The sequence below is a fragment of the Verrucomicrobiia bacterium genome, from assembly GCA_019634625.1.
In the GTDB taxonomy this organism is placed as follows: Bacteria; Verrucomicrobiota; Verrucomicrobiia; order Limisphaerales; family CAIMTB01; genus CAIMTB01.
This window is the reverse complement of record JAHCBA010000005.1, coordinates 1-57,671: the sequence shown is the minus strand read 5'-3', so window position 1 is coordinate 57,671 and position 57,671 is coordinate 1. Positions and strand designations below refer to the sequence as shown.

Annotated in this window: 44 protein-coding genes and 2 pseudogenes (1 of these 46 running past the window's edge); 8 read left to right on the top strand and 38 right to left on the bottom strand. The window is 67.9% G+C overall.

What is annotated here, in order from left to right:
* On the top strand, window positions 1-16 hold the final stretch of the coding sequence (locus tag KF833_04445; protein ID MBX3744536.1) for a histidine phosphatase family protein. The gene continues 617 nt to the left of window position 1, outside the view; the window shows 16 of its 633 coding nt (coding positions 618-633); its start codon lies beyond the left edge, outside the window; its stop codon occupies window positions 14-16.
* A gap of 293 nt (window positions 17-309) precedes the next feature.
* On the opposite strand, the gene KF833_04440 is transcribed toward KF833_04445, so the two are convergent.
* Window positions 310-1,638, bottom strand: a complete 1,329-nt coding sequence (locus tag KF833_04440) for an MFS transporter (protein ID MBX3744535.1) — start codon at window positions 1,636-1,638, stop codon at window positions 310-312.
* Between the two features lie 337 nt (window positions 1,639-1,975).
* Here KF833_04440 and KF833_04435 point away from each other — a divergent pair, with 337 nt between their 5' ends.
* Window positions 1,976-2,512 (top strand): DUF5069 domain-containing protein, encoded by a 537-nt coding sequence (locus KF833_04435; GenBank protein ID MBX3744534.1) that lies wholly within the window; start codon window positions 1,976-1,978, stop codon window positions 2,510-2,512.
* Window positions 2,513-2,565: 53 nt separating this feature from the next.
* Window positions 2,566-5,577 carry a c-type cytochrome gene (locus KF833_04430; GenBank protein ID MBX3744533.1) on the top strand — a complete coding sequence of 1,004 codons (3,012 nt, stop codon included), beginning with the start codon at window positions 2,566-2,568 and terminating at the stop codon, window positions 5,575-5,577.
* A 170-nt stretch (window positions 5,578-5,747) separates the two neighbouring features.
* Here the strand turns inward: KF833_04430 and glgB are convergent, their stop codons facing one another.
* The 3 genes from glgB to KF833_04415 all read right to left on the bottom strand — a co-directional run bounded on the left by glgB (window position 5,748) and on the right by KF833_04415 (window position 11,304).
* Window positions 5,748-7,961 (bottom strand): 1,4-alpha-glucan branching protein GlgB, encoded by a 2,214-nt coding sequence (gene glgB, locus KF833_04425; protein ID MBX3744532.1) that lies wholly within the window; start codon window positions 7,959-7,961, stop codon window positions 5,748-5,750.
* A gap of 53 nt (window positions 7,962-8,014) precedes the next feature.
* Window positions 8,015-10,087: a S9 family peptidase gene (locus tag KF833_04420; protein ID MBX3744531.1), complete on the bottom strand. Its 2,073-nt coding sequence runs from the start codon at window positions 10,085-10,087 to the stop codon at window positions 8,015-8,017.
* A gap of 236 nt (window positions 10,088-10,323) precedes the next feature.
* Window positions 10,324-11,304: a transposase gene (locus KF833_04415; protein ID MBX3744530.1), complete on the bottom strand. Its 981-nt coding sequence runs from the start codon at window positions 11,302-11,304 to the stop codon at window positions 10,324-10,326.
* A gap of 447 nt (window positions 11,305-11,751) precedes the next feature.
* On the opposite strand from KF833_04415, the gene KF833_04410 reads away from it, so the two are divergent.
* Window positions 11,752-11,997, top strand: coding sequence for a zinc ribbon domain-containing protein (locus KF833_04410; GenBank protein MBX3744529.1), 246 nt, complete (start codon window positions 11,752-11,754; stop codon window positions 11,995-11,997).
* A 98-nt stretch (window positions 11,998-12,095) separates the two neighbouring features.
* Here KF833_04410 and KF833_04405 read toward each other — a convergent pair whose 3' ends face one another.
* The 3 genes from KF833_04405 to KF833_04395 all read right to left on the bottom strand — a co-directional run bounded on the left by KF833_04405 (window position 12,096) and on the right by KF833_04395 (window position 15,068).
* Window positions 12,096-12,680, bottom strand: coding sequence for a CDP-alcohol phosphatidyltransferase family protein (locus tag KF833_04405; protein MBX3744528.1), 585 nt, complete (start codon window positions 12,678-12,680; stop codon window positions 12,096-12,098).
* Complete coding sequence (locus KF833_04400; protein ID MBX3744527.1) at window positions 12,677-14,512, bottom strand: sulfatase-like hydrolase/transferase; 1,836 nt, start codon at window positions 14,510-14,512, stop codon at window positions 12,677-12,679. Before KF833_04400 ends, KF833_04405 begins: the two co-directional genes overlap by 4 nt.
* Before the next feature lie 133 nt (window positions 14,513-14,645).
* Window positions 14,646-15,068, bottom strand: coding sequence for an ankyrin repeat domain-containing protein (locus KF833_04395; GenBank protein ID MBX3744526.1), 423 nt, complete (start codon window positions 15,066-15,068; stop codon window positions 14,646-14,648).
* 209 nt (window positions 15,069-15,277) lie between these two features.
* On the opposite strand from KF833_04395, the gene KF833_04390 reads away from it, so the two are divergent.
* A complete protein-coding gene (locus tag KF833_04390) occupies window positions 15,278-15,610 on the top strand; it encodes a PilZ domain-containing protein (protein ID MBX3744525.1) in 333 nt (110 codons plus the stop codon).
* Window positions 15,611-15,684: 74 nt separating this feature from the next.
* Complete coding sequence (locus KF833_04385) at window positions 15,685-16,773, top strand: PilT/PilU family type 4a pilus ATPase (protein ID MBX3744524.1); 1,089 nt, start codon at window positions 15,685-15,687, stop codon at window positions 16,771-16,773.
* 98 nt (window positions 16,774-16,871) lie between these two features.
* Here the strand turns inward: KF833_04385 and KF833_04380 are convergent, their stop codons facing one another.
* From KF833_04380 to KF833_04275, 22 genes and pseudogenes are all read right to left on the bottom strand, one after another.
* Window positions 16,872-17,375 (bottom strand): hypothetical protein, encoded by a 504-nt coding sequence (locus KF833_04380; protein ID MBX3744523.1) that lies wholly within the window; start codon window positions 17,373-17,375, stop codon window positions 16,872-16,874.
* Window positions 17,375-17,764, bottom strand: a complete 390-nt coding sequence (locus KF833_04375) for a hypothetical protein (GenBank protein MBX3744522.1) — start codon at window positions 17,762-17,764, stop codon at window positions 17,375-17,377. Before KF833_04375 ends, KF833_04380 begins: the two co-directional genes overlap by 1 nt.
* Before the next feature lie 3,572 nt (window positions 17,765-21,336).
* Window positions 21,337-22,248 (bottom strand): annotated as a pseudogene (locus tag KF833_04370) (DUF4157 domain-containing protein).
* A 45-nt stretch (window positions 22,249-22,293) separates the two neighbouring features.
* Complete coding sequence (locus KF833_04365; GenBank protein ID MBX3744521.1) at window positions 22,294-23,703, bottom strand: prolipoprotein diacylglyceryl transferase; 1,410 nt, start codon at window positions 23,701-23,703, stop codon at window positions 22,294-22,296.
* 168 nt (window positions 23,704-23,871) lie between these two features.
* Window positions 23,872-27,423: a hypothetical protein gene (locus tag KF833_04360; protein ID MBX3744520.1), complete on the bottom strand. Its 3,552-nt coding sequence runs from the start codon at window positions 27,421-27,423 to the stop codon at window positions 23,872-23,874.
* 2 nt (window positions 27,424-27,425) lie between these two features.
* Entirely contained in the window at window positions 27,426-28,679 is a 1,254-nt protein-coding gene (locus tag KF833_04355) for a hypothetical protein (protein MBX3744519.1), read from the bottom strand.
* A complete protein-coding gene (locus KF833_04350; protein ID MBX3744518.1) occupies window positions 28,663-30,651 on the bottom strand; it encodes an ATP-binding protein in 1,989 nt (662 codons plus the stop codon). Before KF833_04350 ends, KF833_04355 begins: the two co-directional genes overlap by 17 nt.
* Window positions 30,644-32,257, bottom strand: a complete 1,614-nt coding sequence (locus tag KF833_04345; GenBank protein ID MBX3744517.1) for a hypothetical protein — start codon at window positions 32,255-32,257, stop codon at window positions 30,644-30,646. Before KF833_04345 ends, KF833_04350 begins: the two co-directional genes overlap by 8 nt.
* Window positions 32,258-32,263: 6 nt before the next feature.
* On the bottom strand, window positions 32,264-34,432 hold the full coding sequence (locus tag KF833_04340; GenBank protein MBX3744516.1) for a hypothetical protein: 2,169 nt from the start codon (window positions 34,430-34,432) through the stop codon (window positions 32,264-32,266).
* A complete protein-coding gene (locus tag KF833_04335) occupies window positions 34,426-36,600 on the bottom strand; it encodes a putative baseplate assembly protein (protein ID MBX3744515.1) in 2,175 nt (724 codons plus the stop codon). Before KF833_04335 ends, KF833_04340 begins: the two co-directional genes overlap by 7 nt.
* Before the next feature lie 6 nt (window positions 36,601-36,606).
* Window positions 36,607-36,996, bottom strand: a complete 390-nt coding sequence (locus KF833_04330) for a GPW/gp25 family protein (GenBank protein ID MBX3744514.1) — start codon at window positions 36,994-36,996, stop codon at window positions 36,607-36,609.
* Window positions 36,993-38,594, bottom strand: a complete 1,602-nt coding sequence (locus KF833_04325; GenBank protein MBX3744513.1) for a hypothetical protein — start codon at window positions 38,592-38,594, stop codon at window positions 36,993-36,995. The genes KF833_04330 and KF833_04325 overlap by 4 nt, the downstream gene beginning before the upstream one ends.
* On the bottom strand, window positions 38,591-39,256 hold the full coding sequence (locus KF833_04320) for a hypothetical protein (protein ID MBX3744512.1): 666 nt from the start codon (window positions 39,254-39,256) through the stop codon (window positions 38,591-38,593). The genes KF833_04325 and KF833_04320 overlap by 4 nt, the downstream gene beginning before the upstream one ends.
* Window positions 39,253-40,338, bottom strand: a complete 1,086-nt coding sequence (locus tag KF833_04315; protein MBX3744511.1) for a phage late control D family protein — start codon at window positions 40,336-40,338, stop codon at window positions 39,253-39,255. Before KF833_04315 ends, KF833_04320 begins: the two co-directional genes overlap by 4 nt.
* Complete coding sequence (locus KF833_04310) at window positions 40,331-40,501, bottom strand: hypothetical protein (protein ID MBX3744510.1); 171 nt, start codon at window positions 40,499-40,501, stop codon at window positions 40,331-40,333. The genes KF833_04315 and KF833_04310 overlap by 8 nt, the downstream gene beginning before the upstream one ends.
* 48 nt (window positions 40,502-40,549) lie before the next feature.
* Window positions 40,550-42,004, bottom strand: coding sequence for a hypothetical protein (locus KF833_04305; protein MBX3744509.1), 1,455 nt, complete (start codon window positions 42,002-42,004; stop codon window positions 40,550-40,552).
* Window positions 42,005-42,007: 3 nt separating this feature from the next.
* Entirely contained in the window at window positions 42,008-42,484 is a 477-nt protein-coding gene (locus KF833_04300; GenBank protein MBX3744508.1) for a phage tail protein, read from the bottom strand.
* Between the two features lie 3 nt (window positions 42,485-42,487).
* The gene (locus tag KF833_04295; GenBank protein ID MBX3744507.1) at window positions 42,488-44,473 is read right to left on the bottom strand and encodes a phage tail sheath family protein; all 1,986 of its coding nucleotides are present in this window, start codon (window positions 44,471-44,473) and stop codon (window positions 42,488-42,490) included.
* 3 nt (window positions 44,474-44,476) lie between these two features.
* The gene (locus KF833_04290; GenBank protein MBX3744506.1) at window positions 44,477-44,938 is read right to left on the bottom strand and encodes a phage tail protein; all 462 of its coding nucleotides are present in this window, start codon (window positions 44,936-44,938) and stop codon (window positions 44,477-44,479) included.
* Window positions 44,939-44,979: 41 nt separating this feature from the next.
* The gene (locus KF833_04285; GenBank protein MBX3744505.1) at window positions 44,980-46,749 is read right to left on the bottom strand and encodes a phage tail sheath subtilisin-like domain-containing protein; all 1,770 of its coding nucleotides are present in this window, start codon (window positions 46,747-46,749) and stop codon (window positions 44,980-44,982) included.
* Between the two features lie 1,359 nt (window positions 46,750-48,108).
* A complete protein-coding gene (locus KF833_04280; protein ID MBX3744504.1) occupies window positions 48,109-48,987 on the bottom strand; it encodes a hypothetical protein in 879 nt (292 codons plus the stop codon).
* Window position 48,988: 1 nt separating this feature from the next.
* Window positions 48,989-49,585 (bottom strand): DUF4255 domain-containing protein, encoded by a 597-nt coding sequence (locus KF833_04275; protein ID MBX3744503.1) that lies wholly within the window; start codon window positions 49,583-49,585, stop codon window positions 48,989-48,991.
* Window positions 49,586-49,959: 374 nt separating this feature from the next.
* On the opposite strand from KF833_04275, the gene KF833_04270 reads away from it, so the two are divergent.
* Entirely contained in the window at window positions 49,960-51,159 is a 1,200-nt protein-coding gene (locus tag KF833_04270; protein ID MBX3744502.1) for a metallophosphoesterase, read from the top strand.
* A 168-nt stretch (window positions 51,160-51,327) separates the two neighbouring features.
* Here the strand turns inward: KF833_04270 and KF833_04265 are convergent, their stop codons facing one another.
* From KF833_04265 to KF833_04230, 8 genes and pseudogenes are all read right to left on the bottom strand, one after another.
* Window positions 51,328-51,759 (bottom strand): hypothetical protein, encoded by a 432-nt coding sequence (locus tag KF833_04265; protein MBX3744501.1) that lies wholly within the window; start codon window positions 51,757-51,759, stop codon window positions 51,328-51,330.
* A gap of 188 nt (window positions 51,760-51,947) precedes the next feature.
* Window positions 51,948-52,205, bottom strand: a pseudogene (locus KF833_04260) (type II toxin-antitoxin system prevent-host-death family antitoxin).
* Between the two features lie 132 nt (window positions 52,206-52,337).
* Window positions 52,338-52,583 (bottom strand): DUF2283 domain-containing protein, encoded by a 246-nt coding sequence (locus KF833_04255; GenBank protein MBX3744500.1) that lies wholly within the window; start codon window positions 52,581-52,583, stop codon window positions 52,338-52,340.
* A 622-nt stretch (window positions 52,584-53,205) separates the two neighbouring features.
* Window positions 53,206-53,685 (bottom strand): hypothetical protein, encoded by a 480-nt coding sequence (locus tag KF833_04250; GenBank protein MBX3744499.1) that lies wholly within the window; start codon window positions 53,683-53,685, stop codon window positions 53,206-53,208.
* 325 nt (window positions 53,686-54,010) lie between these two features.
* Window positions 54,011-54,235 (bottom strand): DUF433 domain-containing protein, encoded by a 225-nt coding sequence (locus KF833_04245; protein ID MBX3744498.1) that lies wholly within the window; start codon window positions 54,233-54,235, stop codon window positions 54,011-54,013.
* Window positions 54,236-54,379: 144 nt separating this feature from the next.
* A complete protein-coding gene (locus KF833_04240) occupies window positions 54,380-54,700 on the bottom strand; it encodes a type II toxin-antitoxin system PemK/MazF family toxin (protein ID MBX3744497.1) in 321 nt (106 codons plus the stop codon).
* The gene (locus KF833_04235) at window positions 54,687-54,872 is read right to left on the bottom strand and encodes a hypothetical protein (GenBank protein ID MBX3744496.1); all 186 of its coding nucleotides are present in this window, start codon (window positions 54,870-54,872) and stop codon (window positions 54,687-54,689) included. The genes KF833_04240 and KF833_04235 overlap by 14 nt, the downstream gene beginning before the upstream one ends.
* Window positions 54,873-55,158: 286 nt before the next feature.
* On the bottom strand, window positions 55,159-55,575 hold the full coding sequence (locus tag KF833_04230) for a type II toxin-antitoxin system VapC family toxin (GenBank protein MBX3744495.1): 417 nt from the start codon (window positions 55,573-55,575) through the stop codon (window positions 55,159-55,161).
* Window positions 55,576-56,613: 1,038 nt separating this feature from the next.
* Between KF833_04230 and KF833_04225 the strand changes: the two genes are divergently transcribed.
* Window positions 56,614-56,895 carry a hypothetical protein gene (locus KF833_04225; GenBank protein MBX3744494.1) on the top strand — a complete coding sequence of 94 codons (282 nt, stop codon included), beginning with the start codon at window positions 56,614-56,616 and terminating at the stop codon, window positions 56,893-56,895.
* 392 nt (window positions 56,896-57,287) lie between these two features.
* Here KF833_04225 and KF833_04220 read toward each other — a convergent pair.
* Window positions 57,288-57,671, bottom strand: a 384-nt coding sequence (locus KF833_04220; protein ID MBX3744493.1) for a tagatose-bisphosphate aldolase, incomplete at its 5' end; no start/stop codon positions are given.

The following is a 57,671-nucleotide window of genomic DNA, read 5'->3' as shown; positions in this document are numbered from 1 at the left end:
CTGGCGGGACGCCTGAGTCTCCGGTTGATGTCCCGGCTGCGGCTAGGCCAATATAGTGGGACTGACATTGTATTGTTGACGTTATTGTTGACCCCTGGTGCGACGCTTGAGTCTCCGGTTGGTGTCCCGGCGGCGGCTAGGCTGAAAATAATAGGACTGACATTGTATTGTTGACGACCCGCGACGTCACCCACAGCGGCCGGATGAGATTTCTTTGGGCTATTGGGGCAGCGGGCCGGATCGCGGCGTCAGCAATTAGGTGCCTGACGTTGTATCATTCCGTCTTCCGTTCGCGGATATGACCGCGCTTCATGGAGCCTCCGCCGGCGTTCGGGCCGCCAGCTTCCCGCGCTCTTCGTTGACGAAGAGCAGCACGATCGCTCCCACCACGAAGAAGCCGCCCACGGCGAGGATGGCGGGGCGCTGGCTTCCGGTGGCCTGCGACAGGTATCCGAAGGTCAGCGGTCCCACGAATGCCATGGCCCGCCCGGCGATGCCGAGGAACCCGAAGAACTCGGCGGCCTTCTCCTTCGGCGTGAACAGCGCAACCAGGCTCCGGGTGACCGACTGGCAGGATCCCATCCCGATCCCGGCCAGGGTGGCGACCACAAAGAACGTCGCCTTGGAGTGGGAGAAGTACGCCAGCGTGGTGGAGGCAATCCAGATTCCCAGGGACAGCAGGATGGCCCGCTTCTGCCCGATGCGGTCGGCCAGCCAGCCGAAGGCCAGCGCCCCGCCCAGCGCGATCACGTTCATCACGATGAACAGCTTCACGATGTCCGCCGTTTCGAACCCGATGGTTTCCTTGGCGTAGCGCGCCGCAAAGGCGATGACGGTCACGATGCCGTCGTTGTAAATCAGGTAGGCCACCAGCAGCTTGACCAGTTCCCGGTAGCGTCGGAGGTGACGGAAGGTTTCCTTCAGTTGTCCGAACCCCGCCGACAGGTAGTTCCTTCCTGGCGGCAGTGGCCGCGGCGTGCTCCGTTCCCGGACGAACAGGAACGTCGGGATCACCGCCAGCGCATACCAGACCGCGATGATCAACGGGATCAGGCGGGCCTGGTTCACCTCCTCGGGCGTGGCATCGCTCTTGATGTTCCCGGCCAGCGGCAGGCAGAGCGCCAAGGCCATCAGGCCGCCCCCATACCCCATGGCCCACTTCAGACCCGAGATCCGTCCCGCGTTCTTCTCGGTCGAAATTCCCGGCAGAAAGCTGTCGATGAAAACCCCGCCCCCCGCGAAGCCGATATTGGCCACGATGTAGAGGACCAGTGCCAGCGTGGTCATCCCGGGCCCGACGAACCACAGCGACGCCGTGAACAGGGCCACCAGCGTCGCACATGCCCCGAGAAACCGCTTCCGGCTCCCCGAAAAATCCGCCACCGCCCCCAGGATCGGCGCCAGCAACGCCACGGCAATCTCCGACACCGAGGCCGCCACGCCCCACAGGAAATCGGCCCTCCCGGCATCCCCCACCACGACCGTCCCGAAATACAGCGAGAACAGGACCGTCACGATCACCGTGGTGAACGCCGAGTCCGCGACATCGTAGAAGCACCATCCGAGGATCTCCCGCCGCGTCACCGGCGGCGGATTCGGAGACGACGCGGATCCCTGCGCTGCCGGAATGGAATTCATGGGAGACGGGGCCGTGACGAACCGGTGCAGCACACCCGAATGCCCCCCTGCCCGCAAGTCCGTATCGAATGCCCTCTCCGCGCCTCCGCGTCTCCGCGTGAGCTTCCATTGCATCGTTACGACTCAGGCAACGATCGAGAAAGTGTGCCTCTTGTTTCGAGGACGAGTACCGCCCTTCGGGCTGAGTACGAGTACGGACGATGGATGCCTTGGGCGAGTGGCACGACCTCGCGGAGCCCGTCCCTCCGATTCGCTGCCTCCTCACCCACAACGCCGGGACGCTCCGCGTGGGCGGGCGGATTGGACTCGGGACCTGGAAGGCTGCTAGGGTCCGGTCATGTCGGAACGAGATTGGGAACAACGTTTTCGCGAGGTGTACGACCGGGCCGTGCAGATCTTCGATGCGGACGGCGGGCGGACGCCTGAGGAGTGTTTCGGGGCGGAGGAGCAGGCGTTCCTGGCGACCCTCGGGTGCACGCCGCAGGAGCTGTACGATTTCGTCGAGGACTGGTGCTGGTCGAAGGAACCGTCGTTCGAGGAGGTCCTGGAGGTGACGTCGATCCGGCGCGAGTACTTCCTCGAACGGCAGGCGGGACGAAAGCCGGGCCGGGTGAAGTCGCCCTCGGAGTTTCCTTCCGGCAACGAAGAACTGGCAGGGATCCGCTGGCTGCCGCGGATCCTGGCCAAGGCCCGGGCCAAGCTGCGGGGCGAACTGCCGCCGCAACTGATGTATGGCTGTGGGGGTGACCGGCCTTTCCTGGCGTCGGTGGGCGTCGGATTGGCGGAGTTTCTGCGGGCCGTGCGGGATGCTGGGGATGACGATGGGGCCGTGGTCGCCCTGCTCAAGCGGCGCATGAACGAGGAACCGGGCTGAACGCGGGAGCGGCTTGCCAAAGGGGGGCGGGGCGGGTTCAGCTTTCGTGATTCATGCAATTCCCCTCACATCGATTTCGGCGGTGGTCGGCCTGGATGCTCGCCCTGTTCCTCGGGGGTGCGGCCCAGGCGCAGTGGTCGTGGATCTGGGCGCCGCATGAGGGTTCCGAGGATGCGGCGGTGTTGCGGCGATCCTTCGAGGTGCCGCAAGGCGCACGCGACGCCCTGCTGGTGGTGACCTGCGACAATGCAGCGGTGGTGTCGCTCAACGGTGAAGTGGTGGTCCGGAACAGCGACTGGAACACGCCCTCCCAGGCGAATGTCACCCGCCGCCTCCGCCCCGGTCGGAATGAACTGCTGGCCGAGGCGCGCAACGAAGGCGGTCCGGCCGGCTTTCTCGCGCGGTTGCGGTACCGGACGGCGGACGGGGAGCAGGTAACGATCGAAAGCGACGCGAGCTGGGAGGCGACCCTGCCCGGCCGGGACGACTGGCGTCCGGCGCGTGTCCTGGCGCGGTACGGCGAAGCGCCGTGGGGCGATCCGGTCGGATTGACCCCGAGCCGGTCGCTGGTGGCGCAGCCGGAGGACATCCAGACGCTCCCCGGATTCCGCGTGGAACTGCTGCATGTGGTGTCGCGGTTGGAGGAGGGTTCGTGGGTGAGCCTCACGGTCGATCCGCGGGGGCGCCTCATCGCCTGCGACCAGTACGGCGGGCTCTTTCGCATCACCGTGCCGCCCATCGGGTCGGGCCGCGAAGCGCAGGTCGAGCGGCTGGGCAACCGGGTCGGCGGGGCGCACGGACTGCTCTACGCCTTCGACAGTCTGTATGTGATGGTGAACGAGCAGGGGGGACGCCAGGGGCTGTGGCGGTTGCGGGACACCGACGGCGACGACCAGTTCGACGAAGAGACCCTGCTGCGGCGGATCGAGGGCGGGGGCGAGCACGGGACCCACGCCATTGTGCTGTCCCCGGACCGGCAGTCGCTGTACGTGGTCAATGGCAACCACACCAAGCTGCCGGAAGGCATGGAACGGTCGCGGGCCCCGCGGCGCTGGGATGAGGATCACATCATTCCCCGGATGTGGGACGCCAACGGGCATGCGCGCGGCATCCTGGCGCCGGGCGGGTACATCGCGAAGACCGATCCCGACGGACGGGTCTTCGAGCTGATCAGCTACGGGTACCGCAATTCCTACGACATGGCGTTCAATGCCCTGGGCGACATCTTCACCTTCGATTCGGACATGGAATGGGATGCGGGAACGCCGTGGTACCGTCCGACGCGGATCAACCTGGCGACCAGCGGGAGCGACATGGGATGGCGATCGGGTTCCGGGAAATGGCCGGTCTATTATCCGGACAGCCTTCCCGGCATCCTGGACATCGGGCCGGGCAGCCCGACCGGGGTGGAATCCGGGATCGGCGCGAAGTTCCCGGCGCGATACCAGCATGCGATCTATGCGGCGGACTGGACCTACGGAACCCTGTACGCGGTGCACTTGACGCCCGAGGGCGCGGCCTACCGGGCGACCGGAGAGGAGTTCCTTAGCGGGCGGCCGCTGCCGCTCACCGACCTGGTCGTGCATCCGGGCGACGGGGCGATGTACTTCGCGATCGGCGGCCGGCGGACGCAATCGGCATTGTACCGCGTTTTCTATGACGGCCCGGAGAGCGTCGCGCCGGCCCCGGGACCGAATGCGACCCCGGAACACACCTTGCGCCGTCGCCTGGAGGCCCTGCACGAGGAGGGCGTCGGCGAAGAGGCCATTGCCGCGGCGTGGCCTCATCTTGCCCACGGGGACCGATGGGTGCGGTACGCGGCCAGGGTCGCGGTCGAACGACAGCCGGTCGAGTCATGGGCCGGCCGGGTGTTGTCCGAGAACCGTCCATGGGCGGTGATCGAAGGGGCGGTGGCCCTGGCGCGGACGGGGGAGGCGCGGTATCGGGACGCGTTGCTGACACGACTGAACGGGCTGTCGGTCGAGCGGCTGGACGAGGCGGCGCGTCTGGCCCTGATCCGGGCCTGCCAATTGACCCTGATTCGCATGGGAATGCCCGAGGGGCCGATGAAGGCACAGACCGTGGCGCGACTGGATGCGCAGTTCCCGGCGGCGACGGCAGCTTTGAACCAGGAGCTGGCAGCCACGCTGATCGCCCTGGACGCGCCGACGGCGGTGGCCAAGACGCTCCAGCTCATGGGAACCGCGCGGGACGAGGACATGGATTACGGCAGCCGTGAACTGTTGGCGCGGAATGTCGGGTATGCGGCGGCCTTCAACCAGGCGGCGACGAGCCGGCCCAATCTGCAGCAGATCGGGTACGCCTATGCGTTGCGCGTGGCGACGACCGGTTGGACACCGGCCTTGCGGCGGGCGTATTTCGGGTGGTTCCCCCGAACGGCGCCGTGGCAGGGGGGGAACAGCTTCCGGGGCTTCATCGAGAACTTCCGCAAGGAAGCCCTCGCGAACGTGCCGGACGCCGCCGAGCGCAATGCTCTCGATGAACTGTCCAGCCGGCGCGATCCGGACCCGCTGGCCCAGGACTTTCCGCCGCCCAAGGGTCCCGGGCGGGACTACACCGTCGAGGACGTGCTGGAATTCGCGACCGGACGGCTGCGCGGACGCGACTTCGAGGACGGCCGCCGGCTCTACCACGCGACTGCGTGCGCCTCGTGTCATCTGTTCCAGGGGACCGGTGGCGGGGTGGGTCCGGACCTGACCGGTTCGGGGGCGCGATACACGCTGCGGGATCTGGTGGAGAACATCATCGACCCCTCGAAGGTCATCTCCGACCAGTATGGAAGCGAACAGATCGAGACGATGGACGGGGAGATCCTGATCGGGCGGGCGTACGAGGAGGGCGGCCGGTTGTACGTGGTGTATGACCCGCGCAATCCGGACGAGAAGGAAAGCGTGCCGCTGGACCAGGTGAAACGGCGCAGCGAATACCCGGTGTCGCTGATGCCGGCAGGTCTGATCAACTCGATGAACGAGGAGGAGGTGTTGAACCTGATCGCCTACCTCCAGTCCGGCGGCGACGCGGGCCACGAGATGTTTCGCAAGTGACCGGGAGCGAAGGTGGATGGATCAAGACCTTGAGGACGCGCTGAACCCGGCCCTTCGGACAAGAAGCTGGTCCATCATTGGATGCCTTCGGAGGGCCGGGTTCCGCGAGGCCGGGCAGGAGGGAAGGGTGGATGAAGCTGCTTGGCCGCATCCATCCCCTTGGTTGCGCTTCAATCCTCCGGCGTGAACTCGATACATTCGAACGCAATGACCGCCAGGGGCGGCAGGGTGAACGCCGCGGAATGAGGCAATCCGTGATGGGGGGCGGATTCGGCCTCGACGCCCCCGAGATTCCCCTGATTGGAGCCACCGTAGAGCGCGGCGTCGGAATTGAAAATCTCGTCCCAGCGACCCGGGCGGGGAAGTCCGATGCGGTACCCGGTGCGCAGCACAGGGGTGAGATTGAGAACGACGAGGACAGGGTCGGAACCGTCGGCGCGCAGGCGGAGGAAGCTGAGGACGCTCTGGAGGTGGTCCGAGCAGTCCACCCAGCGAAAGCCGGCGGGGTCGAAGTCGGCTTCCCACAGTGAAGGATGGGCGCGGTAGAGGGCGTTGAGGTCGGCGGTGAGACGGAGGGTGCCGGCGTGGTAGGGGCCCTGGTCGAGGAGCCACCAGTCGAGTTCGGCGTTGTGATTCCACTCCCGGGCCTGGGCGAGTTCGCCGCCCATGAAGAGAAGCTTCTTGCCGGGGAAGAACCACTGATAGGCGAGGAGGCAGCGGAGATTGGCGAAGCGCTGCCACTCGTCCCCGGGCATGCGGCTGAGAAGAGTGCCCTTGCCGTGGACCACTTCGTCGTGCGAGAGGGGGAGCACGAAGTTCTCGTGGTAGTGGTAGAGCATGGCAAAGGTCAGCTCGTTGTGATGGTGCTGACGGTGGATGGGTTCCCTCTTGAAGTAGCCGAGGGTGTCGTGCATCCAGCCCATGTTCCACTTGAAGGTGAAGCCCAGTCCGCCGAGGTAGGGCGGGCGCGAGACCATGCCCCAGGAGGTGGATTCCTCGGCGACCGTGACCACGCCGGGGTGTTCGGTGTGGACGAGGTGGTTGAACTCGCGGAGGAACTCGATGGCCTCGATGTTCTCCTTGCCGCCGTAGCGGTTCGGGAGCCATTCGCCGGCCTTCTTCGAGTAGTCGAGGTACAGCATCGAGGCGACGGCGTCCACGCGGAGACCGTCCACGTGGTAGCGCTCGATCCAGAAGAGGGCGTTGGCGATCAGGAAATTCCGGACCTCGTGGCGCCCGTAATTGAAGATCAGGGTTCCCCAGTCGGCGTGGGCGCCGCGGCGGGGATCCTCGTGCTCGTAGAGGCAGGTGCCGTCGAAGCGGGCCAACGCCCAGTCGTCGCGCGGAAAGTGGGCCGGAACCCAGTCGATGAGGACGCCAATGCCGGCCTCGTGCAGGGCGTTGATGAGGTATTGGAAGTCGTCCGGGGTGCCGTAGCGGCAGGTGGGGGCGTAAAAGCCGGTCACCTGGTAGCCCCAGCTCGGGTAGAAGGCGTGTTCGCTGACCGGGAGGAACTCGACATGGGTGAAGCCGGTGCGCCGGACGTGGTCGATGAGCGGGGCGGCGAGTTCGCGGTAGCTGAGGGATTCGGCGGCGGTCTTCTTGCGCCAGGAACCGAGGTGGATTTCGTACACCGACATGGGTGCGTGGAGGGGACGGGCGGCGGTGCGGGCGGCGATCCAGGCGTCGTCGGACCAGGCGAACCGGCGGGTGTCCCAGACGATAGAGGCGTTGTTCGGAGGGGGTTCGGAGAAGGTGGCGTAAGGGTCGGTCTTGAGATGGATGCCGCCGTGGGCATCGCGGATCTCGTACTTGTAGAGGGTGCCCCGGGGAATGCCGGGAATGAAGAGTTCCCAGACCCCCGAGGCGCCCATCCGCCGCATGGGGTGACGGCGGCCGTCCCAATGGTTGAAGGCGCCAACCACGCTGACGCGCTGGGCGCTGGGGGCCCAGACGGCGAAGCTGGCGCCAGGCGTGCCATCGAGTTCGCGCAGGTGTGCGCCGAGCTTGTCGTAGATGCGCCGCTCCTGGCCCTGGCCAAAGAGGTAGAGATCCGCTTCGCCCACCGTGGGCAGGAACGAGTAGGGATCGCGCGAGCGGGTCACCTGCCCGTCGGGCCAGGTGACCACGAGGTCATACGCAAAGACCTGCCGGGCCTTGGCCGCGATGCCTTCGAAGAGGCCGGAGTCGTGAATCCGCCGAAGGGGGACGGGGGGGCGGCCGGGTTCATGGACGGGATGCGCCTCGACACGCGCCGCGTCGGGCAGAAAGGCGCGGACAACAACGCCCTTGCCGTCGCCCAGCGGGTGCATGCCCAGCAGGTCGTGGGGCGATGCGTGGCGAATTTGGACCAGGGCCTCCAACTCGGCTGCACTCAGGATCATGCGGTCAGCATGAACCCGGAACGCCCGGTCGGGCGAGCCTCATTGCGGCGCGATCATGGGGCGACGCCAGGCAGGGGATCGAGGTCGTAGGGGGGCATGGCGCCGCCGGGACCCTGGAGGTAATGCTCGAACCAGCGGAGCATGCGCAGGTGATAGTCGTAACGGGCGGCAGCGCGTCGATTGCCATGGCCTTCACCGGGATAGAGAACGAGCCGGACGGGCGCCTGGCTGCGGAGCTTGAGATGACGGTACATCTCGAGGGACTGGGCCGGATGAACGCGGGGATCGGCGGCACCGTGGAGGATGAGGAGCGGGGTGCGGCTGTTTCCCGCATGGTAAATGGGACTCCGTTCAAGCTGGAACCGCCAGTCCTCCCACGGGCGTTTGCGGGCATGCACCAGGTACTCCTCGTCCGGGATGTCAGTGGTGCCGAACTTTGAGATCTTGTCGCTGATGCCGACGAACATGACGCCGGCGGCAAAGCGGTCGGAGTAGCGCGTGCTGCACCAGGCCGTGGCGTAGCCGCCGTAGGAACCCCCGGTGACGCCCACCCGGGCGCGGTCCACCAACCCGATGGTGATAAGGTGGTCCACGCCGTCCACCAGATCATCGAATTCGCGTCCGGCCGCATCGCCCTGGCCCAGCTTGGAAAAGGGCACGCCACGCCCGGTGCTGCCGCGGTAGTTGGGGTAGAAGACGGCAAAGCCGCGGGCGGCGGCGACCTGGCCGGGCAGGGAATAGCTCGTCACCCATCCGTCGCTCACATGCGCCTCGGGACCGCCATGGACGGCGAGGATCAGCGGATACCGGGTTCCTGCGCGCGCCTGAAGAGGGCGGATCAAAATGCCCTCGATGTCGAGGCCGTCGCGGGCCCGGTGACGGACGATCTCCTGGGGAGCAAGGCGGAGGCCGGCCAGCCAGGGGTTGCTGTCGGTGCGCCGGACGGGGGCGGCCGGGACGTCGAGGGAAACGGTGAAGACCTCGGCCGGGTGTGCCGGGGTGTGGGCGGCGAGCGCGGCCCGCGAGCCGTCCGCCGACAGACTGAATCCGGCGATGATCGGACGGCCGGGTCCGTGGAGGCTCACGGGGGCGGCTCCCGGTTGGAGACCGACGCGGGCGAGGTGGGACAGGGCGCCCTGGCCGGTGACATACACGATCTGGTCAGGAGCGCTCCACGCGAGGTGGGAGACTTCCGCTTCAAGATTCGGAAGGAGGTCACGCGGCCGTCCGCCGCGGGCGGAGACGACCATCAGGCGTCCGGCGGAGGGGTCGTGAAGATCCTCTCCCGTGATCAAGGCGAGCTGCGTGCCGTCCGGGTTCCACTCGAAGGTCTGCAGCTTGGCGGCGTGGTCCACGCGGGCGAGGACGGGCGCGTTGGTGGAGGCGCCGACAATGAGGATCTGCTGGCGCATGAAACCGTCGTCCACGGAAGGAGTAGGGCTGACGGCGACTGCGAGCCGATCGGCGGAGGGGCTCCAGCGCACACTGCGGACCGATCCGGTCAGGGCAAGGGCGGCAGGGGGCGGGTTGGTTTCGGCGAAGGGTTGGCCGAGCCAGACTCGGGTGAAACGCCAGTCCTCCTCGTAGATCTCCTGTTTGAATCCCTTCTCCTTGAGCTTCTTCCGGGTCTCGTCTTCAGGTTCCGCCGCCAGCACGGCCACCCGCTGGCCGTCGGGGGCGAAGGCATAGCTGGAAATGTCGCTGGCAAGGGAAAGGGCCCGTCGTGCCTCGCCGCCGTCGATGGGGATGAGATGGAGGGATCGGTGCGTGTCATCGCCTCGTTTGGCAAGAAATGCGACGTGGCGCCCGTCCCGGGTCCAGCCGACCGACTGCACATTGACCTTGCCGGTGATGAAGGGGCGTTCGCGGGCGGGGTCGATGTCGAGGACCCACAGTTCCACCCAGGCTTCTCCGTCCTCATCGACGCCAGGGCGGCGGGGAACGCTGCGTGTGAAGGCGACATGGCGGCCGTCCGGCGAGAGGGCGACTTCTCCGACCGAGCGCATTTCGGCGATGTGCTCCGGGTTGAGGGTATCGACGGGTTGGGGGGCCGATAGGACCGGGGGGGCGGCCAGACCGAGCCATCCGAAGGCCCAGCCGAGTCGCAGGGCGGCGAGGTATCGCATGGCCACAGGGTGCCAAAGGGGGTTCGAAGGGGACAATGGAAGATGCGTAAACCGGCGGTTGTCCGCTCACCTCGGTTGGATTGAGCCTCGGCACGGCACCCCCAGGTTTCGACCAGTGCATCTTCGAGAGCCTCGATCCATCGAGTCAGGACCGCGATCAGCGTTGGCGCGTCTCCCGCGAAGCTCCCGAGGTTGTGGATCGGGACCACTGGCGCTCTCGCCTTCAATGCAGTGACCTACCCTACCGCATCCACTCGCAGATCCCGCAATACGGTAATCCCCGGAATCGGAGCGCCCCGAATGGTCCTTGCGCCGCTCTTGCGTCGCTTCCCGAACTTATCCCGGTGCCGCTCCCACATCTGGTCCACAAACTCCTTCGAGCCCAGGAACACCCCGTCGGTCATGTGCCGGATCCGCAACCGCAGGATCTGCCCCAGCGGTAGTTGACCACCCCGCTCCAGTTCCGCCCGGATCGCCTCCGGGTCCAGCACCCGCTTGTCGCTCCGACCCGAAGTCCCGCCGATCAGATAGAGGGCCAGGCGATATTCTGCTGACGCCGCGCTCCAGTCGTTTGCCCCCAGAAAGCCCATGATTCCGCGGCGGATGACCTTGTCGCCGGTGAGGGCGGCGGCGTAGCCACAGAAGCGGTAGTCCTTGGGATCGTTGACCAGGCCGGCGCGGACGGGGTTGAGGTCGATGTAGGCGGCGATGGCGCGGAGGGTGCTGGGACAGTCTTCCACCAGAACACTGCGGAAGCGTTCGCCCCAGAGGTAGCCGGAGCGGTCGTGACGGCGGTTGTACCAGCGGGAGAAGCGTTGCTTGAACTCCTGGAGGAAGATGGAGAGGTCGGCGATGCGGGAGAGGACGGCCTGGCGGATGTCGTCGGGGATGGGTTGACCCTTGTTGAGGGCGGCGCGGGCGAGGGAGGGAAGGGTGGCCTTGGGCCCGTAGAAGTCCTCGAGTTTGGCGAGGATGACGTCGTCCGGGATGGAGTCGGGGAGGGGTTTGGGAGGGACGCGGATGAGGAGATGGAAGTGGTTGGACATCATGCAGAAGGTGATGATGTCGATGTCACAGAAGCGGGCGAGGTGGTGGAGGATGTTGACGAGCTTGTTCTTGGCGGAGTCGTCGAGGAGAGGGAGGCGGCCGGCGACGCGGGACATGCAGTGATAGACTGCAGGGAGGGAGGGATCGGCTTTGATGCGAGGGGTTCTCATGGGGTAAGTTCGCGTTGAGGGAGAGGAAGATGGAGGGTGACTCGGATGACGCGACGGGGAGACTGAAGCAACTAGGTGCATCGTCAAGTTTAATAGGACTGGCTTTTAATGTTTTGGCGGTCAGTTTTAAGAGCCTGTCTTTTTCTTTTTTGGTTTTGGGACCGGCGAGTTTCCTCCTCCGTTTCCACCGGACGAACCACGATTCGATCCATGAGATCCGGTTCAGACGGAAGAACCTTCTCCTTGCGATCCGCATGGCATGGCGACGTGCCCCCCCAAGCCGGTCAGGGATCCGTCCTTCCCGTTGCCGGGATCGCCCTATCGGTCTGAATCCCACCTGTCAACTCGCCCTCTTGTCGACAGGCATGGCTGGTCAGAAGGAAGGGGCGACGGAGCATTCCCAAGGGGTGGCCAGGGGGTTATGATCCCACCGGACTCGAAGGCACCATGCCGATCTACGAATACGAACTATGCGAGGGAAGTTGTGTGGCGTGCGGGGGGCGGTTCACCCTGAGGCGACCGTTGAGCGCCAAGCCGTTGACCCAGTGTCCCGCGTGCAAGCGGCCGGTGCGGAAGCTGCTGTCCACCTTCCATGCACCGGCGATCACCAAGCCCGTTTCGATTTCGGACGCGAAAAAGGCGGGGTTCACGGTGCTGAAACGGGTGGGACGGGGTGAGTACGAGCGGCAGTGAGGCGGGCATCCGGGGCGGGGCGATCTGAAGGGCCATTCCTCCGCTCCGAGCGGCATCGGGGTGGGGTTCTCCCTGGAGGGAGGGAGCCGTGAGGGAGGTCAGGGGCGGGAGGAATCGGGGGCGCTATGGGGACTGGCGCTCAATTGCTGGAGACCGTCGCGGATGTAGATCAGGCCGGAAACCGCGGTGACGAGTGCCGTGACCAAGGCGACCCAGTACCGGGTCTCGGGCCAGAGGTCTGCAAGGGCAAGGAGAACGATGGCCATCTGGAGGACGGTGGCGGCTTTGCCGGTGAGATTGGGTTTCACCACGAACCGGCCGCAGGTGAAATGAATCACGCCAAGCCCCAGCACCAGAAGGGCGTCGCGGCTGAGGACGGTGGCTACCAGCCAGATGGGCAGAGCGGGAAGATGGGGAGAACCTGACCGGCTGAGTAGGATCAGGGCGGCAACGAGGAGAAGCTTGTCGGCCAGGGGATCGAGGACCGCGCCGAGTTGGCTCCTCTGGTTGAAGCGCCTGGCGATCCACCCGTCGAGGGCGTCGCTGAGGGAGGCCGTCAGGAAGACGGCAAGGGCCACCCAGCGGTAGCCCGGTTCGCCCGTCTGCCGGAAGTAGAGCACCTGCACGATGAAGATCGGGATGAGCAGGATGCGCGCGATGGTGATCTTGTTGGCGAGCGTCATCGCAGGACGGGGCGGAGCGTGACCTCGCGGAGGTCCATGACGGCGAGGCCGGGTTTGGAGGCGGGTTGGACGCGGACCGGGTGGGTTCCGGCGGGGAGGTCCACTTCGCCGATGGGACGGCGGACGAAGTCCTGGAACCCGCCGGTCTCGAGGACGGTGAAAGCGAGGGATTGGTCGGCGACGTGGACATCCACGGTGCTGCCGCCACTGCCTTTGCCGCAGCCCTGAAGGACCTCGACGGCGAAGCGGCCGGGTTGGTCAAGGGCGACGGACCAGGAGGCCGAGTCTTCGGCCCGGGTCCACCAGCCCAGCGTGTCCTTGAAGGGCTGGGGTTCGTAGCGGAGGACTTCGCCATGGACTTTGGCATGGCGGGCGTGGAGACGGACGGTGCCGTCCGGGTCGGGGGCGATGGGGGTGGATTCCCAGCGGGGATTGGCCATGGGCCATTGGGCTCCGACACGGTTCTGCCAGGCGAAGAGCTGGCGGGAGAGGGCCAGGACCCGTTCGGGTTGGGCCCCGGCGAGGTCGTTGGACTCGCCTGGATCGGAGGCGAGGTCGTAGAGTTCATGCCGGCCGGTCTCGTAGTATTGAATGAGTTTCCAGTGGCCGGAGCGGATGGCGGCGTAGGGAGTGGAACCGCCGGGATGGTAGTGGGGGTAGTGCCAGAAGAGGGCTTCGCGATCGAGAGCGGCGGTCGGATCGCGGAGAAGCGGGGCGAGGTTGCGTCCGTCGATGCGGGTGCCCGGGGTGTCGGGGAGGGTGGCGCCAACGGCGGCGAGGAGGGTGGGCAGAAGGTCGATCGAGGAGACGGGCGTGGCGCTCCACGAACCGGGGGTGGTAACGCCCGGCCAGCGGAGGGTCAGGGGGACGCGGTGACCGCCTTCGTAGGGCGAGCCCTTGCCTGCGCGGAGCGGCGCATTGCTGGTGGGGGGATGTTGGCCGAGGACGAGACCGCCGTTGTCGGAGGTGAAGGCGATGAGGGTGCGTTCGGTGAGGCCATGGGCATCGAGGGCGTCGAGGATCCGTGCAACGGCGGCGTCGAGGCGTTCGATCATGGCGGCGTAGGTGGGGTGGTTCTGCGGGCCGGGATGTTCGGCGGCGCGGCGGCGGTGGGTGGCGACGAGGTCGGCGGGGGCCTGGAGCGGGGTGTGAACCGTGTAGGGCCAGTAGTTGAGGAAGAACGGGCGGTCCTTCGACGCCGCGATGAACCGCACGGCTTCCAGGGCTTCGCGGTCGGTGAGGTATTCGCCTTCGGGACCATCTGGGAGGCTGGGGATGCGGTAGGGGGAGAAGTAGCTGGGTGGCTGACCGCGATGATCGCCGCCGAGGTTGCGATCGAATCCGTGGTCTTCCGGTGCGGAGCCGTCGCCCCCGAGGTGCCACTTGCCGAGGTGGAAGGTGGCGTAGCCGAGTTGGCGCAGGTGTTCGGCCAGCGTGATTTCGGCGTGAGGCAATTGGCGGGTCCAGTCGGGCGGGCGGAGTTTGGCCTGGGGAAAGTCGTGCCCCCGGATCCAGTCGGTGACGCGGAGGCGGGCGGGATACTTGCCGGTGAGGATGGCGGCCCGGGTTGGGGAGCAGACGGTGCTCGCGGCGTAGGCCTGGGTGAAGGTCATCCCCGACGCGGCCAGGCGGTCGAGGGCGGGCGTGGCATGGAAGCGGGATCCGGTGTGGCCGAGGTCGTGGGCGCCCAGATCGTCCACGACGATGAGGATGACATTGGGCGGCGCATTCGTCGCGGGCGCCACGCGGGCCAGGCACAGCAGCGCCAGCGCCACTGTGACGAGGACGCGGAAGCGAGGGGCCGATGGGGAGGGGGGCAAGCGAGGGCTCATGGGATGCGGATCTGCCCGGTGTGGGGCATCGCGGGTGGGAGGGTGCCGGGCGCGCGGGGAGGGTCGAGTCCGAACTGCCGCCAGGAATCGTCGTCCAGGTTGGGTCACTGAGGGCACTGAAAGCACCGCCGGTTCAGTGGCTGTCGAGTACGCCGGACACGCCGAGGCCGCCATCGACGAGGCCGCGTCCGCCGCTTCTGGAGCGCGACTGGGCCTGCTCCAGGAACTCGGCCACGGGGATGCGGCCATTGACGCGGGCCAGTTCGGCCGGCGTTCTGTCGGTGGCATTGCGGACGGCGAGATCGGCCCCTGCGGCGACCAGGGCCTGCGCCATGGGCAGATCGCCGCGGATGGCCGCATGGTGTGTTGCCGTGAGGCCGACACGATCCTTGGCGTTGAGATCGGACTTGGCGGCGATGTGCTGCTGCACGAGTCGCAGGTTGCCTTTTTCGGCGGCCTCGGTCAGGGGGGTGGCCGGCGGCGCGGGCCGGCAGCCGGACACGAGGAGCACGAACATCGCAGTCAGGAGCGTGAGGAGGCGGAGACGAGGTCTCATGGTCAAAGGAGTGGGGAGAGGGGTGGGGCCGGTTGGGAGAGGCGACCATGGGGGGACGGCGGGCGGCCGGCAAGAGGACAGCCTGGGTAGCCCTCGTCGATGCACCGTGTTCGACACGCTGGGGAGGCCAAGGGTTGTTGCCCGGCGTTGGCGGGAGCGGTGTGGCAGATTGACGCCCCGGGGGTGTGTGATAGCCTGCACACACGTTTATGAGTGCAGGCCGCGCCGACCGTTCCCGATCCTCCCGAGCATCCGCCCCAGTCTCCCCTTCGATCCCTTCGAGCGTCAGCCTCTCGGCACGGGCGATCACCCTTCGCAAGAACGGCATGGAATTCCGTTCGGTGGATCCGGTTCCGACCTGGACGGAGGTGACCCTTGAAGTCGAGTCTGCGATTGAGAAGCGGAAGGTCGCGTGCCGGGGTGTTGTGGTGGCGTGCGAGGGCAACCGGCATGCGGGCTATCAGGTCTCGCTGCTGTTCCTCGGCATGACCCCTCAGGTTCGGGAACGCCTCGAATCACTTTCCCTTTCCCACCTGGGCTGATCCGGGCGGTCGATTGACCATCCCACGCCTCCGGTCCGGTGGGCGCGTCGGTGCGCCATCTCCAGTGCTTTCCCATGGAACTTTTTCATAAAATCCTCAAGACCGCTGTGGATGGAGGCGCCTCCGACATCCACATCAAGATCGGCGGGCCCGTCATTTTCCGGATCAACAGCCAGCTTGTGCCCATCGAGTGTCCGGAGCCCTCGGAGGAGTGGCTGAACATGATCGTCGAGCAGATCATCCCCCGGCACGGCAAGGTCCAGCTTGAGGAGACGCGGGAGGTGGACTTCTCGTATTACGTTCCGGGGATTGGCCGGTTTCGGACCAACGTGTTCCAGCAGCGCGGCAATCTGTGTCTGGCGATGCGTTATGTGAAGGCCCAGATCCCGGAGTTTGAGCAGCTCGGGCTTCTGCCGGTCGTCAAGAAGATCGCCGATTCTCCACGCGGCATCGTGCTGGTGGCGGGGGCCACGGGAAGCGGCAAGTCCACGACGCTGGCCGCCATGATGCAGCACATCAACCGCACCTCGCGGAAGCATGTGATCACGCTGGAGGACCCCATCGAGTATGTGTTCGAGGATGACCAGTCGGTGATCGAACAACGGGAGATCGGCCTGGACACTCCGTCCTACGTTCACGGTCTCAAGTACGTCCTCCGGCAGGACCCCGACATCATCATGATCGGCGAGATGCGGGACGCGACGAGCTTCCAGGCGGCCATCGGGGCGGCCGACACCGGGCATCTGGTGCTGTCCACGCTGCACACCACCACGGCGGCCCAGTCGGTCACCCGCATCCTCGACTTTTTCCGCGCCGAGGAGCGCGAGCAGGTGCGGCGCCAGTTGGTGGGCACGTTGCAGGCGGTGATCTGCCAGCGGATGATCCAGACCGTGGAGGGGGGAGTGACGGTGGCGCTGGAGATCCTGATCAGCAACAGCACGGTACGGAAGCTCATCGAGGAGAACCGGCTGGACAAGCTGTCGGCCGCCATCGAGATGGGCACCGACGACGGGATGCTGAGCTTCAACCAGGCCCTTTTCGAGCTGGTGAAGGCCCGCAAGATCACCGAGAAGGAGGCCCTTTCGAAGGCCAGCAACCCGCAGGCCCTCGAGATGAACTTCAAGGGCATCTTCCTCGACGAAGGCCGGCGGATTCTCGGGTAGCGCGGTGGTCCGCAGCTTCCCGCAGGGTCCCGGAGGTGGGCCGGCCTGGCGAGCGCTTCAGCGTGGCGGCGTCCTGCCTTGTTCCCGCCGCCCCTTCCTCAAGGGGTTACGGGGGGAGGAGGCCCGCCGCGGGACAGGGGTTCGGCCCAGGTGAGGGCGGGGTGGATGCCATCTTCGCGACGGAACCGCAGGTGGTACGTTCGTCCCTGGATCCGCGAGTAGAATTCCCCGGGGTTGTCGGCCCTGAGTTGGGAGGTACGAAGGATCCATTCGCAGAAGGCCAGCCAGCTCAGCGGAAGAAAGCCCTCGGGCGTGGGCACGCCCCGCCGGAACCAGTCGATGGAGACTGGTCCGCCGACGATAGGCGGGGAGTCGAGGGGTTGAAAATACCCGGCCCGTTCGGCGCTGGCATAGAAGGCCTTCAACCGGCGTGCGGCCAGGGCGTAGCCTCGAAGGGTGGGGTGTGCGTGGAGTGTTTCCGGATCGAGTTCGAAGGCCCGGTGTCCGTCCAGAATCGCGAGTGCGGCGGCAATCCGTCCGCCCTGACCCGGCCCCGGCCGGTCGGCTGCGGCTGCGGTTTGCTCGAGGTAGTCGAGGTCCATCAGGTGCGCTTCGATCCGGGGCGCCGGACTTCGAGGTCTTTCAGGAGGGACATGAGGGCGAGGCGAGGCATGAGGAAGCGCTGGCGTTCCCACGAGGCCCGAAGCACGTACACGTCGTCGCCGGCCGGCAGTCCGGTCAGAGCCTCCCAGGCGCCCGCAAGGGATTCGAGGTCATCCTCGGGATAAGGACGGACCACGGAGACCGCCTGGTCCAGGGAAGCGCGGTCGCCGGATTCCAGCACCCGGGTCAGGTCCTTGAGCAGGCCGCAGCGGTGGCCATTGACGACGGCGGCGAGGGCGGCGGGGCAGGGGGGCAGGCCGGCGAGGAGGGGGCCTCCCGGGCCGGGGGCGAGCGGTAGGTTGAGCCGACCCAGGTTCAGGGAATCCATGAGGCGTCGATGAAGGCGGTTCGAATGCGGAAGCGCGCCGAGCCCACGGCAGCGGGGTTGAAGTCGAAGAAGCCGGAGATTCGCGGGCCTCCCGGGAGGGTTTGGGTGAAGCGCAGGCCGTTTCCCGGCTGCGCATTCGGGCCGAAGAAGCGGTCCTGGCCCGTTCCGATGGGAGTGCCGGTGCCGTCTGCATAGGTACGGGAGGGATGGCGCACGTATTGCCAGAGTGCGCGCTCCGAATCGGCGAGGAAAGCCCCGATGTCCGACACCGTCGTCTTGGGCTGGGTGGACTCGATCCATCCCGCCCCCAAGGTTCCGCGGCCGCTCGGGTGCCCGGCGGTGCCGGGCGCGGGCGGATTGCCGGTCCCTGTCCAGAGGAACTGGGAGTAGCGCCGGTACGTCTGGCCGCCGCGTTGAACCGGGGTGCCTTCGAGACGGAAGAAATAGCCGTATTCCGGGTGGTTGTTCTGGAAGTCGATCAAGGCGGCATCGTGATGACCTCCGGAGACGCCGTTGTCCCGGAACTGAGCCGGGGCGGACCTGGGCACGGCGGCATGGGGCTCGGGAAACATCAGATGGGCGACGGATTCGGGAGCGAACGCGGTGGGTCCGACGCCTCCCGGGCCGAAGGATCCGCCGTGCGCGCCCAGGACCGTCGCGGAAGGGCGCAACCGCATGTCGCCCAGGAACTGCTCCCACTGCTCCATCACCTGCTGCCGCACAGCGGTTGGCACCCGGGCCAGGCGGTGGGGATCGGAAGCGGCCTGTCGGAGGACCGTCATCTTCTGGTCGAGATTGACGGCTTCATCGAGCGCCATGTAGCCCTGAAGTCGGGCGATGCTGGCATCATGGGCGGGAATCTCCGTGTCGAGGCGTCCGAGTTCGGCGGCCTCGTCGGCCGAACGATTGGCAACGGGCTTGGCCCGGATCTGAGCCGCCCGACGGTTGGCCTGGAATCGGCGCGCATGGAGTTCGAAAAGGGCGCCTGCCGTGGCCCGGTCGTCGGCGGTGACGGGCGCGTGCGCGGCGGCGCCGCGACGGAACAGGCTGTTGTCCATTTCGGCCGCGATTTCGGCCCTCGTGGCGGTTGGGCGGCTGTGGAGAATGCCCGCGATCTCATCCAGTTCATCTCCGAGGTTTATTTCGGCATTCGGTTTGGGCAGGCGGTTGTCGAGGTAGATCGTGGCCGTCCAGTCCCCGCCCACGGTGGCTGGCGGTTCGAGCTGCAGGCGGGCCGCGCCCGCCTGGCTGTCGCCCCCTCCGGTTGGCCGGTGAGCCGGGGTGTCCGGAAGCGTGCCGGTGACCACCACCCGGATCTCGACGGACTGAGGGCCGTTCGCGCTGGGCACCACCATCTGGTAGTGGTTTTCCCCCAGCCGCGTCAGGGCGCCGCCGTGGGATCGGAACTGCCCCGGCCGGGCCATGCCCGTCAGGATTTCGTCCACCCGCTTTGGACCGAGGGCGCCGACGGTGGCTCCGGACGCGTCGGTCCGGACGTTGGTCAGGGGGTGGACGTCGGGCCCGTGAGCGGCGCCGGTGGGTGGGGGCTCCGGGGCGGTGCCGGCGAGCCGGGCGGGGGCTGGCATGTCCACCCCGGCGCGGACGACCAGCCCACTGCCGTCGATGGCGTCATCGATGGAGATGTGGGGGTTGGAACGGAAACTGCCGCCGAAGGCATCGCGGGCGCTGACTACGGTGAGCGACCCCTGGATCAGCAACTGTCCGAGGAGCATGGACGCGATCATGCCGGCGTTCTGGTTGTCACCGGACAACCGGGAGAGTTGTCGTGCCGCGTCGCCGGTCATCACGATCAGAGTGACGATGTCGGCCGCGGTCGCGGAGCGGTTCAGGAAGAGGTAGCGGGCATTCGTGCCCAGGCGGGCCATGGCTCCGACCCGGGCGGCGCGGGCGAGGATGGTGGCCGAGCCCGCGGTGGCGACCGAGGCGACGAGTTGCAGGGCGTTCAGGGCGAAGCGGGTGGCGGTCAGCCGGCCCCGTTCATAGACCTGCACGGTATCGGCGATGGCGGCGCCGGCGGTGATGGCCGATCCGGCGGCGACCATATAACCCCCTGCCGCCGCGACGGCCGGGGTGGCGGCGCCGGCGGTCATGACGATGGCCCCGGTCACCGCCAGGGCGATGCCGATGACCACCAGCCAGTCGAGGAAGTCCATGGACCCGACGACATCGATGGTTCGTCTCGGGCGACCTGGCGGCTGGATGTAGAGGCGACCGTCGGGGAGTCGCTCATCGTCCTCGGAAAGCTGCCGGATCAAGTCATCGATGGCGGCATTCCGATCGGTGGCGTTGACATCGTACTCGGACGTCTCCTCGGGGTTGGAGATGTCGCGGAGGGTCCACTCACGCGCGCCTTCGCGAAAGAGCCAGAGGTTGAGCGGCATTGCCAGGATGCCTCCCGTGCTCATGGGACTGGTGGGCAGCAATCCCCGGTGGAGATAGGCCGACTTGGGATGGAATATGGCGGGGATTCGGACCGGAGGGACGGTGGATCGGCGAGCGAGGTTCTCGACCTCCTGCTCGCTCCGGAGGCCGAACTGGAGGCTCTTGTACAGTTCATGGTCGCTGCCGCCCCCAGTCTCGATCCTGGCCAGCACCCAGGTGTCGAAGGCGCGCGACAGGGCATCCACGGCGGTTCGGATCGAGGCGACCCGGGTGCTTCCGGCGACGGCGCGGACGTGGGCGATGGGCCCCGACAGGGCGCCCACCTCGGACTCGAAGCCGTCGAGGGCGGTGGTGATCTCCGCCTGGGTCGTGGACGGCGGCTGGCCCTGTTCCAGGAGGGCGACGCGCTGAAGAACGGCGATGGAGACGTCGGTCCACCGGTCCACCACCGCCTGGGTGATGAAACCCGCGGTGGCGGCCCGCTGCCGGACGTCGGCCCGATGGAGGTGCCAGGCCAGTCGTTCCTCCTCCACGGTGCGGGCGCCGCTCGACAGGTCGGCGGGAACCGCGGACTCGGAGTCCGCCTCGAAGGACGGGGCACGGACGGTGATGGTCCGCCGCACTTCCACCGGCGGGTGGCTGGGGCCGATCCGAACATGGGCCGTGAGGTGGTAGTCCCCGACGGACATGAAGTGGACGGTGAAATTGCCGGTGCGGGCATGGAGCGCCGCGGGTCTCACACCCCGACTGCCCGAGCCGGACGGCGGGGGCATGTCCACCATCACCGAGAGGAGCCTGGGCCAGCCCAATCCCTGGTGGATCACCATGTCCCCTTCGCGCACCTGGTGGTCGTTCAGGCCGGCGGACGTGTTGGCGGCGACGGCGACGGACTTGTGCATGCCGGCCAGGAAGTCGTGGGTTTCCTGAATGACGACCAGGCGCAGGTGCTGGGTGGCGAGAAACTCGGCGATCTCCTCCTGCGAGGGCGGATCAGGTCCGCCGCAGCGGGACAGCCGGAGTCCAGTTCCGCGAGCCGGCCTGGCAACCTCCCCATCCCTGCCCCAGAGCCTGGCGACGGCGGTGAGGGCAGCCTGATCGGCATCCTCTTCGAGGGACTGGTAGGCCGGGTCGTCACCGGAGGGAGTGACGCGGTTGCCCGGGGCTTGTCGCTGTTGCAGGACATGGGCGATCTCATGCGCGAGAAGGGCGTCGCCGGCGAGGGTCCCGGGCTGGTATTCACCCGGGGCGAAGGCGATCTTGTCACCCACGGTGAAGGCCCGGGCGTCGAGTCCGCGGGTCAGGTTTGCGGCGCGGGCATCTGTGTGGACACGCACGTCGCCCAGGTCGATGCCGAACGCCCCGCCGAGACGGGAGGCGACGCTGCTGTCCAGGGGGTGTCCCCGGTTCAACTGGGCGTGTACCGCGGCGGGATCGGCGGCGGGGGGGCTCGATCCGGGTTCCGGCTTGAATTGAAGGCCGACGAGACCGGCGAGATCACCGGAAAGCAGCGCCGCCACCGATGGAATGCTGGAGGGCAGCCCGGTGATCTCCCCGGTTCTCGCCCAATGGATGGCCGATGCCTCGACTCGGCTGACGATGGCGGGAACGTAGTCGCGAGCGGAGGTCGCCTCGGCGAGTTCCGGTGCGAACTGGCGGAGGGATGCTTCGAGGTATCCGGCGGACTGGCGGCGGAGAAAGCGAAACACCGTGGCCAGGTAGGGGCAGTTCTCGGAACTCCGGCCCACCTCGGCCAGGATGGGATGGATGGCGGCGCAGATCGCCTGTTCCACCTCGTCGAGAAACTCGGTCTTGCGCGACTGGCCGGAGGCGGGGGGCTCGGCGTTGTCGGGAACGAGGAGGACCCCGGCGGCGGACGGGTCGGCGGGTGCTGGATCATCGCCCGATCGTTGAATCAAGCGTCCCGGCGCCTGTCGGGTAACGCCCGCCGCGGGTGGGGCGATGGCCAGGGCGTCCCAGTTCGGATTGCTGGCCGCTCCCGGGTTCGCCCCGTGTGCCGGGCTGGCGCCTTGTGCGGCAACCTCTTTGGTAGCGGCCTTTTTGGACTGCCTGGACGGGGTCATGGGGCGCCTGGCCGGGGAGGGGCTTTCCGCCTGGGGGCGGGGAGATCAGGTCCGGGTTCCGTTGCCGGAGGAGAAATACCAGGGTGGGTTGGGCGATTGAGGTCGCGTGGGGGACGCCTGTGGGACCGGGTCCGCAACGCGCGATTCGGGGACTTCAATGGATTCGGTTGCGGGTCCCTCCGGCCCGGGGAGCGGGGGGGTGTCCGCCTCGTGTTGGAGTCGCCGGAGGACGGCGCCGTGCAGGTTGTCAGCCAGGTTGGCGGGGGCCTCGGTGTCGGTGCCGAGGCCCGGCGGTGCGGCGAGAAGGAGGTGGAGATAGCCGCCCTGGGAGATCCGGGCCGACAGGGGCAGGAGTTGAGGAAAGGCAGCGGCGGCGATCCGGCACAGGAGGGGAATCCCGTTCGCCCGGCCGGGCAGGCCGAGCGAGAGGTGGTATTCCCGGTACGGGCCGATGGCGCGGGAGGAACAGGCCAGGGTGGCGCCCCGGGAGGTGGTGTGGGAGGACGGTTGGAGGGGGTTGGTGTGGGCATCCGGGGCGAAGGCGGCGCGGGCGACATTTCGCATCTCCTGAACGTGCTCGGAGGCCATCAGAAGGGCGTGGGGGTTCCGCCGGTGTTGATGGACCAGCACGGCGGCGAGGGTGATCAGCAGGGCGAATCCGATCGCCACGGTGGTCGCGGACGGACTTCCCATGCCCAAGCCAAGGGCCAGTCCGGCCTCCGCGAGGCCCATCCAGCGCGCCTGGGATAGACCGAGGAAGTGGGGACGCGGATCCCCGCGGATCCCCTCGAGACCAAACCGCATGATGGCATAGGCGAGCAGGAACCAGGCGAACACGCGGCCAGGCACCGCAAAGGGGAGGGCGATGAATCCGGCGAGGCCGATGAGCACCAGTCCGAGCCCTTCCAGGGCCGGTGCCGGGAACAACCGGACCCCGACCAGGTGCGGTGGGAACCCGTCCGCAGCGCAGGACTCGGGATAGGCAATGCCCAGGGAGGAGGGTTGTCCGTGGCAGCATCCGACCAGCGTGCAACCGACCCGGCCCATGGCGAGGAAGGGGCAGAGGGCGACGCTGATGAGATCGAGATAGGGCAGGAGCGGCTGGTTCAGGAGGTGGAGGGCCAGCGCGTTGCAGGCGAAGGCGAACCAGACGTGTTCGAGCAGGACCAGTTCCTCGCGGCCGGTGATCCACTTGCGCAGGTAGGTGTAGGCGAAGAAGGAGAGTCCGCTGACCAGCGCGACGGCGGCCAGGATGACCAGCGACCTTCCCGTCAGCAGTCCGCCCGCGAAGAGGGTCAGGAGGGCCAGGTAGAAGCCCACGATGCCGCAGGTGCGAAAGGCGGGCACCGGCCGGTGGAAGCGGCCGGTCCGGGTTCGCGGAAGCGTGTCGAGAAAGGCGTTGAGGGCATGGATGCCCCGGAACGCGCCTCGCTGCGGTGTCGGGCCGGAACTCATGGTCCGCTCCAGGAAAGCCTCGTGTCACGTCCCTCCTTCACGATGGCCCGGCGTTCGGTCGCGGCGGTGGCGGAAGCTTCCCTGGGAGGTCGATGCGATCGGTCGCGCGCGGGCTTTGTGGGAAGGGGCGCCATGAGAGGTTGACGGAAGGCGACATCGCCCGGGGCTTCAGCCTTCGTTGATCTCGAGGTAGAGGATGTCGTCGAAGTCGTCCGGGGCGAAGCCGGCCCGAAGGAGGAATACGCGGTCCCGCTCCCGCAGGGACTCCACCACCCGCCGAGGGTTCGCCGGGGCGGGGCGACCCGACGAGGTCACCGCCTGGAGGACGGCGGCGAGGCGCGTGGCGGCACCCGGGTCGGGCGGGCCTCCGGGGATGGCCAGGGTGACGCCCCGGATCGGGGCGCGGTCGATCGATCCCAGGGACGCGATGAACTGGGTCAGTGCGTTTCCCTGCGGCACATCGTTGGCGAACTCCATGGGCGCGTTCGGCGGCCGGTTCTCCGGGTCCACGAAATGGATCCCGTTGTCCCATGGGGTGTAGAGGAGGAGGGCATTGCGGCGGGTGACGGCGTCGAGGACCACGGTGGCGATCACCGCGATGCCGTCGTGGCCGGGTTCGGCAAAGCCATCGGGGACGCGTTCCGCGGACAGGTAGGCGGGGGTCTCCGCGACCGGGGTGACGGAACCGACGACTTCGACGACCGCCTCGAGGCGACGCAGGGCGAGCGATTCCCCCTCGGCGGCGGCGAGGCCGCGACTGGCGATGACGCCGCCCTCGATGCGGCCGGCGTCCGTTCCCATGGCGGTCCGCCAGGCGGCTTCGAGCATCGAGGGCGGGGTTTCGACGGCGTGGATGCCGGCGGCGAACTCGACCTGGCGAACCGGTTTCAGGTCGAAGCGTCGCAGCGATTCGCCGCCCTGACCCATCGCCTCGGCGAGATGCGCGACCTGGAGGTTTCCCGGCAGTTGGGCGCGGTACAGGAGGTAGGTCCGTGTCTGGACCCTCGGGGTGGGGCTCTCCACCCGACATTGCTTTTCGCGGCGCCGATGAAAGAGCACCCAGTCGAGGGTGGCGACAATCCCCAGGTCCGTCGTCGGCGGAGTGGGGGCCGGGAACAGGCGGCGGGCGGCGAGATCGGAGAAGCGTGCGGATCCCAGCGCGGACCCGATGCGGTGGATGGCTCCGATGGCGGACACGTGGGCCGGGTGGGTCGGGTCGATGACCTCGGGCCGGAGGAGTTGCCGGGCAAGGAACGCCTCGCGCCTTTCGGGCGCGGTATCGGCCAGCAGTTCGGTCAGGACCTGCTTCACGGCGAGATCCTGCTGGGACGGCGAACTGCCCGTTGCGCGGAGGGCGGCGTCCAGTCGAACCTGGAGCGTCCGCATGGCCAGGGCCGGCAGCGGACGGACGGCGACGGTGCCGACGACCCCGGCCTGGGTGACGGAACTCCATTCGCGAAGGACCTCCAATCCGGAGATGAGCGGGGCGAGGATCGAGGGTTCGGGGAGATCGATCCGGACGCCGGGACCGTGCGGACCCTGGGATTGCACCACGACCGGGCGTTCGGTGAGGAAGAGGCTTCCGGCCTGCGGGCGTTCGCCGGCGGTGACGGCCGAGAAGGTCAGCGTTCCGGAAAGGACGGTCCGAATCTCGCGAGCCTCGGAAGGGCCGGGCCGGGTTGCGGTGCCCTCCACCTGGAGGTTCCCGACGAACGAGGCGTGGACCAGAGTGCCGCTTGAACGGGAGGCCGGGGGCTCCTCGGTGCGCGGTTCGGGGACCAGCAGGAGATGGCTTTCGGCCCGAACGGCCACCGAGCCTCCGACGCCGGTCCCGAAGGGATCCCGGCCGAGGTCCAGGGTCATCCAGAGGAAGGCGCGCACCTGGCTTCGGAGATTGAGATTCGTGGTGTCGGACGAAGGGTCGGTTGATCCTCCCGGAGAGAAGGGAGCGGTCGATCCGGCGTAGCTGAAGGCGAGGGCGCCATCGGGTTCCCAGTCGGTGCGGGCGACACCGGTTGGAAACCCGACCACCGGGGCGCTCGACGGATCGCGGGTCAGTTCCCGGACGTGATCCTGGATCCGGGCCAGCCGTTCCAGCACCGGATTGGGGTCGGAGGTTCCTGGGGGTCGGGACTCGCGCCCATGGAGAGCGGCATACGCCGAGGCGAGGATCCCCAGCGTCGCCAGCCTCACGTTCAATCGCATGTCGTAGAAGCGGCCGCGTTCGACGCGGTCCGGCACGACCTGTCCGTAGGGCACGAGGATATCGACCTCCTGCCTGCGGGTGGGATGGTCGAGCCCGGTGAGCAGGGAGATTCGTTCGAGGTGCTGGGCCTCCTCCAGGGCGTGGGCGACGTAGTCGGGGCGGACGATGCAGAAGCGCAGATCGACACCCTCGCCGAGGAGGCGACGGACCTGCTGGTTGACGGTGAGGGTGGAACCTGGGACGACGGGCAGGTAGCCGGCACTGGGCAGTTCGACGATGCCGCCGTCGATGAGGATCCGGTCCGAGGGCAGGGCCTCGAAGGCCGCGGTGGCCTGGGTGAGGCGGGTTTCGAAATCGGCGAGCTGGGTCAGGCTTGCGGGGGACAGCGTGTTGTCCGCGAGGGCCCGGTCCCGGACGGTCCTCGACATGCGCATCAGGCGCGCGGTGATCTCGGAGTGGAACGTCCGGAGGACATCGAGATGGACGTTCGCCTCCCGGACCAGGGCCCGGGCCTCGCGGCACGGATCGCCCGGCGCCTCGCCTCCCGGGGTTCGACTCAAGGCCACATTCAGCTGGCACTGGAACTGGAGGATGTGGGCGAGGAAGACATCCCAGGGCCGCATCGCCATGCGCCATTGCCAGTAACGGCGGGCCGGGGTGTCGATGCGCTCGCGGCGCACGGTCCAGAGGTCGAGGAACTGGATCGCCGTTCCGACCCGGCCGACGACGGCGATGGGGATTTCGGTGCCGGACTCCGGCACGGCGCCGCGGCACCAGGCATCCGATTCGAGGCCGGCCTTGGAGATCAGGCTGGCCACCCGGCGGCGTTCGTCCTCGAAGCAGGCGGAGGCGACGCGGGACCGCCAGTGGGTGAGGGTGAGTCCGATGCCCGAGGTGGGCAGCGGGACCGGGAGGATCAGGGGCCGGGCGCGCACGACGATGCCTTCCAGTCGAAACGGGCGGTCGGTGCTGGTGATGCAGGCCTCCTGGCAGAGCTTGCCGTACACGTCCTCCTCCCCGCAGAGCGCCTCGGCGTGGGCGATGGTGATGAGGTACAGGTCTCCCGTACCCGGAGTCTGCGAGGGTGGTGTCTCCGCGGCGGCGATGCAGTCGCCGAAACCGGCGGGACGGGTGCCGGTCGCCGTCGGGCGCGGGGTCTGGCCCAGCCGGGTCTTCTCGATGAGTTCCGCCAGGGCGACGCGGGTGCCGACGGGCAGGAGGAGCACGCGCCCCTCCGGGTCGATGGCGAGGCCGGGGGCGATCTCGAGTTCGCCCTGCGGTCGGGAGGTCACCTCGAAGCCGTGGGCGATTCCGTGGCCGCCTGCGCGATTCGACAGCTCGACCAGGGAACGGAGGTAGCGCTGTTCGGCGCTCAGGTCGGCGGCCCGGAGGAACTTCCCGTCGAAATAATTGAGGCGCGCGAGCGGGGTTCGGGTGGGGATGACGGTGATCCCGTTCTCGCTGCCGACGAGGACAATGGGGCTGGAAGGGGAGGTCGTGGTGAACGTCGTCATGGTCAGCTCCGGTGATGGTCGTGGGTGAAGTCCTGTCCGCGGTTGAAGGGAACGAGTGCGGCATCCAGGACCGGCGCGGGCCCGGAGCCGCGAATGAGGAGGCGCACCAACACGGTGCCGGCGGGAAGCCCCCCGGAGAACCCGAGCGTGACGGTGCGATCATCGGCATCGAGGTCCGCGGAATCGATCGGAACCACGGTCCAGCCGTCATCCGGATGATACGCCGTCAACGAGAACCCGGCTTCCTGGACGCTGGGTTCCGCCAGGGCCGAACTGGCTTCGAAGACGAGCGTGTTGGCGACCTCGTCGATTTCGACCGAGTCCGGAATCACCACCGCGCCGGGAGCCGACGCAGTGCCGTGGCCGCCGAGCAGATCCTGGAGAGCGGAGGTCGCGACATGAGCGGGTCGGACGGTGACATCCACGGCATCCACCCCGAGGGCCCACGACGATTCCTCCTTCGTCAGCGCGATCCCGTGCAGGTTCGCCAGGACCACCGGATACTCGTCCTCCTCGGGGGGGCGCAGGTCGATTCCGTCGAGGGCGGCAAAGCGACGGAAGGACGCCGCGTTACGCGGGGCGAGGACGACTTCCAGATCGTCGGCCACGATGGCGCCGTCCTCGTCACGTTCGGGTTCGTCGAGACCGAACAGGAGACGCAACCGGCGGTAGGGGCGCCGTTCCGGAAGGGATTCGCCCCCGGGGTTGAAGGGATCGGGCCAGAGGCCGGGACGCAGCAGGATCTCGACGGTCTCGCAGGCCCGCGAATAGGCGGTGGCGGTCCCGGCGTTCTCGCAGGGTTGGGACATGGCGGGGACCTGGCGGGTCAGGCAGGTCTTGAACCGGATGACGACGTGGGCGTCGAAGAGAACCCCGCCGTCCGCGGGATCCCCATCGAACCAGCCGGTATCGTCGGGCTTCCGCCTGAGCCGGTCCTCGAACCAGGCCGCCACATTGAGGCAGGCATCGGCATCCAGATGGATCTCGCGACCGAGGGCGTCGAGCGCCAGTCCTGGAAGGACCCGGATTTCGCCGCGGTCGGGATCGGCCTGCACATTGAAACCCCAGATCACACCCTCGCGATGGAGCCAGGCGGAGTGCAGCCACATTTTGCCGCGGTGGTAGGCCTGCTCGGTTTCGAGATCGGAGACCCCGAGGAGCATGCCGAAGTGGTAATGCAGGGAGCAGTAGGGCGACGGAATGCGGTCGCCGGACTCCCGGGACACACAGGACTTCACATCAGGGGTGTCGGACATGGATTTCCTTTCGCGTGGTCGGCGTCATGGAGGGTCGTGGGGTGCCGGCGGGGAGGCCGGGGAAGGCCTTGCCGGACTTCTCGTATTCGCGCCGGAGGGCCTGAAGCAGGTGGGCGCGGGTGATCCTGCCGCCGTCGGAGGCGGCGAGGAAGGCGGCGGCCACGGCGGCATTCCGGATGAAGCCGCCCACCACCGGGTACAGGGCGGCGAACTCGGCGAGGTTCACCTCGGGGTCCAGGAGGGTTTCGTCCGGGACGTGACAACGCCAGAGGCGGTGTCGTTCGTCGCGGTCGGGTTCGTCGAACTCGACCACGAACTCGAGGCGCCGGAGAAAGGCGGGATCGATGTTCTGGCGAAGGTTGGTGGCCAGGATGGCGAGGCCCTCGAACCGTTCGAGTCGCGCCAGCAGGTACGCGGTCTCCAGGTTCGCGTAGCGATCGTGGGCGTCCGAGACCTCGGTGCGCCTTCCAAACAGCGCGTCCGCCTCGTCGAAGAACAACACCGCCTGGGCCCTTTCGGCGGTGTCGAACACCGCGGCGAGGTTCTTCTCGGTCTCGCCGATCCACTTCGACACCACACGCGATATGTCCACGAACAACACGTCCACCCGAAGGCTCCCCGCCACGACCTCCGCCGACAGCGTCTTGCCGGTGCCAGGCGGACCGGAGAACAGCATCCGCACGCCGCGCGCCCCGGGTCGTCCCCGAAGGAAGCCCCAGTCGTCGAGAACCTTCGCCTGCAACTCCAACCGGGCGATTGCGGCGCGCAGTTGCGCCTCGCGATCCCGGGACAGCACCAGGTGATCCCAGGTCGCTGTCGGCCGGATCAACTTCACGCCGCCGCCCAGCATGACGGTCGCCCGGGCGCGGACGGCATCGGCAACGTCCCCGAGGTGGGGCGCCCGTTGGTCGGGCCGATCGAGGCATGCCAGGTCGGCGGCGACCTCCGCCGCGGCCGACGGTTCGACCGCGTACCGCGCCGCCAGGTTGGGGGCCAGTTCCGACAGGGCGGGCAAGGTCCCGCGCCACATGGCCCGACGCGCCGTCGGGGACAACCGCTCGACCGGCAGGGCCATCAGGGGACGGATCCCGCGAAGGGTCACGGCACCGGTCCGGCCCGCCAGGACGATCCCGTCCGGGTAGTCGTCCACCTGCGGTGTCTCCGGTGCGCCCTGACCCTCGGGGGCGGGCATGCGCAGGACCAGGAGCGCGCTGCGAAGGAGGGCGTGCAGTTTCAGACAGCGCCAGCGCTCCGGTTCCAGGAGGGTTGGAAGCACCATGCCCGCCGGGGTGCGTTCCGTGGACCGCGCCAACGCCAGGGCGCGATGGTAGGCGACGTCCTCGCTGTCGGCAGTGACCAGGATCGTGCAGGGGCGCCGGGACAGGAGCGCCTGTCGCGCCTGGGTTGCCCGTTCCGACGCGAGCCAATCCTGAAGACCATGGGCCGGTCCGTCGGTGGCGGGAGTTCCGGCGAATGCAGGCCAGACATCGCAGCCGTGCAGGGCCGGCCACAGGGCGTCGGGCAGTTCGAGGGAACGCTCGAAGAACGGGCACTCGCCGGTCGCGCGAACGGCACCCTGCCGCACCAGGGGTGCCTCATGGAACCAGGAGAGAAAGGCGGAGCGCCGTGCGCCCCCAAAGAGCTGGGCCGCCAGGCCAAGGGTTGGGCGGGGTTCCCCACGGGGATGCAGCGTACGCAGCACCGCGGCGTACCCTTCGTGTTCCTCCGCCATGCCGGAGAAGACCAGGAGATCCCTTTCGGAAGGGGACGCCTTCAGCGCCTTCGTGAGATGGTCCAGGGGTTCGTCGCCTTCCGACGAGGGATCCGCCCCGGCAGGCACCAATCCCGCGCCGGATCTGAGGAAGGCGACGTTCTGGGCCAGGGCGCCTTCGGCCCGCGGAAAGGCCACCTCGAGGAACCCGGCGAGGCGTCCGGCGAGGCGGGCGACCTCCTGACTGAGGCGCTCACTCATAGACAAACCTCATCACGACTCCGAGCCAGGGGAGGTAGCCCGGATCGAGGTCCAGTCCCACCCGTCGCAGATCGGTGGAGACGTCCCTCATCCGGAATCGCACCTCGATCCAGCCCGGATCGGCGACGATCTCCGCCGTTCTCAAACAGACCGTCTTCAGCACCGGTTCGGATCCCGATGCCGCGGGTGGCAGGTGACGTTCCAGTTCAGCGGTCACCTCGCTGGCCAGCGTTTCGAGACGCGCGGTGTCCGAGGCCTCCAGGGTCTCCTCCTCCGGCCATGGCGTGCCGGGCGACAACCCGGCGAAGGCCAGCACCGCCGGATCCTCCCGGATCTCCCCGCCCTCGAACCCGAGTTCCGCCACCAACCGGAGCCCCAGTCGATAGAGCACCTCGCGAATCCCGAGCGCAGGGAACTCCTCCTCGAGCCGTCCAGGAATCCCGACGGCCGGCAGGAGGTTCAAGAGGAAGAGCAGACCCCCGAAGCGGGTGTGGCCCCGCCGGCGCGGATCCTCCGCACGGGGATCGACCGGCTGGTCGGCGTTCTTGGGTTGTGGAGTCGAGGCGTCCGCGCGGTGCTTCGGAGCGGCGCTTGGATCGGCCGGTCTCCCTGGGTTCGGGGCGGTCCGATCCCACCCGGAAGACGGTTCAGGTCGAGCCGGCATTGTCCCGGCGGGGGCGGGTCGATCCTTCGCTGAGACGGGATGCGGACCTCCCCCGGGCCTCGCCGTCATCCGCCGCAACAATCGCGCCCAGGCCTCGGGTGGACGGGCGACCCAGCCGGGATCCGCTTCGAGCACGGCGAGGGCGGCCCAGCCGGATTCACCCGGGGAGGCGACGCGGTGGATGGGGACGGCGTTCGCGATCCGGGAATCGCGGAGGATGCGGGTCGCGATGGGGTCAGTCGGGTTGGTGGCCGGGGATGGGGACACCGCGACGGGTTCGTCGGCGGGACGGGATGCCGCGGCGCCCGTCAGGTCCTTCCAGGTCAGGGGCAGTCCGTTGAACTCGAGTGCGGCGGCCGCAAGGCTCAGCCAGTGGCTGCCTTCCAGTCGAAGGGCCAGCGTCTCCAGCCGGTGCGTCCCGGCGAGCCACCGCAGGATGGGAACGATCAGGCCTGGTTCGCGCACCAGGGTTCTCACCCATTCCCGAACGGCCTCGGCGTCGGAGACGGCGTCGCCCGTGCGCCAGAGGTCCAGTTGACGCCAGGCCCATGCGCGACGGCGGTCGCCGTGGACCGCCTGAGCGGCGATCTCGATCAGGGCATGTTCTCTCGAGGGATAACGGACGACCTCGATCGCGGGTGCGCCGGCCGTTGTGGAACGAGGTCCTGAAACGGTGGGTGCCGACCGGATCGCCGACGCCAGGGCCTCGCCCCAGACGGCCGCCAGGGCCAGGTCCGAACGGTCCAGCCGAAGGCGCACCGGGACATGGAGATGCCGGATGCAGAGTTCCTCCCGGGGCGCCAGGGGGAAGCCGGCGAGAGCGGTGTCCAGCGCCTCGCCGAGGGCCGAACCCAGGATGCCATCCAGGCGACGCCGTTCCCCGGCCCGGCGTCCGGGCAGCCGGTACCGGGCATGGAAGCGATGGATGCGGAGGGCGTGCATGGGGATTCAGCCGATTCGCATGTCGTGGCCGACGCGGCTCCCGCCGGGCACCACCCCCGGACCGGGCCGCCCCAGGACGCTGTCGCGTCCCAGTCTGGAGCGGTCGAGTTGGGTCGGCTGGAAGCCGCTGGTCCGGCCGACGATGGAGGTCAGTGCCACGTGCAGGCCGCGTCCGACCCGCATGCCGGCTCCGACGGTGCAGAGATCGAACACCGTATGGGCGGGACGATGCACGGTGAGCAGGTGCTCCGCCGCCGCCTGCAATTCCGCCGTCAGGAGGCGCGGGATCACCACCGTGAACCGGTGGGCATGGGTGGCGAACATGTCCTCGACCGAACCGTCGATCACGGTCCCGGTCGTCTCCCCCACGGCGCCGCCGATGCGAAAGCCGGCGCCCAGGACCGAGTTGGCCGCCAGGGCCGATCCGCTGCCGACAAGGGCGCCGCCATGGCCGCGCAGACGGAACTTCTCGATGAGAATGACCGGTTCGCCGAGGCCGATCTCGAGGAACCGCCGCAACCCGGGAACGGTCCCGCGAAAGCGGAACAGCCAGACCGCCTCCTCGATCCATTGCCGGCGCACCGGGACGGGCCAGCGCGGGTCGAGGATCAACCCGACAAACCCGGCCAGCCACGGCAGGAACTCCTCGGGCGCACTCCATGGGTCCAGCAGCGCGTGACGGGCCACGGCGCGGGCTTCCCAATCCGACAGCGCCCCCTCGAACATCGCCAGGTACCGCCTGAGGAAGTCCTCCCGCGCCGGTTCCCGCGAGAAGACCCGGGGCAGGCGGCGCAACAGGTCGTGCGAGGGATACTCGGCCCGCAGGGCGCGGAAGCGCGGCGTGACCCGGGTGTTGCCCTCCAACCGGAGGGTCACCCAGAGGTACCTTCCTGGCCCGGCCAGGATCGGCGCCTCGTAGGTCACGAACGGATCGTCCCCGGCCAGAGGGGACCACGGGAGTTCCCGCCCGCTCGCGCGCCGGTGCAACCCGGCCTGGAAGTCGCCGTCGCGCCCCGGCAGCAACGCCAGCGGCGGCATGGGCGGCGACAGATCCGGGCGCCGGATCTCCACGGTCACGGTGTTCACCGGGTGCGTTCGCACCAGGCAGGGTTTCCCGGGCGGTTCGTCGGCGGTCGCGCAATGCACCCGGATCCGGGTGTCGGCCGGAATGCAGGCGTCCAGGAACAGCCTTCCCCACGCTGTCCGGTACTCGCCGCTGTCCAGGCGGAAGGTCGTCACCTGCCCGCTGGCCCGGTACTTCACCCGGGCCGCCAGGGCATGACGAAACCCGCGCTCCGTCCAGAACCCGATCCGGCCGTCCGGCGTCCGGACGATCCCCCGCCCGTCGTACCCGCGCGCCGCCAGGGGCGTGAGGGAGTCCATGGTGGTGCCCTCGACGCGGAAGGTGAGGAAGTCGTCGCCGGGATGGCGGGCGACCACGAGGACTTGGTCGGACAGGAACTCCAGATCGGTGGCTCGCGGGATGGCCAGCGGGGGGCGGGACCCGGCCAGCAACCGGGCGTCGTCCGTTCCCGCCTGTTCGAGCACCCAGACCTCTCCGGTGGCGGAGACCGTCAACCGGGTGCGCCCCTGAAACGGACCCAGGTCCGTCACAACGCGCGGCGCGGCGCGGGCTTCGACGATCGCGACCCGGGAAGGCGCCTCGAGCAGGACCCACAGGCGAGGCCCCAGAGCGGCGAGGTCCACGGGTCGGCCGGGGAAGGGAAGGGCTTCGAGGATCCGCCGGCTCCACAGGTCGGCCACCAGCACCCTTCCGGCCCCGGCTTCCGCCACCCACAGGCGCTCACTGGCATCGACGGCGAGAGCCAGCGGTTCCAGCAGGGTCCCGGGGGAACCCGGCGCCGATCGGAACTCGCCCAGCGCCTCGTCGGTGGCGGTGGCGAAGACTTCCATCGGCGGCGCGGACGGGCGGGCCGCCCAGAGCCAGCGCTCCACCCGCCCCTCCTCCGGGACACTGCGGAACAGCCGGCAATGGGCGTCGAAGGCCAGCCCGGCCCCGACGGGCGGCAGTTCGCCTCCGGCATCGACGCGCGGGGCCCCGGTCCATCCCAACTGGACCACCTCGCCGATCAGCGCGGTGTCGCGGTGGGCGGCGCGGCGCCACTGGTCCTCGGTCCTGACCAGGGCGAACGGGCGTGGAGGGCGGCTCAACATTCGTCGCGCAGAACGGGAATGGGCACCGGGACGGTGTCCGTGGGGGGCGGGGAAAGCGGCGTTCCCGCCTCGAAGGTCAACGGGCCCTCGACCACCGCGATCCCGGTCAACTCCGGCACCTCATGGTTCCGGAGGATCACCGTGCCCGGCTGCCAGGTTGCCGTGGTCGCATCCCAGCCGGCCACCTTGAGGTCCTCGAGGTACTCGACGCCCTCGACCTGGAGCGCGGCCGCCTCGAGTTCGGGACCATGCACCCGCCGGCCCAGCGGCCAGCCCTGACCCTCGGGACCATACGGCGGCAGCGGCGCGAGGTATCGGCGCAGGATCAGTTCAACCCAGCGCCGCACCGCCTCGGCGCCGTAGCCGTCCTTGACCTTCAGTCCGACCGCCACCGACACCTTCCGGTAGGTGGGCGGCACGACGTAGAGTTCCGTGGTGACCAGCCGCCGGCCGTCGAGCCACTGGCACACGGCGTGGATCAGGTTCCGGTCAGGACGCGGTGCGGTGGGATGCCTCCGATCCTCCGCCGGCCAGACCACCACCGTCACCACGCCCGGCCGTCCTTCGCTCAGGGTCGGCGGATGGAACAACGGCAGACACTCGGCACGACCGACGGCGGCGCCCGGGGTGGCGAGGGCCAGTTCCTGGAAGTCCCCCTGGGTGACGGCCCGGTCGCGGCGCCGGAGTTCGCCGGGGATGCGGTCGAGGGCGGCCTCGATGGATTCGCCATCGGCTCCGCCGTAGGCCGCCATGGGGTTGGCCGGTTTGACCGAGGGCTGGCTGGTGAGCTTGTCGATGGATTGGGCGCCGACGTTGCCCGCCGCGCCGCCGCCGTACCGGTACGACAACGCCCGGATCCGTTGACCGATCTGGGGCGCCTGACCCCGCAGTCCGTTGCCGAACCGGACCTTGCCGGCCTGGAGGTCCACCACGAAATGCCGGTCCTCCGGGCCGCTGGCATGGAACCCGTCGATCTCGGTCCAGCTCTTCCACACGCCGGCCTCCTCGACCTCGAGGCGGAGGCTCCCGGCGATGACCGGCTTGTGCAGGAGCGCGTATTCCTGATCGGGTTGGGCGGTCCCCGTCCCCAGCACCTGCAACCGCGCCGCCTGTTGCTGGACCGCCTCGGTCGCATTGACGGACACCAGCCGGACCTTCCCGAACCGCCCGGCCTCCTCGGTGCGCCGGTAGGCCCGCAGCCAGAAGAGCACCCGCGCCTCGGTGTCGTCATCGAGCGAGGGCGGACGCGTCCGGGTTCCCAGCAGATCGGCATCCCCGGCCGGAATGGGGCCGAAGTCGGCGGCGTCCGGGAGTCGCAGGCGGACGACCCCTTCGCGGGTCAGGCCCCGCGTCGAGTCCCCCGCCACCGTCAACGGGGCATAGTGCGGCGAGCCGTCGCCGGCCAGGGTTCCCCGGGAGATCTCCCACTCGACGGCGGGCGACGTCGCGCCCGGGCCGGTTCCCGGGCATGGCCCCACCTCGTTCATCCCGGGCATGGCGATGTCGGGGACGAACCCGATGTTGAGAAGTCCCTTGGCGAGCGCGTGCGTCGAGGCGTCCCGGGATTCCGGGTCGCGGGCCAGCACCGCGATCCAGAGGATGCCGTCCACGGTGGCGTCGAAATCGACCGGGGGCAGCGAATCGTCGTCGGAGACCACCCCGTTCCGGTAGTACACCGCCTCCTCGTCCTCGCGCAGGCCGCCCGCCGCGTCGAGGGCCCGCAGGGTGAACTCATGGACCTCCGGTTCCAGGGCGGGATCGGGCGCGGCGGTGCGCACGCGGCCCACGGTCACCGAGGACACCGGCCAGACGTGGGTTTCGGTCTGGATCTCGAATCCGATGGCGCCGGCCCTGGCCTCGGACCCGGCCTCGACGAGGACGCCTTCCGCCGCATCGGTGTCGAGGACGAGCATCGAGCGGGACGACTGGGCGGCGCGGCGGGGAATGCGGAGGAGACGGAGGAACTCGAGGCGTGTGGCCTCGGGAATCTGGTTGAAGCGGTAGAGCAGGTTTTCGCCGAGGAAGGCGAACAGTTCGATGAGGGCGATGCCGGGATCGCTGGCGTTGTGGTGGGTCCATTCCGGGGCGTACACCGGGATGCGCCGCACCAGTTCGTCGCGCAGTTGCGCGTAGGACCGGTCATCGAGGATGGGGGCGGGAAACGACATGGCGGGTCACTCGAGGTGGAAGGGATAAACGAGGTTGTCCTTCCGCCCGTCACGCAGGTGGGCGTAGGCGATGCGGATCAACACGAGGGCCGGGTCCTCGCCGGGATCGACCCCGACCTCCTGCACCCGGATGCGCGGTTCGAACGCCGCCAGGGCGCGTTCGACATCCCGGCGGATCAGGGTCCGGGTGGCGGTGGTGTTGGGCTTCATGAGATAGCGGCGCAGGCCGCAGCCGAAGGTGGGGCGCATGACGCGTTCGCCGGGTTCGGTCTCGAGGATCAGGTGGATCGACTGGCGCACGGCCTCGGGACCCTCGACCCAGGGCAGGGAGCGGGTGCCCGGTTCCGGCAGGATCGGAAATCCCCAGCCTCTTCCCAGCTGGCGCTTCGAGGTCATGCGGGGTGCGTCTCCACACGCGCTTCGTATTCGAGGTTTGCCGTGACCCCGGGCAGTTCGCGCTGCACGGCGCCGGCGGGCGACGGATCGACTTCGACGTTCTCCGGCAGGCTGGCCGAGAAGTCGATCGACTGGGTGGCCACGATCTTCACCAGTTCCTCGCGTCCGGCCTTGGTGGTGGTGTCGATGTTGTCGCTGTACTTCCGGCCGGTCATCGGATCGATCACCGCCTTCAGATCGGCGAGCAGCGACGCATTGACCGCGATGTCGATGTCGATGCCCGCCTCGATCTTCGGCAGCGCGATGTCCAGGTCGGCCGACACTCCTGCGTCCAGCGACACCATCGGGGGGATGCAGAACTTGATCTTCAGGAGGAACCACAATCCGAAGAGAAACACCACGACCGGCAGGAACAGCCGGAAGACGAACGACGCCACGATGGTGATGAGCGGAATGGAGAAGCTGCAGATCGCGCCTCCCTTCCCCTTGGGCGAGACATTCGACAGATCCTCGGGATCCACCTCCATCTCGAGGGCCGAGTCGGGCGGCGAGATCATCCGCACCGGAGCCCCCTGCCCGGGCGCCAGCGCCGCGGCCTGCGCCTCGAGGGCCGGCAGATCCGGCAGCACGATGTTGATGGGGCGATGACTCGTCCCCACCAGGTCGAAGGGCGCCGCCAGCCGGTACGGTTCGGTCGGCAGGCTCCATACCAGTTCGCCCTTGCAGTCGTTGCGTTCCCGGCGCTTCGGGCACTTCGGATTGTGGCGGCGCACGAAGCACCGCACCTCGTACACGCTGCGGTCGTCGAACCGCGCCGCCCCGGTCGCGTCCACATCCGAACTCCCCGTCGGCACCAGCCCGAAATAGAGCGTCCGGCCCCCGGACGAATGTCCGGCCACGGTCGGGTCGGGAATGAGGGGATGGAGCGGGAAGAGATGTTCCCCGGTCTGTGCCGGGGTCGCCTCGACGTCCTGCCACGCGCCCACGCCCTGGAACTCGCCGGGCCTCCAGCCCTGACGGGCAATGACGATGCCGAGTTCCCCGGTGAGCGCCGCCCATTGGGCCTGGGCCGCCCGGTAACGGGACTCCAGCGTCGCGCGGAGACCGAGCGTCGTGCCGCGTTTCATGGCGGGCGGCAGCTCCTGGAACTGGCTCCACTGGGCCCGTGTCAGGGACAGGGCCTTCCAGCCCTTGCGAATCGCGGGGGCGGCGCCGGCGGGACCGCGCGCCACCAGCCGACGCACCACGAAGCCCGCCTCGCAGACATCGTCCCGCGAGGCGTTGGGAAAGCCTGCGAAGTCGCAGTGCAGTTCGCAGACCACGAGGTAGAACCGCTTGTGGGTGTCGAGGAAGAGCTTCCGCAGGCCGGCGGATTCCCCGGCGCCATTCCCGGGGCCCGCCGACACCTCGGGCACCACGTCGTCCGGCACGACGAACTTCAGCGAACGCTGGGGGTCCTTGAGGAAGGCGTTGACCAGGTCGGAGTTGTCGTACTTCTGGAACACCGGCCGTTCCCGGCGCCCGGCATTGGCGTCGTACGGGTCCGCCCACCGGTACCAGGGACCGGTCAACACCCAGGGATGACGCGGCGTGTTCACCAGATGTTCCCCGCTCCGGGGGTGTACGACGGCGAGACCACACCGGCGCTGGCGATGAGGGTGGTGCAGTTGATGAGCCCGTCGAAGGTCGCGGTCGGGGCATGAACGTTGAGGGCCGACGCGGTGACCTCGACGGTCGCGTTGGCCTGGATCTCGATCTGGCCGCCCGCGGTGAAGGTGACGATCGACCCGTTGGCGTGGGTGAGCCGCACTTCGCTCGAGGCGTCGTCGAGGACGAGCTGGTGACCGCTGCGCAGGGAGAGGGTGACCTTCGCCGCACCTTCCGTGTCGTCGAACTCCAGCAGGCTTCCCGAGCGGGTCCGGATCAGGCGCTTGTTGTTGGGCGCCGCGGGCGCCTCGGGCATCGATTCCCGGCCGTTCCAGGCCGAGCCGAGGATGTACGGCCGCCGCAGGTCGCCGGCCTCGAAGGCGATCACCACCTGGGTCCCCACGGCCGGCAGGGCCTCGAACCCCTGGTCGTCGTCGGCATAAGGGGAGAGCAGGGTCGCCCAGGCACGCACGGTGTCGCCGTCGGCGCCCAGCCACGGCAGCCTGACCTCGATCCGCCCCAGGCGATCCGGATCCACAATGTCCGTCACCAGGGCCGGATAGACCCCGAAGTACCGCAGCGCATCGCCGTCGGGTCGGAAGTCCGCGATCATGCGCCCTCCCGCAAGGTGGCGCGTTCGGCCAGAAACCGGGTCCGGTGGCCGGACTCCGTGTCGTAGGTGTGGGTGACGCGGGTGGCGTAGTAGCCCGGGCCTTCGAAGGGATGCCCGACGCCCTCCAACGTCACGCGGCTGCCCACCACCAGGTCCGGCGTGCCGCGCGTCACGCCGGAGACGGTGACAAACCGCCGTGCCCGCCGCCGCATCTCCGCTTCCGCCCAGGCGGTGGCCTCACCCGCGGCGATGGGCATCTCGCGAACCCGGTATGACACCCGTTCCCCGAAGGCCCGCTCCAGAACGGCCGGTCCCGTGAGGCCCTGCCCGGCCTCATCGTCGATCACCGAACCCTCGGCCGTCTCGTCGATGGATTCACGGGCGGCCGCATCGTAGCCCGAGACCTTCACCCCGGTCCGCTGATGGGCGAGGTCGCCCCGCAACCGCGCTTCGATGAGGTGATTCCCCTGCACCAGCGTCACCTCGGTCGCCGAACGCCGGTCCCTGGACTGGAAGTGCAACGTGTCGTCCTGGAGCCAGATCTCCGCCTGGATCAACCGCGCCCGCTGGCGCAGGAAGGCCAGGTCGCTCTGGTTCCATTGCTGGACGCGGTCGTAGGTCGGCCCGTCCGCGTCCACCCGCGGCACCAGCCCGTGCTCCGCCGCGATGGCCGATGCGATGCCGGCGTCGGACAGGTTCTCGTAGGTGCGGAACCGGCGGGTCATCCGGAGCATCATCAGCCTGTCTTCCGCCAGGAACACCACCTCCGGGGGATCCCCTTCGCGCCAGCGGACCTCGATCGCGCTGATGCCACCCTTGAAGAGGGTGCGCGCGGTGTCGGCCGGGCCGATCGACACGGCGATCTCCTTCCCGAAATCGAGGATCCCGCCGTCGAGATACCGCAACCCCTCCTCCCGCGAACCGCGGCGCGGTCCCTGGGCGAGCAACCCGACGGTCAGCGTCTTCAACCCCGACGTGGTTTCGTCCACCTCGAGCCGGATGAGGTCGCGGGCCAGTTCGCCGCGGACCTCCCCCTCGACCTCGAAGACCGGGGCCGTCGAGACCAGCAGGGGTTCAGTCATCGTATCCCTCCGCCGCGACCCGCCGCCGGTCCTCCGCCAGCCGGGCCAGGTGTTCGAGCATCCGGGCCGCCTGCGTGGCGGACTCCATGGGCGGCGACGCCGCGTGTTCGGATTCGGGTTCGGCGAGAACTTCGGTGTCGATCTGATCGATGTGGATGGGCATGGCGACAGTTCAAGGAGCGGGCCTTCGTGGGTTCGGGTCGGGGTCGGGTCATGGGCATCCGCACGGGGGGTTGCCTTGGCGCCGGGGCGGGGTGGAACCCGCGCGGCCCGGCGGGACGGCGGCGGGGAGCGCTTCCCACGGCGGAACGGTCGGGTCGAAGGTGGTCGGCACGTCGGTGCCGCCGCCGCGGGAGACCACCGAAACCGTCCCTTGCAACGAGCCGGCCCCCATGCCACCCGCGGGTCGCACGGTCGCCCGCAGCGGAACCCCGAAGCCGAATCCCACCGCGCGCGGGTCGGCGGCGGGGGGGGGCGGGGCGGCGGGTCCCGGGGAGGAACCGGCGGGCGGTAGCGGGGCCCCGCTGGCCAGGCGCAGGGGCGTGCGGCTCTGACTGGGCAGCGCCGGGCGCGCCGAGGCGGCGCCTCCGGACACGACGGGCGAACCACCGGGCGTTGAGACCGATGACAGTGCGGATGCGGGGCGACCGGATGGCGGGGCGATCGCCACGGCATTCGCTCCGCCGGGGAGGTTGCCGGCGGTGCTGCCGGCGAAGGCGGCCTGGGTTTGCGCCACGGCGACCTGGGCCCTGGCGACCTTGACCGATTCAATGGCCGAACCGAGGCCGCCGGCGGCGGTGAGACTGAAGCCCTGCTGGAGTTCGATGCCGAAGCCGACATTGGCCACCGCCGTGACCCCCAGCGACGCCTCCAGACCGAAGGCCGCCTCGAGCGAGATCGACGCACCGGCGCCGGCGCCGGCGAAGATGCCCACGCCGGCACTGGCACTCAGGCCCGCGCTGAAGCCGACCTCCAGGCCGGCCTGCAGCGACAGCGAACCGCCGACGCTCCCGCCGAACGACAGTCCGCGCCAGGCGGCGGCGTCGAGTCCGAGGCGGGCGGCGAATTCCGCCGCACTTTCCCCGCCCAGCGCCAGGCCGACCTGGGCGGAGAAGCCCGCCGAAAAGCTGCCCACGGCTCCCGCGGTGGCGGCGCCGGGACTCGGAGCGCCGCCCGTGGCGTTGGCGCCGTCCCCCGCGGTGCGGAGTTCGTAGCGGCGATCCTGTTCCTTGAACGAGAACCCGACCTTGGCCCGCAGCGGAACGCCGTTGGCGGCGAAGTGGTCGAGATCGATGTTGAGGCTCTCGACGACCCCTTCGAGCACCAGGTCGCCCCATTCGAACCGGAGCTGGGGAGGCGCCTGCTTCTGGGTGCCTTCTCCGCGCGGATAAAGAAACTGCTCGACCGCGAGCGTCCTCTCGCGCACCGACACCGGGCTGTCCGTGGTCCCCTCGTCGGCGGTGTCGAAGATCAGGTCCACGGTCAGGGTGGTCGAGCTGGACCCGGTGTACTGCCGCACCTGGCGGCCGCGGGTGGCTCCGCCCTCGACCTGGTTGGCGATCTGGAGGCGGAGCGAGGAGGGGTTGAATTGAACCGGGATGGGATCGCCCAGCGGGGTGCCTTCCGCGTCGATCGCCTGCAGGTGGGCCTTCTGGAGTTCGCTCATGGTTCAAGGGGCGGCCAGCCGAAGTCCCTGATGGGTGATGTGCAGTTCCTCGATGGCGACCTCGCCCGTCCTGGCGTTGAGTTCGGGACCCCGCAGGCGCACCGGCAGTCCCCGGTCGAACTCCCAGACCGCCACCACGGTGTCCCCGACGCTCATGACCTCGACCGTGCCGTCGTACCGGGCCACGGGCCGGACACCCGCGGCGATGTCCTGCATCCAGCGCCAGAGGTCGCGGTTCAACTGACCGGCGCGGCTGTGGAACATGCCGCGCTTGAGGACCAGCGGGCTGTACTTGGCCCGCCCGACCTGGCGGATCACCGCGGCATTGTTGCCGCCTTCGAGATGCTCCTTCACGTCCAGTTCGATCTCCAATCCGCTGCATTCCTGAAACCCGCCGTCCCCCAGCTCCGCCCCGGTGTCGCTGCGCCGCAGCGTCACCCGGAAACGGAACGAACGAAGCAGGGGATCGCCTTGCGCCATCGGTCAGTCCTCCAGGATGAGCGTGCCGTCCCCTTCCCGCAGGAGACGCAGCACGATGAACTCCACCGGCTCCGCCGGGGCGACGCCGATGTGGGTGATCAATTGCCCGGCCTCGACGATCCGCGCCGGGTTCAGCGCCTCGTCGCAGAGCACGAAGAACGCCTCCTCCTCCGTCGCCCCTCGAAAGGCCCCGGCCTGGAACAGCCGACGCAGGTAGCCCGTGACCATGCGCCGCACCTCCGACCGCAGCCGGGCGTCGTTCGGTTCGAAGGCCGCCCATTGCATCTGCCGTTCGAGGGTGCGGCGGATCAGGGTCATCAGACGGCGGACGCTGAGCTGGCGCCAGTTGGGGTCCCGGCTCAACGTGCGCGCCGCGGTCAACCGGACCCCGTCCCGCTCCCGGCGGTACACGTTGATGCCCTGGGGATGGAGCACGTCATGGACGGGATCGGACACCTCCTCGACGACATCCACCACGCCGGCGGCGAGGACGTTGGCGGGACCATGGGAGACGCCGCGCGCGATCTCCCTCTGCGCCACCATGCCGGCGGCGACCGCGGATGGCGGCACTTCGACCGGCCGTTCCCGCGGATCGTCCGTTCGCACCGACTTCAACCAGGGATGGTAGGCCGCCGCGTAGGCCGAGTGGAACCGGGTGCGCCACGCCAGAATCTGGCGCGGGCTCAGCCGGGGCGGGACATCCAGCAGGACGATGAACGACCGTTGTTCCCCGGCGAAGTCCACCAGCCGGCTCTGCCACCGTTCGATCGCCGCCAGTTCCGTCGCCGGGTCCAGCCGCAGGCCGGCAAGGTCCGCCTCCTCGCCCTCGGGGACCTCGACCGGCGCGGACGGCGGCGAGCATCGTTCGAAGAAGGGACTCGCCGAAGGTGCCGCTTCGATGGGCGTCCGCGCGGGCGCCAGGGGTCCCGGGGAATACAGGTCCGGCACCACCACCAGCGAGAGATCCGGGAGACCCGCGAGCGCCATCACGCCATCCCCCGGTTCGTCGTCGCCCGGCGTCCAGGCCGGATCGAAGAAGTCGTCCGGCGTGATGGATTCGAAGTCGTCCTCGCCTCCACCGAACGGTTCGGCCGGCGCCTCGACGTCGGGTTCGACCGTGGCCTCCAGCCAGCTCTCGTCCGGCCGGATCAACCGCGACTCGTAGGCGAGCGCCGCCCCCAGCCAGCGGGAATGCAGCGGATCCAGGCCCAACCCGACGTGGCGTTCCGTCCGCGCCGGATCGTCGTCGTCCTCGACGGTCAGATCCGCCTCGACCCGCTCCGCACGGACCGCCAGGGACGAGGTGGCCGAGGCGAGGGTGCCGACGTGGACGCCGGGTTTGCCCGGGCCCGCGTGTTGCGGGGTGAGGACCGTCACCGTGCGGAACTCCTGGACGCCATGGGCCAGGGTCAGGCGAAGCAGGGTGCCGGCCTCCAGCGATTCGCCTTCGGGAACGCGGACCGTTGCCAGGCCCGACGCGGTGGCGTTCAGAGGCTGGTAGCGGAAGTCCAGGGTGACGCTCAACCGATTGCCCCAGCGTCCCTCGTTCCGGGCGAGGACGACGAGCGGCCCCGTCGGACTGCGGGCGCCCCCGATCGTTCCTTTCGCCACGCGCCCCGCCGCGTCCGTCGGCGTGCCGTACCGATGCACGATGCGGGCCACGTAGGCGCGGCGTCCGCCATTCTCGAAGAAGGCCGCCACGGCATACGGCAGGAGCCCGGGTCCGTTGAATCCACCAAAATGCCGGCGGTAATCATCGAAGCTCTCGACCTGGACCGGGACGGTCCGGCGCAAGGTTCGCACCACGCGGGGATCGGGCCGGCCGGAGCGATGGATCGGGTCGAGCACCGCCTCCCGCGCCGGGCCGCGCGGGGCCACACCCACGAAGGCACAGACATCCATCCGGACACCGGCGAGATCGCGGAGCGGCGTCTCGGGATACCGGTGGATGCCTGGCGCCCCCAGGGGGAGGTTGAGGCGGTCGGTCATGGGCTATTTGTACTCGATCCCCTGATGCACGAGGCTCAACTCCTCCATCGCCACCTCGCCCCCGCCCTTGGCCGCCAGGGTGGGGCCGGTCCACTTCTTCGGCTGCGCGTTGAAAAGGGTCCAGGTGGCGACCGCCTGGCGGGCCTCGTCCATGAGCGTGATGGTGACCTGCCGCGGATCGGGGGTGCCGTCGCGCACCGTCTTGATCCATTGGAAGAGGTCGTCCGATCCGACCAGTCCGCGCTTGAGGGTGACGTCGTCCACCTTGTGGGTGTTGGGGATCTTGCGGACCGTGTTGACCTTCTCGTTGCCGTTCCGGTACTCGGAATAGCTCACCTCGACGCCGAGGCCGCTGACATCGGAGAAGCCCCCGATGACGGAGCCCTCCGAGCCGTCGCCCTGGGCGCCGCCGAGGGCCACGATGTAGTTGAATGCCCCGTAGGGGTTTTCGCGGAATGTAGGCATGGCGATCTCCGATGGGTTGTGGGGATGGGTTCCCTGGGTTCCTAGACCTTGGATTCGGCCGTCCACTGGCCGACGCGGAAGATGACGAACTCGGCCGGCTTCACCGGCGCCACCCCGACGAGACAGATGAGCCTCCCGTTATCCAGGTCGTTCTGCGTCATCGTCGTGCGGTCGCACCGGACGAAGTAGGCGTCCTCGGGTTTGTCCCCCAGCAGGGCGCCATCCCGCCACATCACCAGGAGGAAGTCCTCGACCGTCTGCCGGATGTTGTCCCACAGGCGCCGGTTGTTGGGTTCGAACACCGCCCACTGGGTGCCCTTGTCGATCGAGTGTTCGAGGTAGATGAAGAGGCGCCGGACATTGACGTACCTCCATTCCGGATCGGAACTCATGGTGCGGGCGCCCCACACGCGATTGCCGCGGCCTTCGAGGAAGCGCAGGGCATTGATGCCCTCGGGATTGAGGACGTCGTTGCGCGGCTTGTTGATGTTCAGCTCGAACTGGGTCAGGCCGCGCACCACCTCGTTGGCCGGCGCCTTGTGGACGCCGCGCTCGACGTCCGACCGCGCGTAGATACCCGCCACGAACCCCGAGGCCGGCAGCAGAAGCTTCCGCGGCGGCGCCCCCTGGGCCGCGCGCTCGGTCGGGTCCAGCACCTGGATCCACGGGTAGTACAGGGCGGCGTACTTGCTGTCGAACTGCCCCCGGAACTGGCGGATCTGGGTGATCGACGCGCCGGGCGGACCGTCCACCACCGCGATGCGATACCGCTGCCTCTCCGCATGCGCGATCAGGTAGCCGGCCGCCACCACCGGATGGCTCAAGGTGGCCGCATCCGGCGCCGCCACGATCGCGATGTCGTCGTACTCGCCCAACGCCTCCAGGCCGGTGGCCTTGAGATCCGGATTGTCCGGATCGGCCTCCCGCCCCAGCAGATCGTCCGGCGAGATGACCCCCCCGTCCGCCCCGCCGCCCAGCACCTCCGCGTGCCCGGTGGGTCCCGACCCCCGCAGCGCCGCCAGCAGCAGCTCCGCCGACTCCAACGCCGCCGCGTCGTCCACGTCGAGCCACACCACGGCGTTCTCGTCCTCGGGATCCTCGGCGTCGAGAATGCGTCCGGCATACCGCCTGTCGTCGGGATGGGCGCCAAGGGTGTCGTACCCATCGACCCGTTCGTCATCGACGTTCACCAGGACGCTCAGGGTCAGGATCGCGATGGTGTCGTCGGGGGACGGCGCGAGCCCGGGAAGGGGCGTGGTCCGGTTCACGAAGCGCTGGCGTCCGTCCGGATCCAGTTCCACCACGAAGAGCTGGCCGGGATTCGGCACGTCATTGCCCGTCGGCAGTTTTCCACCGGGCCCGTGGACGGCGTTGTCGAAGCCCAGTCCGGCCGCGGTCGAGGTCGCGTGAATCTGGACGGTCGAGGTCCCGCCTCTTGTGCCCGAGGTGATGCGGACCCGGCCTTCCTCGACCGTCGCCGTCCCGCCATCCAGATCCTCCAGCAGCGCCACCACCTCCGCCGCGGTCACCGCATCGATGTTGCCCACGTTCCCGGTTCCAATCGCCGCACCGGCCTGCTGCCCGGTTTCGTCCCGGGCGGTGCTGGCGGGCAACACCTCGACGCGGGATGTCGTTCCCTGCCGGTCGGACCGCAGTTGGACCTGCCCGCCCGTGACGACGGCAGCGCCGCCCACCAGCACGCTGTTGATGTGGGCCGCCACCGCCGCCGCGGTGTTGTCCGCCGCCGCGAAGGTGATGGTCTGCTCCGGCCCTCCGTCGATCCGCACGACCAGCGTCAGGCCATCCGCCATTGACGCAAAAGCCCCGGCCACGCCCGGTTTGGCGGCACGCGTCGCCTCGAAGGTGAAGGTCTGGGCGTCCACGGGGTCCGGGCTGTCGATCAGGACGAGCAAGGTCTGGAGATGCGCCAGATCGAAGGGTCCGGACCCCGACAGGGCGCTGCCGGCATGGATCGCCGGACTGACAAACTGAAGCGCCGTCGCGGCGGCGCCGGGACGCACCACGACCCCGGAACCGGCCCCGGCGGAAAGGGACGTCACGCGAACCGCTCCATTCTCGTTGGTCACCACGGCCCCGACCAGCGGACCCAGGAGGGCCACCACCTCGTCCGCGGTCACCGCGTCGATGTTGGCCACGTTGTTTCCCACCACGCCCGCCGCGGTGACGCTGTGCCCGACCGCCACGGCGGCGGTGCTGCCGGCCAGCACTTCCACCGTGGAGCTGCTCCCGAATCGATCCGAAAGGATGTCCACCTCGGCGCCATTCACCACGGCGGCGCCTCCCACCAGGCCTTCGTTGATGCGTGCCGCGACCAGCTCCGCCGTGGTGTCGCCCGCCTCGAACGCGATCGTCTGTTCCTCCCCGCCATCGATCCGCAACACCAGCGTCTGCCCGTCGGCCACGGTGCCGAAATCCGCGCCCGCCCCCGGCTTCACCGCCCGGGTGGCGTTGAAGACGAAGGCGACATCGGCCGCGCCATCGACCGAGATCTCGAGCGTGTCCCCGGGTTCCAGCGCAAACGGTCCCACCCGCGACAGCACCGTTGCCAGACCGCCCCCGGCCGGGGTGATCTCCACGAGGGTTCCCGCCCGCGCGCCGCGCGCCTGGGAGCCCCACGCCGACCTCACGGGGTCGGAGGGTGGATGCGTGAAATTGACGTTCCGGGTCCGGTTCAACCGCGTCTCGACCTGGACGTTCCCAAAGGATCCCGGCCAGCGCGCCCGCCATCGGGCGGTCCCGGCGCCCACGGCGCGCGCGGTCCCCGACGCGGCCACGGCACTCCCATCCCCGGCGATGACCCGGGAGATGTACAGGCGTTTGCCGCCGTTCAGGAAGTAGGCGCGGGCGGCGTGCGCCAGGTAATTGACCCGCTGGGTCGGGCCGATCGCTTCGAGGCCGCCATAGACCCGCTCGAACTCGGTGAAGCTGGTGATCAGGCGCGGCTCGGTCGTGGTCGGTCCCCCCGGATACTGGACCGGACCGAACCGGGCCATGCCCGCGAAGCCGGTGGTGCTGGTGGGGACCCCCTCGATGGACTTCGAGCGGAAGCTGACTTCCTCGACATAGACTCCGGGGGCCAGGTATTGGGACATAGCGATTTCCTTTTCCTAGTTATTGGCTGGGGAAACGGGTTGGGGATTGGGGCGGGTTCATGGGAGGACGAAGGGGTCGGTCGCGCCGGCGATGCTTCCCAGCTCCAGGGCCAGGTCCCGGGTCACATGAGCGGTGTATCCCGGCGGCAGACTCTCCCCGCTGGACACCATGTCGGTCCCCGGATTCCCGGGGTCCAACGCCTGCGCGGGTTCCTCCGGCAGATCCCACAGGGGATCCCGTCGCGGCACCTCGTCGGACGCGGGTACGGGTGCAACGGCCGGGCCGGACACCGTGATGCGGAGCGGCAGGGGATCCGTGAGATCCCCGATCGCCCCGGCGGCCGACGAGATCAGCAGCAGGAACTCGCCCCGGTCATCGCCGTGCGCCCGCCCGACCACCGTGTCCGACTCCGGAAGGGTCGCAACCACGCGCGCCCAGCGCACGGTCGCACCGCCCCGTTCCACCCGGCCGCGCAACCCCGTCATGCCCGCCGCCACGTCGTAGCCGGCCCCCGGAAACAGGAAGGGACGCCGCACCCGCAGCCGATGGGATCCGGCCTCCGCGGCGGCCACCGTGAGAATGGGAAAGCTGATTCGGCGCGGAACGATGCGTCTCGCCACGCCCCGAATCCGCATCGCCAGGTCCCGGTCCGCCCCCCATGCCGCCCGCGCGCGGTTCACCCGGGGAACGAAGGCCCGGACATCCTCGAAGAACCGGAGCCGGACGCGGTCCGCCAATCCGGGATGATAGAGGAGGGCATGGAGACAGGAATCGTGCCGGGCCACCGGCGGGCGCGGCAGTCCCGCCATCTCCTCGTCGAAGGCCACCCGGATCGGATGCGCCATCCGCGTCTCCCGCCCGGCATCGATGGGTTCCAGGCCGAGCGCCAGGCGCCGGACCTTCTCGACCATCGAGCTGGGCAGGAACTCGTTCACTTCATGGCAGCAGGGTTGGGCGGACGCCCGTGATGGCGGTGGTGACCGGGGTGTCCGGTTGGGCCCGGCGCGCGTCCAGGCGCACCACCCGGGCCAGGTAGGGGACACTCAACCGGTAATCCGTTGGCAGGGAGTCGAAGGTCCGCATCACCGCCTCGGTGGAGATCTCGTCCATGACCAGTTGAACGGACTCGTTGCCCGCCCAGGCCGCCGAGGGGTCCAGCAACGGACCGCTCAGCACGGGGGTGCTCTCCAGCGATTCCATCGCCTTTCCCAGGATCCGCAGCTCGTGTTCCGCATTGTCAGCCCAGGGCGTGATCAGGAAATGCAGGTCCACCGGCAACCGCGCCCGTCCGTCCTGCGCGGCCACCGCCGACCACGCCGCCCGCATGGTTTTGTTGAAATCGACCCGGTAGGGGAAGATCGACAGGGCGGGGGTTCCGATGGCGGTCCGGATGTTCGCCGGCTCGAGATCGGTGGTCCGCACCAGGATCGCCCGGGTGCGCCTTTCCGGGACCGGTTCCTCCTCCTGAAAGCGGTGGTTGAGCAGTCGCTCGATGCTCTTGCCGACCGCCGCCATGCTTTCGAATCCAGCCATGCCGGTTCCTCAGTGCGCTCCTTGCCGCAGTCCCCCCCCCATTCGGGCCCCGGATCGGTCATTGCCGCCGACCGCCGGGTCAGCCCGCTTCAACACCCCGCTTCGGGTCCATCGCGCGGATCGCCGGGTGCGGAGTGCCAGACGCAAGGCAACACCGGTTCCGAACTCGTGAATATTCGGTGAGCCTCCCATCGGAATGCTGGTTGCTAATCCAGTGCGAGCGGCTTTGGCAAGCCTCATCCACCGGGGTCAGATCTCTGATTTTGACAATTGCCTGCGGGCCCTGTCCCGCCATCTCCGAATTGTCAAAATCAGAGATCTGACCCCGGGCGTCAGGCTTTCCGCGGCCGGTCCAGCTCCGATAGAGTCAGGCCATGAACCGCCGTCGCTTCGTGCAGCAATTCGGCATGGGCACCCTCGCCGCCACCGCCGCTCATCCCGTTTCCTTGCGAGCCGCCGAAGGCCTGGCCGAGCCCGGCGTCAGCCTGGCTTCCACCCCGATGACCCTCCAGGCCCCGCGCCCGGACGGAGTCGAGGCGGTCTGGGGCGTGCGCGCAAGGGCACTCGGCCGCATCGAATGGGAAGGACCGGATGGCGCTCGCGGTGTCGCGGCCTCCGACGCCCACGGCTTTGTACCGCAGGGCACCCGGAGCGTGAGAGTCCGCATCGACGGCTGGATCCCAGGCCGTGAGTACCGGCTGCGGCCCGTGACGGTGGCCGCCGAAGGGGAGTCGCGGGTCGAAACCGGAGATTGGCGGACCTTCCGCACCCTCGATCCGGCCGCGCCAGCCACCCGGTTCGCCGTCTGGAACGACACCCACGTCAACCAGACGACTCTCGAACGTCTCGACGAAGTGACCCCCGCCTCGGATTTCCTCATCTGGAACGGCGACACCTGCAACGACTGGCACCGCGAAGACGACCTCGTCCCCATCCTCCTCAACCCCGGCGGACGCGACATCACCCGGAACCGTCCGCTCCATGTGGTGTGGGGCAACCATGACGTCCGCGGTCCCTGGGCCTTCCGAGTGCCGGACGTGGTGGCGTCCCCCAGCGGTCGCCCGTTCCATGCTTTCCGCTCGGGTCCCCTCGCCGCCGTATGCCTCCATACCGGCGAGGACAAACCCGACGATCATCCCAGCTTCCGCGGCCGCGTCGCCTTCGACCCCCTGCGCCAGGAACAGGCCGCCTGGCTGAACGATGTCCTGCGTCGCCCGGAGTTTGCCTCCGCTCCCTACCGGCTGGTGTTCTGCCACATCCCGCTCCGCTGGATCGATGAGCGGCCCCAGGATTATGCCGGCACCGGCTTCGATCGTCACAGCGGTCGCAGCCGGGCCGCCTGGCACGACGCGCTCGTCCGCTGGGGCGTCCAGGCGATCATCTCCGGACACACCCACCGCGCCGCCTGGATGCCTCCCACAGACGTCTTCCCCTACGGCCAGCTCATCGGGGGCGGCCCCCAACCCGCTTCCGCCACCTGGATCGAAGGCGTCGCCAACCCGCAGTCCTTGCGACTCACCGTCCGGAACCTCGCCGGTGACATCCTCCACGACGTCTCCCTTCCCGCCCTCTAAGTCACCGGGGTCAGCCGTGGGGTGACGAGGGTTGTGGACTCGGGGAGATCGTCCCTCCGATTCGCCGGCTTCTCACCCGCAGCCCGGGGATGCACCGCGTGCGCATGACGGCCTGAATCGGATATTGCCATACGCAGCGGCCGGTGACCCCCTAATGGGCTCTTCGCATCATCGTCTGCTGAGTTCGGCCAGAACGTCCTTAACGAGGCCACGGTACTCTTCTCGGAGCGAGAAGTTGTGCTTCTCCCACGGATGACGCGGGTATTCATAGGCAACGACCTGCCGAAGAAAGTCGTTCTTTGCCAGCCCAAGTTGTGACGAGACAACTGAGAGGTAGTTACCCACCTTTCCCTCGTCGTACTTCGGGTCAAAATCCAGAAACGCCCTTTTCACCTGGTCGCGGGACAGCACCTTCGTCCCCAGCAAGACAGGGAAGATGATGTCCCTCATCCGAACATTGGTAACCTTGTCCCGCCCAAGATACTGCAGCAGAAGTTGTCCCAATGTCTCGACGTTGTGTGTTCCCGGCTCATCTGACATTGGAATCTCAAACTTCCTCTGCTTCCTCCGGCGCTCCTGCGCCATCTCCTCTGAAATCACCGAGGTTCTGGCTAGGTGGCTGGGTTGGTGGCGTCAAGGAGGTCCGGTTCATTGGCCGGCCAGAATCGAACCAGGGGTCAGATTTCTGATTTTGACAGTTGCCTGCGGGCCGCGCCCAGCGATCCTCCAATTGTCATTTTGCTGCCAATACATGTAGTCGTCCCAGGCTTGCTCCGCGAAAATGAGCCTCATTTGTGCATCTCAAGCTTACGCTCCGTTCCCTTGCCGGACTCCAACTCCTGAATCGCCACGAGAAGTCGCTGCGCATTGCGAGGGCTGCGAAGAAGATGGGCCGTCTCCTCCAGCTCTTCCTAGTCATCAAATGACATCATGACAACCGCCTGATCGCGGTTTCGCGTGATGATCACTGGGCAACGATCCCGGCAAACCTCATCCATGGTGGAGGCTAACTCCTCCCGAGCTGCCGTGTAGGTAATTGCCTTCATATGGACAGGATCATGTTCATTCACCGGGACGATGTCCAGACCCCGGGGCTTGCGGCCGAACGCCGAGGTGAGGGACCGGTGCCGGGAAGCGAATTCTGCCTCGAATCCAAACTCTACCTTCAGGCTCGGCGGTCAAGTCACACGGCGGGCACCGGTTCCCTCGACCGACTGGTTTGCCTCCTTGGATGGCAGTCGCTTGAAGCTGAACTCAGACATATCCCCGCGTTTGCTCGCGTGCTCAATGGTGATGCCGACAACCCCGCCGTCGCTGTCGAGGTCAAGGTATACGTCCTCGGATAGCTCACGTGTCTCCGCCACCGCAGAGGCACCGAACTCAAGCAAGGCGGTGTCCGTGTCCTCGAAATATCGAATCCTCATGATTCTGCGCTTTCTCTGTATCCGCGATCGAAAAATGCATTATGCACCGTTTGCCCATCCGGAAGGAGGATAACTCGAAGGGCTCGGCCTCCGCACTCCGAAATCCGGGCCCACCGACGTATTCTCCCGTCCGTCTGAACCTCCTCCCTCTCGGGTTCTCGCATCACACGAAGGATCCAGTAGTCCAGTATCGCCGCGCGATCAGGGCGGTTCCTGATATGGCGGAAATACTCGGTGGACTGGAACTCCGCCATTGGCATGGTGGTTTATGGCGAGCAGTGTCAATAACACGCAAAGCACTGCGGTTTATCCGGAATCCTCGTTCGGCTCGGGCGTGACTTGGTGGCACGCTATGTGGCTGCCTTGCAGGGGTCAAGGAGGGATTGCCGGTCCATGGATTCGCTGGTGCATCCCCAAGTTGTGGGTGAGGAGGCAGCCAATCGGAGGGACGAGCTCCGCGAGTCCCCATCCCAAAGCACCCCATCGTTGCGGCCTCGTGGAACCCGGCCCTCCGAGGCAATGCCTCGCAAAGTTAGCGCCTCTACCCATTTTGCCTGGGGTCAGATCTCTGATTTTGACAACTGGGAGATCGCTGGGCGCGGCACGCAGGCAATGGTCAAAATCAGAGATGTGCCCCCGGGGGGAGGGGCCGGGTCTGACAGAGGGCGCGGAGGGCTTCAAGGCGCTGGCGGGCGGGGCCTGCGAGGAAGCGGCGACGGGCGTCGGGGTCGGGGCTGATCGCCTCGCTCCAGATGGCGCGCCCGGCGATGACACCGCGGGCGCCCGCCCGGCAGGCGATGGCGGTCTGGCGGAGGAAGACGTCGTGGGAGACGCCGGCGGAGAGGAGGACCCAGGGGACGGGACAGACGGCGGTGAGTTCGCGGCAGGCGTCGTCCCATTCGGATTCGTCCGGGGAGTCGATGGGGTGGACGGGGAATTCGGCTTTGAGGACGTCGGTGCCGAGGGGGACGAGGCGGCGGGCGGTTTCGATGACGACGCGGCGGCGTTCGGGAGGTGGCAGGCGTCGGGAGGGGGCGTCGGGGGAGTAGGAGAGGGGTTCGAGGAAGAGGGGGATTTCCTCGCCGGCACAGTCGTCGGCGATGGTACGGACGAGGTGTTCGACCTGGGACGCCTAAGGGGGCGTCGGGGTGGTAGTACACGAGGAGTTTCACGCCGGAAGCGCCGGAGCGGGCGATGCGGGCGACGTTCCAGCCTTCGGCGAAGCCGGTCTGGAGGTTGGCGGGATCGCCGGTGGATCCGGAATCGAACCAGGGGTCAGATCTCTGGTTTAGAAAATTGCCTGCGGGCCGCGCCCAGCGATCTCCCAATTGTCAAAATCAGAGATCTGACCCCGAAGGCCCTCACAGGGAACAGATCCGAAGGCAGCCCTGGTAGTCGCGGAGAAAGGTTCTGGTCGAAAAGCAACTTCATGCAGGTAGAGCGGCCAGCTTGCGCTCACGATCTGCCGCAAACGCCAGGCAAGCACGAATATTCTCCTCTGTAAGGTCCGGAAACTCGGCCAGCAACTCCTCGTGTGTCATTCCGCCCGCCAAGTACTCCAGCACGTCGGTAACCGTCATGCGCGTTCCTCGAATGCACGGCTTGCCGCTCCGCTTGTCTGGTTCAATCGTGATGATCTTCAGGTAGTCCATATGCTGACTCTATCGAACGTGGTGCTTCGATGCAATGCGCTGGCCCAACGCCCGGCCCGGGCACGCCGGGCCGATGTTGTTTGATTGTCAAGCGAGTCGCGATCCCGGCGTTGCCTGCAGCCGGCTTGTTCGGCCTGATATCCTTTATTGAGAGGCTCCAAGCCATCGAAACAGCGTCTCTTGCACCGATTGAAGCTGGTCGTCGGTCAATACGCCCAAACGACGGAGGAAGTACTTCGGCGGTAGTGCCTGAACGCCCTGCACCAAGAAGGCCCCGTCGGAAAGGAAGCGACATGGAACAACGACTTCAAACTGTGAACCCCGGACGGCCGTGGTATGTGGGACCACACCTATCAACGCCCTGTCTTGACCGCCGTAAGGAATACTCATCACCAGTGCCGGCCGAACTTTCTGCGTGACTCCGAAGTCCACCTGCCAGACTTCCCCTCGCTCAGGCACCTCGATCCTCCTCTTTGTCCAGTTCGCGGAACGATGCCGAAGCAAGGGAACCGAAATCGTCGTCGGTGAGGTCCTCCGACATAGGAACACGCTCAATGATCTCGTGGCGCAATTCCTGGCGTTCGGAATCAGACAAACGTTCGAATTCCTGAAGAATCTGGGCAACTGCCGCTGTCATGGGAGAATCGTACGGTGTTCGAGGGGTGGGGCAAGGGCGGAATCTGCCGAACGTCCCGGCTCAGCGACCGCCGGCCCCGGGCGCAACCGTGGAGTCCGGCGCTGACCGGCGGTTCGATGGAGCCGATGGTTGTTCGGCAATCCTATGTGGCTCCAGAACGACCAATTGCCCGCCAAATCGCCGAGCTTGGTCCTGCTGAAGCGCCTTGTGATAGCGCCGCACATCCCCGCCGTGGGATTCCAGAATGGTCGCGCGGTGCCGTCGCACCTCGGAAACGATCGGGTCGTCAGTCATTGGCGTCCTCCATTAATTCATCAGGCGTGCAAATCGTGGGCAGCTCATACCCCAGCGAGGTCGTAACCGCATTGAAACGCTTCAGAGTTTGTGCATTGGCAATATGGGTGCAATTCCAGGTCAAAAGGAAGTCCATTCCGTGACGCGTGGCGACCGCGATGTGCGAGGCGTCCGTCGCCGCCCTTGCTGGAATGGCGCCGGAGGCCATAAACGCCTCGGCAATCCGGTTCGTCTGCTCATCCACAGCAAGGACTGGCAACCCGGCTATGATCGCGCAGCGACGCTGGGAGACCTCGTGATCACCGAGTGCAACCCCATCCCAAACGAGGGGCGAAACGAAGAGCTCGAAGTGCCGAGATCGCAGTTCCCACCAGAGTCGGGTCGTCTCCTGCTTCCCGGCGACGATCACGTCCCGGGACGCCCTCGCCGCGAGGAAGCTCGGGTTTGTGCAACCTCAACCACAGTTCCCATGCATAAGAAGAGTCCTCTCCCCATGCAATCCTGAAGCGCTTCGCCGACGATCTGGCGCTGCCGCTCCAATACTTTGGTGCGAAGGGGCGGATCGACACTTTCGGCAAAGCGTCCGCTGAAACCGGGGGCGCCCCGCCACGCAGCGGCTTCTCCCGCGTCCGCGGGACTGGAATGTAAAGAACGCGGGGGCGGTCAACGGACTCCTCCCCTCCCTCCCGAAGCCTGCCCCCGAACCGCTCCGGCTCCGCGTTCTCTACATTCCTTCAGGGCTGTTGGGGCTTCTTCGTCTCTCTTCGTTTGCTCTCGTGGTCCCCGAGCCTCTGCAAAGTTTCGAGAACATTTTTGAAGGCCTTACGGGACGCCTCAAATCGGCACTGACAGGCCGTCTGCGCATAAACGCCTATGACGCGAGGAAAGTCCGGTATCGTGTGCGCACCGGGAAATGTGACCAGAAGTGATGTCCGACTGTCGAGTCGCTGGGGAAGTCGTGGGCCTTCGCGATGCCGAAATGCAATGCCTTCACTGGTCAAGCTCGGCCCAGGCCTCAACGACAGCGCAACTTCATCGATCGTTACAGGGAAGACACTGAGGTTTACAACAGTCACCTCGATGTGATCGCCACTCTTTGGATCATGCATGTATGAGGGTAAGAGCTTGAGGCAAACCCGCTCTCGCTGAAGAGCACGAGCAAAGTTAATGATCCCAAGCACGGCTCCGATTAGTCCGAATACCACCCCGGCGCTGGCAGTTATGAGAGTGAATGTCTGCATGATTGAGAAACCGGCTAACGACAAGGCCACCGACCGCGGGCGCCTGAGTCTACCTTGCGCACCAGGTGCGATCCCGCGGTTCGGTGCGCCGATTGTTAGCCACCATGTGTCTTTGTGCCACTGGACAGCCACCAAGGAATCCAAATGCGCCATAAGTTCCGTACTCGCCTCATGGGCTCGGCCTCGCCTGTGGTTGCGTCTACCCAATGTGGAACACCACTGACTATCTGCAGGTCGGCCCGAACGCCATTCTTGAGAGTCACCAAATGCCAGACGTCAGGCTCTGCAATGACGGTAGCGAAAAGCCGCCTGGAGTCATGAGCCGGCAGCAGGTCATAGACGCCATCGCGCCGCACTTCCGTGAAGCTGTGGTGCCCACACCCGCAAATCTCGTCATTGAAGAAGAAGCCCTCCAGCCCTCGGTGAAATGCAATCGAATACAACGCGGGTCCGAACGCGATTGCGCCCAGTACGGAGACAAGGCCTAAGTGGCGGAGTTTCATGGATAACAGTGTTAATGCTCGCAAAGCACTGCGGTATATCTGGAGGCGATTTCCTTGCGGTTTATCCGGAATCCTCGTTCGGCTCGGGCTTGACTTGGTGGCACGCTATGTGGCTGCCTTGCAGGCGTCAAGGAGGGATTGCCGGTCCACGGATTCGCGGGTGCATCCCCAAGTTGTCGGTGAGGAGGCAGCCAATCGGAGGGACGAGCTCCGCGAGTCCGCATCCCAACGTACCCCATCGTTGCGGCCTCGTGGAACTCGGCACTCCGAGGCGATTCCTCGCAAAGTTGGCGCCTCTACCCATCTTACCTGGGGTCAGATCTCTGGTTTTGACAATTGGGAGATTGCTGGGCGCGGCCTGCAGGCAATTGTCAAAATCAGAGATGTGACCCCGGGGGGAGGGGCCGGGTCTGACAGAGGGCGCGGAGGGTTTCGAGGCGCTGGCGGGCGGGGCCTTCGAGGAAGCGGCGCCGGGCGTCGGGGTCGGGGGTGATGGCGATGGCCTCGCTCCAGATGGCGCGTCCGGCGATGACACCGCGGGCACCCGCCCGGCAGGCGATGGCGGTCTGGCGGAGGAAGACGTCGTGGGAGACGCCGGCGGAGAGGAGGACCCAGGGGACGGGGCAGACGGCGGTGAGTTCGCGGCAGGCGTCGTCCCATTCGGATTCGTCCGGGGAGTCGGCGGGGTGGACGGGGAATTCGGCTTTGAGGACGTCGGTGCCGAGGGGGACGAGGCGGCGGGCGGTTTCGATGACGACGCG

Bases quoted from the DNA above. Each gene is read 5' to 3' on its own strand.
- KF833_04415 (MBX3744530.1), bottom strand. From the start codon at position 11,304: ATGAGAACCCCTCGCATCAAAGCCGATCCCTCCCTCCCTGCAGTCTAT.
- KF833_04405 (MBX3744528.1), bottom strand. From the start codon at position 12,680: ATGACGCTCGCCAACAAGATCACCATCGCGCGCATCCTGCTCATCCCG.
- KF833_04295 (MBX3744507.1), bottom strand. From the start codon at position 44,473: ATGACCGACCGCCTCAACCTCCCCCTGGGGGCGCCAGGCATCCACCGG.
- KF833_04355 (MBX3744519.1), bottom strand. From the start codon at position 28,679: ATGTCCGACACCCCTGATGTGAAGTCCTGTGTGTCCCGGGAGTCCGGC.
- glgB (MBX3744532.1), bottom strand. From the start codon at position 7,961: ATGATCCTGAGTGCAGCCGAGTTGGAGGCCCTGGTCCAAATTCGCCAC.
- KF833_04305 (MBX3744509.1), bottom strand. From the start codon at position 42,004: ATGAGCGAACTCCAGAAGGCCCACCTGCAGGCGATCGACGCGGAAGGC.
- KF833_04315 (MBX3744511.1), bottom strand. From the start codon at position 40,338: ATGACTGAACCCCTGCTGGTCTCGACGGCCCCGGTCTTCGAGGTCGAG.
- KF833_04420 (MBX3744531.1), bottom strand. From the start codon at position 10,087: ATGCGATACCTCGCCGCCCTGCGACTCGGCTGGGCCTTCGGATGGCTC.
- KF833_04335 (MBX3744515.1), bottom strand. From the start codon at position 36,600: ATGTCGTTTCCCGCCCCCATCCTCGATGACCGGTCCTACGCGCAACTG.
- KF833_04245 (MBX3744498.1), bottom strand. From the start codon at position 54,235: ATGGACTACCTGAAGATCATCACGATTGAACCAGACAAGCGGAGCGGC.
- KF833_04385 (MBX3744524.1), top strand. From the start codon at position 15,685: ATGGAACTTTTTCATAAAATCCTCAAGACCGCTGTGGATGGAGGCGCC.
- KF833_04400 (MBX3744527.1), bottom strand. From the start codon at position 14,512: ATGAGCCCTCGCTTGCCCCCCTCCCCATCGGCCCCTCGCTTCCGCGTC.
- KF833_04285 (MBX3744505.1), bottom strand. From the start codon at position 46,749: ATGGCGGATGGCCTGACGCTGGTCGTGCGGATCGACGGAGGGCCGGAG.
- KF833_04340 (MBX3744516.1), bottom strand. From the start codon at position 34,432: ATGTTGAGCCGCCCTCCACGCCCGTTCGCCCTGGTCAGGACCGAGGAC.
- KF833_04350 (MBX3744518.1), bottom strand. From the start codon at position 30,651: ATGAGTGAGCGCCTCAGTCAGGAGGTCGCCCGCCTCGCCGGACGCCTC.
- KF833_04270 (MBX3744502.1), top strand. From the start codon at position 49,960: ATGAACCGCCGTCGCTTCGTGCAGCAATTCGGCATGGGCACCCTCGCC.
- KF833_04320 (MBX3744512.1), bottom strand. From the start codon at position 39,256: ATGATCGCGGACTTCCGACCCGACGGCGATGCGCTGCGGTACTTCGGG.
- KF833_04345 (MBX3744517.1), bottom strand. From the start codon at position 32,257: ATGCACGCCCTCCGCATCCATCGCTTCCATGCCCGGTACCGGCTGCCC.
- KF833_04225 (MBX3744494.1), top strand. From the start codon at position 56,614: ATGTGGAACACCACTGACTATCTGCAGGTCGGCCCGAACGCCATTCTT.
- KF833_04430 (MBX3744533.1), top strand. From the start codon at position 2,566: ATGCAATTCCCCTCACATCGATTTCGGCGGTGGTCGGCCTGGATGCTC.
- KF833_04255 (MBX3744500.1), bottom strand. From the start codon at position 52,583: ATGAGGATTCGATATTTCGAGGACACGGACACCGCCTTGCTTGAGTTC.
- KF833_04300 (MBX3744508.1), bottom strand. From the start codon at position 42,484: ATGGCGCAAGGCGATCCCCTGCTTCGTTCGTTCCGTTTCCGGGTGACG.
- KF833_04235 (MBX3744496.1), bottom strand. From the start codon at position 54,872: ATGACAGCGGCAGTTGCCCAGATTCTTCAGGAATTCGAACGTTTGTCT.
- KF833_04330 (MBX3744514.1), bottom strand. From the start codon at position 36,996: ATGACCTCGAAGCGCCAGCTGGGAAGAGGCTGGGGATTTCCGATCCTG.
- KF833_04395 (MBX3744526.1), bottom strand. From the start codon at position 15,068: ATGAGACCTCGTCTCCGCCTCCTCACGCTCCTGACTGCGATGTTCGTG.
- KF833_04360 (MBX3744520.1), bottom strand. From the start codon at position 27,423: ATGACGACGTTCACCACGACCTCCCCTTCCAGCCCCATTGTCCTCGTC.
- KF833_04390 (MBX3744525.1), top strand. From the start codon at position 15,278: ATGAGTGCAGGCCGCGCCGACCGTTCCCGATCCTCCCGAGCATCCGCC.
- KF833_04410 (MBX3744529.1), top strand. From the start codon at position 11,752: ATGCCGATCTACGAATACGAACTATGCGAGGGAAGTTGTGTGGCGTGC.
- KF833_04435 (MBX3744534.1), top strand. From the start codon at position 1,976: ATGTCGGAACGAGATTGGGAACAACGTTTTCGCGAGGTGTACGACCGG.
- KF833_04365 (MBX3744521.1), bottom strand. From the start codon at position 23,703: ATGAGTTCCGGCCCGACACCGCAGCGAGGCGCGTTCCGGGGCATCCAT.
- KF833_04375 (MBX3744522.1), bottom strand. From the start codon at position 17,764: ATGGATTCCCTGAACCTGGGTCGGCTCAACCTACCGCTCGCCCCCGGC.
- KF833_04380 (MBX3744523.1), bottom strand. From the start codon at position 17,375: ATGGACCTCGACTACCTCGAGCAAACCGCAGCCGCAGCCGACCGGCCG.
- KF833_04275 (MBX3744503.1), bottom strand. From the start codon at position 49,585: ATGGCTGGATTCGAAAGCATGGCGGCGGTCGGCAAGAGCATCGAGCGA.
- KF833_04310 (MBX3744510.1), bottom strand. From the start codon at position 40,501: ATGCCCATCCACATCGATCAGATCGACACCGAAGTTCTCGCCGAACCC.
- KF833_04290 (MBX3744506.1), bottom strand. From the start codon at position 44,938: ATGCCTACATTCCGCGAAAACCCCTACGGGGCATTCAACTACATCGTG.
- KF833_04440 (MBX3744535.1), bottom strand. From the start codon at position 1,638: ATGAATTCCATTCCGGCAGCGCAGGGATCCGCGTCGTCTCCGAATCCG.